Origin of the sequence: Streptacidiphilus cavernicola, from assembly GCF_042510955.1 — a bacterium.
Taxonomy (GTDB): Bacteria; Actinomycetota; Actinomycetes; order Streptomycetales; family Streptomycetaceae; genus Streptacidiphilus; species Streptacidiphilus cavernicola.
The window spans coordinates 279,916-336,791 of the sequence record NZ_JBHFAB010000003.1; the positions used below are offsets into that span (position 1 = coordinate 279,916).

Annotated in this window: 49 protein-coding genes, 1 tRNA gene and 1 riboswitch (1 of these 51 running past the window's edge); of the genes, 18 read left to right on the forward strand and 32 right to left on the reverse strand. The window is 73.0% G+C overall.

The genetic code is table 11. The features are described 5' to 3' along the window. Positions 1-109: 109 nt before the first annotated feature. Positions 110-1,924 (forward strand): flavin monoamine oxidase family protein, encoded by a 1,815-nt coding sequence (locus ACEZDE_RS05675; RefSeq protein WP_380533058.1) that lies wholly within the window; start codon positions 110-112, stop codon positions 1,922-1,924. Positions 1,925-1,989: 65 nt separating this feature from the next. Here ACEZDE_RS05675 and ACEZDE_RS05680 read toward each other — a convergent pair whose 3' ends face one another. Next, a complete protein-coding gene (locus ACEZDE_RS05680; protein WP_380533061.1) occupies positions 1,990-3,081 on the reverse strand; it encodes a glycoside hydrolase domain-containing protein in 1,092 nt (363 codons plus the stop codon). A gap of 506 nt (positions 3,082-3,587) precedes the next feature. Here ACEZDE_RS05680 and ACEZDE_RS05685 point away from each other — a divergent pair. Further along, the gene (locus ACEZDE_RS05685) at positions 3,588-5,177 is read left to right on the forward strand and encodes a purple acid phosphatase family protein (protein ID WP_380533064.1); all 1,590 of its coding nucleotides are present in this window, start codon (positions 3,588-3,590) and stop codon (positions 5,175-5,177) included. 65 nt (positions 5,178-5,242) lie between these two features. On the opposite strand, the gene ACEZDE_RS05690 is transcribed toward ACEZDE_RS05685, so the two are convergent. From ACEZDE_RS05690 to ACEZDE_RS05705, 4 genes are all read right to left on the reverse strand, one after another. Continuing rightward, positions 5,243-5,365 (reverse strand): hypothetical protein, encoded by a 123-nt coding sequence (locus tag ACEZDE_RS05690; protein ID WP_380533067.1) that lies wholly within the window; start codon positions 5,363-5,365, stop codon positions 5,243-5,245. A 47-nt stretch (positions 5,366-5,412) separates the two neighbouring features. Next, positions 5,413-6,219, reverse strand: a complete 807-nt coding sequence (locus tag ACEZDE_RS05695) for an exodeoxyribonuclease III (protein WP_380533070.1) — start codon at positions 6,217-6,219, stop codon at positions 5,413-5,415. 69 nt (positions 6,220-6,288) lie between these two features. Beyond that, positions 6,289-6,951, reverse strand: a complete 663-nt coding sequence (locus ACEZDE_RS05700; RefSeq protein WP_380533073.1) for a GNAT family N-acetyltransferase — start codon at positions 6,949-6,951, stop codon at positions 6,289-6,291. Beyond that, positions 6,938-7,801: a thioesterase family protein gene (locus ACEZDE_RS05705; protein WP_380533076.1), complete on the reverse strand. Its 864-nt coding sequence runs from the start codon at positions 7,799-7,801 to the stop codon at positions 6,938-6,940. The genes ACEZDE_RS05700 and ACEZDE_RS05705 overlap by 14 nt, the downstream gene beginning before the upstream one ends. Positions 7,802-8,013: 212 nt before the next feature. Here ACEZDE_RS05705 and ACEZDE_RS05710 point away from each other — a divergent pair, with 212 nt between their 5' ends. Then, positions 8,014-8,253, forward strand: coding sequence for an isoamylase early set domain-containing protein (locus tag ACEZDE_RS05710; RefSeq protein ID WP_380533078.1), 240 nt, complete (start codon positions 8,014-8,016; stop codon positions 8,251-8,253). Between the two features lie 54 nt (positions 8,254-8,307). Here ACEZDE_RS05710 and ACEZDE_RS05715 read toward each other — a convergent pair whose 3' ends face one another. Beyond that, positions 8,308-9,936 carry an MFS transporter gene (locus ACEZDE_RS05715; RefSeq protein WP_380533081.1) on the reverse strand — a complete coding sequence of 543 codons (1,629 nt, stop codon included), beginning with the start codon at positions 9,934-9,936 and terminating at the stop codon, positions 8,308-8,310. A gap of 421 nt (positions 9,937-10,357) precedes the next feature. Here ACEZDE_RS05715 and ACEZDE_RS05720 point away from each other — a divergent pair, with 421 nt between their 5' ends. Further along, a complete protein-coding gene (locus ACEZDE_RS05720; RefSeq protein WP_380533084.1) occupies positions 10,358-11,077 on the forward strand; it encodes a winged helix-turn-helix domain-containing protein in 720 nt (239 codons plus the stop codon). Positions 11,078-11,122: 45 nt separating this feature from the next. On the opposite strand, the gene ACEZDE_RS05725 is transcribed toward ACEZDE_RS05720, so the two are convergent. Beyond that, complete coding sequence (locus ACEZDE_RS05725) at positions 11,123-12,760, reverse strand: ABC-F family ATP-binding cassette domain-containing protein (protein WP_380533087.1); 1,638 nt, start codon at positions 12,758-12,760, stop codon at positions 11,123-11,125. A gap of 133 nt (positions 12,761-12,893) precedes the next feature. On the opposite strand from ACEZDE_RS05725, the gene ACEZDE_RS05730 reads away from it, so the two are divergent. Next, positions 12,894-14,246 carry a M20/M25/M40 family metallo-hydrolase gene (locus ACEZDE_RS05730; protein WP_380533090.1) on the forward strand — a complete coding sequence of 451 codons (1,353 nt, stop codon included), beginning with the start codon at positions 12,894-12,896 and terminating at the stop codon, positions 14,244-14,246. Between the two features lie 166 nt (positions 14,247-14,412). Continuing rightward, positions 14,413-15,720, forward strand: coding sequence for an MBL fold metallo-hydrolase (locus ACEZDE_RS05735; protein WP_380533093.1), 1,308 nt, complete (start codon positions 14,413-14,415; stop codon positions 15,718-15,720). Between the two features lie 108 nt (positions 15,721-15,828). Here the strand turns inward: ACEZDE_RS05735 and ACEZDE_RS05740 are convergent, their stop codons facing one another. Further along, positions 15,829-16,428, reverse strand: coding sequence for an ATP-binding protein (locus ACEZDE_RS05740; protein WP_380533096.1), 600 nt, complete (start codon positions 16,426-16,428; stop codon positions 15,829-15,831). Between the two features lie 286 nt (positions 16,429-16,714). Between ACEZDE_RS05740 and ACEZDE_RS05745 the strand changes: the two genes are divergently transcribed. Both ACEZDE_RS05745 and metE read left to right on the forward strand, forming a co-directional pair. Continuing rightward, positions 16,715-16,800 (forward strand) — tRNA-Leu (locus tag ACEZDE_RS05745). A gap of 433 nt (positions 16,801-17,233) precedes the next feature. Continuing rightward, positions 17,234-17,454, forward strand: a riboswitch (cobalamin riboswitch). A gap of 164 nt (positions 17,455-17,618) precedes the next feature. Then, a complete protein-coding gene (gene metE / locus ACEZDE_RS05750; protein ID WP_380533099.1) occupies positions 17,619-19,961 on the forward strand; it encodes a 5-methyltetrahydropteroyltriglutamate--homocysteine S-methyltransferase in 2,343 nt (780 codons plus the stop codon). Positions 19,962-20,015: 54 nt separating this feature from the next. Here metE and ACEZDE_RS05755 read toward each other — a convergent pair whose 3' ends face one another. From ACEZDE_RS05755 to ACEZDE_RS05780, 6 genes are all read right to left on the reverse strand, one after another. Then, positions 20,016-20,690, reverse strand: coding sequence for a peptidoglycan-binding domain-containing protein (locus ACEZDE_RS05755; protein ID WP_380533102.1), 675 nt, complete (start codon positions 20,688-20,690; stop codon positions 20,016-20,018). Positions 20,691-20,813: 123 nt separating this feature from the next. Next, complete coding sequence (locus ACEZDE_RS05760) at positions 20,814-21,275, reverse strand: SRPBCC family protein (protein WP_380533105.1); 462 nt, start codon at positions 21,273-21,275, stop codon at positions 20,814-20,816. After that, the gene (locus ACEZDE_RS05765) at positions 21,272-21,628 is read right to left on the reverse strand and encodes an ArsR/SmtB family transcription factor (RefSeq protein WP_380533108.1); all 357 of its coding nucleotides are present in this window, start codon (positions 21,626-21,628) and stop codon (positions 21,272-21,274) included. Before ACEZDE_RS05765 ends, ACEZDE_RS05760 begins: the two co-directional genes overlap by 4 nt. A 36-nt stretch (positions 21,629-21,664) precedes the next feature. Next, positions 21,665-23,845, reverse strand: a complete 2,181-nt coding sequence (locus ACEZDE_RS05770; RefSeq protein WP_380533110.1) for a DEAD/DEAH box helicase — start codon at positions 23,843-23,845, stop codon at positions 21,665-21,667. A gap of 112 nt (positions 23,846-23,957) precedes the next feature. Beyond that, entirely contained in the window at positions 23,958-24,533 is a 576-nt protein-coding gene (locus ACEZDE_RS05775; RefSeq protein WP_380533113.1) for an isochorismatase family protein, read from the reverse strand. Between the two features lie 85 nt (positions 24,534-24,618). After that, positions 24,619-26,277, reverse strand: a complete 1,659-nt coding sequence (locus ACEZDE_RS05780; protein WP_380533116.1) for an AMP-binding protein — start codon at positions 26,275-26,277, stop codon at positions 24,619-24,621. 217 nt (positions 26,278-26,494) lie between these two features. Here ACEZDE_RS05780 and ACEZDE_RS05785 point away from each other — a divergent pair, with 217 nt between their 5' ends. After that, positions 26,495-27,196, forward strand: coding sequence for an NAD(P)-dependent oxidoreductase (locus ACEZDE_RS05785; protein ID WP_380533119.1), 702 nt, complete (start codon positions 26,495-26,497; stop codon positions 27,194-27,196). Between the two features lie 133 nt (positions 27,197-27,329). After that, a complete protein-coding gene (locus ACEZDE_RS05790) occupies positions 27,330-28,562 on the forward strand; it encodes a cytochrome P450 (RefSeq protein ID WP_380533122.1) in 1,233 nt (410 codons plus the stop codon). A 94-nt stretch (positions 28,563-28,656) separates the two neighbouring features. On the opposite strand, the gene ACEZDE_RS05795 is transcribed toward ACEZDE_RS05790, so the two are convergent. Genes ACEZDE_RS05795 through ACEZDE_RS05810 form a run of 4 tightly spaced genes read right to left on the reverse strand, consistent with a single transcriptional unit; the run spans position 28,657 to position 32,838 of the window. Then, on the reverse strand, positions 28,657-29,169 hold the full coding sequence (locus tag ACEZDE_RS05795; RefSeq protein WP_380533124.1) for a VOC family protein: 513 nt from the start codon (positions 29,167-29,169) through the stop codon (positions 28,657-28,659). A 36-nt stretch (positions 29,170-29,205) separates the two neighbouring features. Continuing rightward, positions 29,206-29,979, reverse strand: a complete 774-nt coding sequence (locus ACEZDE_RS05800) for an SDR family NAD(P)-dependent oxidoreductase (protein WP_380533125.1) — start codon at positions 29,977-29,979, stop codon at positions 29,206-29,208. Continuing rightward, entirely contained in the window at positions 29,979-31,244 is a 1,266-nt protein-coding gene (locus tag ACEZDE_RS05805; protein WP_380533128.1) for a cytochrome P450, read from the reverse strand. The genes ACEZDE_RS05800 and ACEZDE_RS05805 overlap by 1 nt, the downstream gene beginning before the upstream one ends. Before the next feature lie 46 nt (positions 31,245-31,290). Next, complete coding sequence (locus ACEZDE_RS05810; RefSeq protein ID WP_380533130.1) at positions 31,291-32,838, reverse strand: amino acid adenylation domain-containing protein; 1,548 nt, start codon at positions 32,836-32,838, stop codon at positions 31,291-31,293. Positions 32,839-33,018: 180 nt separating this feature from the next. Between ACEZDE_RS05810 and ACEZDE_RS05815 the strand changes: the two genes are divergently transcribed. The 4 genes from ACEZDE_RS05815 (at position 33,019) to ACEZDE_RS05830 (ending at position 37,017) form a co-directional block, all read left to right on the forward strand. Continuing rightward, complete coding sequence (locus tag ACEZDE_RS05815; RefSeq protein ID WP_380533133.1) at positions 33,019-34,215, forward strand: NAD(P)/FAD-dependent oxidoreductase; 1,197 nt, start codon at positions 33,019-33,021, stop codon at positions 34,213-34,215. Positions 34,216-34,288: 73 nt separating this feature from the next. Next, positions 34,289-34,516, forward strand: a complete 228-nt coding sequence (locus ACEZDE_RS05820; RefSeq protein WP_380533136.1) for an acyl carrier protein — start codon at positions 34,289-34,291, stop codon at positions 34,514-34,516. A 31-nt stretch (positions 34,517-34,547) separates the two neighbouring features. Then, positions 34,548-35,591: a ketoacyl-ACP synthase III family protein gene (locus ACEZDE_RS05825; RefSeq protein ID WP_380533138.1), complete on the forward strand. Its 1,044-nt coding sequence runs from the start codon at positions 34,548-34,550 to the stop codon at positions 35,589-35,591. Between the two features lie 136 nt (positions 35,592-35,727). Then, positions 35,728-37,017 (forward strand): MFS transporter, encoded by a 1,290-nt coding sequence (locus ACEZDE_RS05830; RefSeq protein ID WP_380533141.1) that lies wholly within the window; start codon positions 35,728-35,730, stop codon positions 37,015-37,017. On the opposite strand, the gene ACEZDE_RS05835 is transcribed toward ACEZDE_RS05830, so the two are convergent. From ACEZDE_RS05835 to ACEZDE_RS05865, 7 genes are all read right to left on the reverse strand, one after another. After that, positions 36,957-37,694 (reverse strand): thioesterase II family protein, encoded by a 738-nt coding sequence (locus ACEZDE_RS05835; RefSeq protein WP_380533144.1) that lies wholly within the window; start codon positions 37,692-37,694, stop codon positions 36,957-36,959. The two genes, ACEZDE_RS05830 and ACEZDE_RS05835, sit on opposite strands and share 61 nt — an antisense overlap. Beyond that, positions 37,691-37,897, reverse strand: coding sequence for a DUF6059 family protein (locus ACEZDE_RS05840; RefSeq protein ID WP_380533147.1), 207 nt, complete (start codon positions 37,895-37,897; stop codon positions 37,691-37,693). Before ACEZDE_RS05840 ends, ACEZDE_RS05835 begins: the two co-directional genes overlap by 4 nt. Continuing rightward, entirely contained in the window at positions 37,894-39,663 is a 1,770-nt protein-coding gene (locus ACEZDE_RS05845) for an acyltransferase domain-containing protein (protein WP_380533150.1), read from the reverse strand. The genes ACEZDE_RS05840 and ACEZDE_RS05845 overlap by 4 nt, the downstream gene beginning before the upstream one ends. A 146-nt stretch (positions 39,664-39,809) precedes the next feature. Continuing rightward, complete coding sequence (locus ACEZDE_RS05850; RefSeq protein ID WP_380533153.1) at positions 39,810-40,064, reverse strand: acyl carrier protein; 255 nt, start codon at positions 40,062-40,064, stop codon at positions 39,810-39,812. A gap of 38 nt (positions 40,065-40,102) precedes the next feature. Further along, positions 40,103-41,320 carry a ketosynthase chain-length factor gene (locus ACEZDE_RS05855; RefSeq protein WP_380533156.1) on the reverse strand — a complete coding sequence of 406 codons (1,218 nt, stop codon included), beginning with the start codon at positions 41,318-41,320 and terminating at the stop codon, positions 40,103-40,105. After that, on the reverse strand, positions 41,320-42,582 hold the full coding sequence (locus ACEZDE_RS05860) for a beta-ketoacyl-[acyl-carrier-protein] synthase family protein (RefSeq protein WP_380533159.1): 1,263 nt from the start codon (positions 42,580-42,582) through the stop codon (positions 41,320-41,322). The genes ACEZDE_RS05855 and ACEZDE_RS05860 overlap by 1 nt, the downstream gene beginning before the upstream one ends. Positions 42,583-42,949: 367 nt before the next feature. Next, positions 42,950-43,744 (reverse strand): AfsR/SARP family transcriptional regulator, encoded by a 795-nt coding sequence (locus ACEZDE_RS05865; RefSeq protein ID WP_380533162.1) that lies wholly within the window; start codon positions 43,742-43,744, stop codon positions 42,950-42,952. Positions 43,745-44,008: 264 nt separating this feature from the next. Between ACEZDE_RS05865 and ACEZDE_RS05870 the strand changes: the two genes are divergently transcribed. The 4 genes from ACEZDE_RS05870 (at position 44,009) to ACEZDE_RS05885 (ending at position 48,640) form a co-directional block, all read left to right on the forward strand. Beyond that, a complete protein-coding gene (locus ACEZDE_RS05870) occupies positions 44,009-44,272 on the forward strand; it encodes a hypothetical protein (protein WP_380533165.1) in 264 nt (87 codons plus the stop codon). 7 nt (positions 44,273-44,279) lie between these two features. Continuing rightward, entirely contained in the window at positions 44,280-46,553 is a 2,274-nt protein-coding gene (locus ACEZDE_RS05875; protein WP_380533168.1) for a TOMM precursor leader peptide-binding protein, read from the forward strand. Between the two features lie 221 nt (positions 46,554-46,774). Continuing rightward, positions 46,775-47,929, forward strand: coding sequence for a sensor histidine kinase (locus ACEZDE_RS05880; RefSeq protein WP_380533171.1), 1,155 nt, complete (start codon positions 46,775-46,777; stop codon positions 47,927-47,929). A 105-nt stretch (positions 47,930-48,034) separates the two neighbouring features. After that, positions 48,035-48,640, forward strand: a complete 606-nt coding sequence (locus ACEZDE_RS05885; protein WP_380533174.1) for a response regulator transcription factor — start codon at positions 48,035-48,037, stop codon at positions 48,638-48,640. Positions 48,641-48,647: 7 nt separating this feature from the next. Here the strand turns inward: ACEZDE_RS05885 and ACEZDE_RS05890 are convergent, their stop codons facing one another. The 7 genes from ACEZDE_RS05890 to ACEZDE_RS05920 all read right to left on the reverse strand — a co-directional run. Next, positions 48,648-49,511, reverse strand: coding sequence for a 4'-phosphopantetheinyl transferase family protein (locus ACEZDE_RS05890; RefSeq protein ID WP_380533177.1), 864 nt, complete (start codon positions 49,509-49,511; stop codon positions 48,648-48,650). 1 nt (position 49,512) lies between these two features. Beyond that, a complete protein-coding gene (locus ACEZDE_RS05895; RefSeq protein WP_380533180.1) occupies positions 49,513-50,745 on the reverse strand; it encodes an acyltransferase domain-containing protein in 1,233 nt (410 codons plus the stop codon). A 49-nt stretch (positions 50,746-50,794) separates the two neighbouring features. Next, positions 50,795-52,669, reverse strand: a complete 1,875-nt coding sequence (locus ACEZDE_RS05900) for an acyl-CoA dehydrogenase family protein (RefSeq protein WP_380533183.1) — start codon at positions 52,667-52,669, stop codon at positions 50,795-50,797. Further along, complete coding sequence (locus ACEZDE_RS05905) at positions 52,666-54,396, reverse strand: fatty acyl-AMP ligase (RefSeq protein WP_380533186.1); 1,731 nt, start codon at positions 54,394-54,396, stop codon at positions 52,666-52,668. The genes ACEZDE_RS05900 and ACEZDE_RS05905 overlap by 4 nt, the downstream gene beginning before the upstream one ends. Positions 54,397-54,563: 167 nt before the next feature. Then, positions 54,564-55,196, reverse strand: a complete 633-nt coding sequence (locus ACEZDE_RS05910; RefSeq protein WP_380533189.1) for an antibiotic biosynthesis monooxygenase family protein — start codon at positions 55,194-55,196, stop codon at positions 54,564-54,566. After that, complete coding sequence (locus ACEZDE_RS05915; RefSeq protein WP_380533192.1) at positions 55,183-56,184, reverse strand: aromatase/cyclase; 1,002 nt, start codon at positions 56,182-56,184, stop codon at positions 55,183-55,185. Before ACEZDE_RS05915 ends, ACEZDE_RS05910 begins: the two co-directional genes overlap by 14 nt. Before the next feature lie 104 nt (positions 56,185-56,288). Continuing rightward, a protein-coding gene (locus ACEZDE_RS05920; protein ID WP_380533195.1) for a ketoacyl-ACP synthase III family protein crosses the window boundary here: on the reverse strand, positions 56,289-56,876 show its 3' portion. Its footprint extends 441 nt past the window's final position; the window shows 588 of its 1,029 coding nt (coding positions 442-1,029); the start codon falls outside the window, past its right edge — the gene reads right to left on this strand; its stop codon occupies positions 56,289-56,291.

Sequence of the window (56,876 nt, forward strand, 5' to 3'; positions counted from 1 at the left end):
GCGCCGCGTGGAGAGGGCTGCTGCCATGACGACCGACTCGAACCACCCCCCGCGATTCGCCCCGAATCCGAATCCGAACCAGACCGAGGCCGCTGACGATCCGTCACCCATGCGCCGACGGGCCTTCATCGGCTCCGCGGCGGCCGTCACCACCGTGGCCGCGACCACGGCCCTCGCCCCACCCCGACGCGCACCCGACGCCGCCCCCGGTGCGGCCCCGGGCGTCGCCCCCGCCCTGGCCCCGGCGTCCGCGCCGGGTGGTGCCACCCCGGGCGCCAGCGCGGACCTCGCCCGCAAACTGCTGCTCGTCGGCGACCACGGCGAGGACCTGAAGCTGGAGTACCTGCGCGTCCTGATCGACGGGAAGCTGCCGCCGCGCGGCCCGGCGAAGAAGGTCCTGGTGATCGGGGCCGGTGCGGCCGGCCTCACCGCGGCGACGCTGCTGAAGGCCGCCGGGCACCAGGTCGTCGTCATCGAGGCCAACGGCAACCGGATCGGCGGCCGGGTCAAGACCTTCCGCGGCGTCTTCGCCGACAAGGCGCTGCACGCCGAAGCGGGCGCGATGCGGCTGCCCGACTTCCACCCGCTGGTGCTGGCCCTGGCCGACAAGCTGAAGCTCAACCGGCGCCTGTTCTACAACACCGACGTCGCCCCCGGCGCGAACCCCACCGGCACGGTGCCGCCGGTGACCTACCAGGCGTTCACCGGCGAGCTGTGGAGCAACGGCACCGACGACGGCAGCTTCAAGGCCCCCGCCGCCACCAACCGCACCCGCATCCTGGTCAACGGTGCGACGACCAGCCGCGCCGCCTACGCCGCCGCCCCCACGAAGGTCAACAGGTCCTTCGGCGACACCGAGGACACCGTCACCACCACGGCGGCCGTGGACAAGGCCCTGGCGAAGGTCACCGTGGCGGCGTCCGGCAGCATCAACGACAAGCTCAGCGCATGGGAGGCGATCCTGGAGCAGTACGACGGCTACTCCACCCACCGCTTCCTGGTCGAGGAGGCCGGCTGGGACCTGGCCCGGATCCAGGCCGCGGGCACCATCGAGAACCTCACCTCCCGCCTGCACTACTCGCTGATCCCCACCCTGATGGACCGCGCTGCGATCACCCCCACCGGCCGCTACTGGGAACTGGAGGGCGGCACCGACACCCTGACCACCGCCCTCGCCGCCCCGCTGCGCAACGACATCCGGCTGGGCCGCAGGATGACCCGGCTGGTGCAGACCGCGCACGGGGTCACGGTCGAGACCACCGCCGAGACCGGCAGCGAGACCTCCTGCGACGGCGCGCCGGTCAACCCGGTGGAGACCTTCACCGGCGACTACGCCATCGTCGCCATCCCCTTCTCCGCCCTGCGCTTCTGCGACGTCGAACCGGCGATGTCCTACCCCAAGCGCCGCGCCGTGACCGAACTGCACTACGACTCGGCCACCAAGGTCCTGCTGGAGTTCAAGACCCGGTTCTGGGAGAAGGGCGCCACCGGCTTCACCGGCGGCGGCTGCGTGTCCGACAGTCCCAGCCGCTTCACCTACTTCCCCTCGCACGCGCCCGACGGCTCCAAGGGCGGCGTGGTGCTCGCCGCCTACACCTGGTCCGACGACGCGACCCGCTGGGACTCGCTGACCGACGGCGAGCGCTACGCCTTCGCACTCAACGACCTTGAGCGGATGTTCGGTCCGGTGGTCCGCCGGGAGTTCACCGGCACCGGCGCCACCCAGTCCTGGGCGCGGGCCCGCTACGCGCTCGGCGAGGCCGTCGTCTTCACGCCCGGCCAACTCCACGAGCTGCATGCCGCCGCCCGTACCGTCGAGGGGCGGGTCCACTTCGCCGGTGAGCACACCAGCCTCAAGCCCGCCTGGATCGAGGGCGCTCTGGAATCCGGCGTCCGCACCTTCCTGGAGGTGCACCCCCGTTAGGAGTCGGAGGCCCCCGCCCGTCAGGAGTCGGAGGGCCCCCGCCCGTCAGGAGTGGGGCCCGCCCGCTAGCCGACGATCGCGACCGGGCCGTCCCAGGCGTCGTGGTCAACGGTGAGGGCGGCCCCGCCGAAGGTCTCCTTCAGGTTCACCGCGTACTGGTGGCCGCGGCGGTGGCCGGTCCACAGGCTGCTGGAGTAGGGGAACCCGGTGGTGGTGTCGGCGTTGCCGTCGTAGCGCGCGTACCAGAAGGCGTCCGGCAGGTCCGGCCGCCCAGCGGACTTCGCGCTGGCCACGGCGGCGGCGCTGCTCTGGCTGAAGCCGTAGAACCCGGCCCAGTAGCCCTTCCCGTGGGCTGCCCGGTCCCACGCCTGGACGTAGCTCTGCACCGCGGCCACACAGGCCGTGTTGCTGGTGTCGTATGCCTCCATGTCCAGATAGAGGGTGCTGCCCGCGCGCATGCCCAGGGCGGCGGCCCGGCTCGCGGCGTCGGCACCGTCGGTGGCGCCGAGCGAGTCGGCGTCGGCGGCGGTGATCCGTTCCGGGTTGCCGCCGGTCTGGCACGGCGGCTGGGCCCCGACATACAGCGGTATCAGCTTCCAGCCAGCCGAACTGACCGAGTGCACCCAGGAGTTGGTGAGCTGGGGCTGTGCGCAGCCGCGGTTCCGGCCGCCGACGTAGACAGCCGCGGCCCCGTACGGGGAGCTCTTGCGCCAGGCGGTCATGGTGGCGAGGGTGGGCGCGGTGCAGGTGTCGAAGGCCCGGCCGGTGAACACCGCGGGTGCGTGCCCCGGCAGCGGGACGCTCTTGGCCGGGGTGCCGCCGGACGCGGCCTTGCCCGCTTTCGCCCCGGCGCTGCCCGAGGCGGAGGCCGTGGCCTTCGCGCCGGCCGTGGTCGTGGCGCCGGCCGTGCCGGTCGCAGTGCCGGTCGCGGTCGGGCTGCCGCCGGCGGAGGCCTTGGCGCTCCCGGTGGCGCTGGCGGCCGGTGTGCCGCTCGGGCCCAGCGGCGCTGTGTCGCTGACGGTCCGTTGGCCGTCGCCGGAGCTGCCCGAGGTCGCGGCCAGCGCCACGGCCACTCCGCCGCCGAGGGCGACGGTCACGGCGAGGGAGATCACACCGTAGCGGCGGCGCGCGGACTTGGGACGGCGGCGGTTCGACACAGGACCCTCGGGGGAGTTGGCGGAGCGAGATCCGGGAGCGACCTCGGAAGCAGATGATCGCAGGCCGAATCGAACGGTGGCGAATCGGGGCGGCGTCCCCCGCCACCGGACGGCTGCCGCGGACGGGGAGCCGACGTCCCCGATCGGCAACCGCGGGCGTACGTGGAGCTGCATAAGTTCGTGAACGGTTGATATTTGTGGACGGCGAGCTGACGTATCGCCAGGGCATGCCGGGGCGCACAGGGAAGTGCGGGTGCGTCACAGGTATCCCCTGCGGGACGGACGGGCAGTCGTCATTGCGACAGGCAGGCGAGCAGGCGAGCAGGCAGGCCGCAGGCCACAAGCGGCATAGGGCCGCAGGCGGCCGGGACAGAAACACCTGAGCGCGTCCAGTTCTGAACTTCCGCGCCAAGCCGCTGAGAGATGTTTTACCCGCTGCGAAGACGTCCTGTCAATGACTCCGAAGCCCTTGCCATATTCCTGGTAATTGTACTTAACTCCTGCTCATGTTCGAGACCCCAGAGAGCAATTCAGGCATCACCGCCGGCACCCGGCGCGACCTCCTGCGGCTCGGTGCGGCCGGTGGCGCGGCCCTCGTCGCCGGGGGCGCGCTGCTCCCGGCCCCGGCCTACGCGGCTGCCCTGACCGCCCCGACCCGCTCCGGCGCCGCCCCGCTCGGCCGCGGCGACAGCACGTCCGGGTCCGCACTGCGCCCGTTCGGACGGCACCTCGGCTACGGCGCCGACCCGTCCCGGCAGGTGGTGGTCTCCTGGCAGGTGCCGGCCGCGGTCCGCGACCCGTTCGTCCGGCTCGGCACCCGCCCGGGGGACTTCGGCGCCCGTATCCGCGCCGAGGTGCGCCCGCTGGTCAGCCAACTCTCCTGGCAGCAGCCGGTGGAGGACGAACCGCTGGTCAAGCCGAGGACGGTGACCCAGTACTACCTGCACGCGGTGCTCGACCACCTGCTGCCGGACACCACGTACTACTACGTGGTCGGCCACCAGGGCTACGACCCGGCCGGAGGCCGGACCCGGCTCGGCGAGGTGGCGAGCTTCCGCACCGCGCCGTCGCCGGGACACGGTTCCGGCTTCACCTTCACCGCCTTCGGCGACCAGGGCGTCGGCTACAACGCCGTCGCCACCAGCACCCTGATCGAGGGTCTGGTCCCGGCCTTCCATGTGCACATGGGCGACCTCTCGTACGCCAACAGCGACGGCGGCGGCGACCTCACCGACTCCTACGACGCCCGGCTCTGGGACTCCTTCTTCGTCCAGAACGAGCCGGTCGCCTCGCAGATCCCGTGGATGATGGCGATCGGCAACCACGAGATGGAGGCCTGGTACTCGGAGGACCGCTACGGCGGCGTGCGGGCCCGCTTCACCATGCCCGACAACGCCTGGGAATCGGCCGGCACGCCGTCCACCGGCATCTACTCCTGGCGCTACCAGAACGTCGGCCTGATCAGCCTCGACGGCAACGACATCTGCTACAACACCCCGGCCAACCTGGACCGCACCCAGGGGCGCCAGCAGCGCTGGCTGGAGCACCGGTTGGCCGCCTTCCGGGCGGACCCCGGCATCGACTTCGTGGTGGTCTACTTCCACCAGTGCGCCTACTCCACCTGCCACGACAACGGGGCCGAGCTCGGCGCGCAGCAGCACTGGACCCCGCTGTTCGACACGTACCACGTGGACCTGGTGCTCAACGGCCACAACCACATCTACGAGCGCACCGACCCGATCCGGGCCGGGAAGCCCACCCGCGAGGCCCCGGCCGGGGGCACCGTCAGCGCCGCGAAGGACGGCACCACCTACCTGGTCGCGGGCGGCGGCGGGGGCGGGATCTACTCCTTCCCGGCCTCCGACAGCTACCTGGGCCACGAGACCCCGAACGACGCGCCGGTGCCGATGGTCGTCTGCGACCCGGACGGCGACAACGCCACCGTCCAGGTGCACTGGTCCCGGGTCCGCTACACCGGCTACTGCCTGGTCGCCGTCGACGCCACCCCAGCGGGACCGGGCCGCCCGCCCCGGCTGACGGTCCGCGCACTCACCGAGGACGGGACGGTGGTGGACCGCTTCACCCTGGTCCGCTAGGCGCCGAAGCCGAAGGGGTTGTCCCGCGCCGCGTCACCGGGGTTCTCCGCGCCCGGGGGGTGGGGTCACGCTTCGGGGATGTCGCGGCCGAAGGCTTCCAGGGTGATGGCGTCGGGCTCGGGGCCGCCGCGGGTACCGGTGTCGAGGTTGTCGAGGGCTTCGAGTTCGGCGGGGGTGAGGCCGACCATGAGGGGTGGCTGTCGACCGTGCCCGGCTGCTCGCTCCCGCGGTCACGTCACCCGAGCTCGAAGACCGCGGTGACCGGGGCGTGGTCGGACCAGCGCTCGGCGTGTGTGGAGGCCCGCTCGACGTGGGCTTCGACGCACCTCTCCGCGAGTCCCGGGCTCGACATCAGGTAGTCGATCCGCCAGCCCGCGTCGTTGTCGAAGGCGCGGCCGCGGTAGGACCACCAGGAGTACGGTCCGGCGACCTCCGGGTGCAGGCGGCGGACCACGTCGACGTAGCCGGCCTCGTCCAGGACGCGGGTGAGCCAGGCGCGCTCCTCCGGGAGGAAGCCGGAGCTCTTCTGGTTGGTCTTCCAGTTCTTGAGGTCCGCCTCGTGGTGCGCGATGTTCCAGTCGCCGCAGACCACGACCTCGCGGCCGTCGTCGGCGGCGCGCTTGCGGAGGACCTTGAGGTGGTCCAGGAACTCCGCCTGGAACCGCTCCTTCTCCTCCTGCCGCGGGGTGCCCGCCTCACCGGAGGGGAGGTAGAGGCTGGCGACGGTGACGCCGGGCAGGTCGATCTCTGCGTAGCGCCCGGTGGCGTCGAACTCGGTGGAGCCGAAGCCGATCCGCCGGGCCTCCGGCTCGGTGCGGGAGAGCACCGCGACGCCCGCGCGTCCCTTGGCGCTGCTCGGCGCCCACAGCGTGTGCCAGCCCTCGGGGGCGCGGACGTGGTCGGCGAGCTGGTCCGGTTCGGCCCGGACCTCCTGCAGGCAGACCACGTCGGCCTCGGTAGCGGCCAGCCACTCGACGTAGCCCTTGCCGGTGGCGGCGCGCAGGCCGTTGACGTTGGCCGTGGTGACGGTGAGCGTAGTCATGGTTCCCTGCTGGATCGGAGACGGACGTCCGCCCATTCTGGCGGATCGCGCTCCGGTCCCGGTGGGGGGTCACCAGAGCCGGTCGACCGGGCCCGGGTGCAGTGCGATCCGGGTGTGCCGGAAGTCGGCGGCGTGGACGCGGGCGTGCGGGGTGAGGAAGGCGGCCATGGTGACCTTGTCGAAGCCCGGACGGTCGCTGGGGAAGGGCTCCTCCGCGGTGCCGCCGACCAGGACCGCGCCGGGGAGGAACTGCCAGCCGGCGCCCTCGTAGAAGCCGCGGAGCGGGCGGTCGCAGGTGAACAGGCCGAGGTCGGCGCCGCCGCGGCGGACGGTGTCGAGGGCGGCGGCGACCAGTCGGCGGCCGTGGCCCCGGCCCCGGTGGGCCGGGGAGGAGACCACACGGCTGAGCCCGGACGCGGCGTAGCGCCGTCCGGCGTGGTCGAGCTGTTTGGACAGGACGTCCAGCGAGGCGAGGACGGTGCGTCCGTCCTCGGCCAGGAGGAAGAGGGAGAGCGGGCGGAGTGCCGGGTCGTGGCGGGGGTCGTAGGCGGGTGCGGGTGCGGGTGCGGCGGGAGGCGCGGGTGAGGTGGGAGGTGTGGCGGCGGGTGCGGGTGCCGGCGCGCTGGGCCAGGCTTGTTCCTGCAGGTCCAGGGCCTGGAGCCGCAGGTGTTCCGGGGCCTCGGACTCGGGGAAGGCGACGATCCGGGGCGGCGTCAGGTCATCGGCGGTCATCGGCTGCGGGGGTGACGAAGAGGGTCTGTGCGGCGCGGCCGATCATGGACTTCTCGTCCATGACCAGGCTGTCGGCGAGGCCGATCCCGGCCTGGTCCAGGGTGGTCCTGGACTGCAGGCCGACCCAGTCGCCGACCGGCGCGCGGCGCAGATGGAGCGTCAGATCGGCGTTGGTGTAACGGTACTGGGACATCTCGAGCTCGCCGGAGATGCCGTTGCCGGAGTCGGCGGCGATCAGGGTGCGGCACAGGCCGGAGGTCTCCTCTCCGTCGACCAGCGGGTACCGGATCCGGAACCAGCAGGCGGCCGGGCCGCGTTCGGTGAAGGAGCCGGAGGCGAACCGCACCTCGACGGCGGTGTGGTAGCCCTCGTCCCAGCGCACCGGGAAGCTGCCCTCCGGGCACTCCTCCGGTCCGGGGACCGCCCGGGGCAGGTCGACCTCGGGCGCGGCGGCGTCCTCGGCGCGCATCAGCAGCGCGGTCGCGCGCATGGCCACCCGCTGGTCCGGGCCCCGGAGTTCGGCCTCGACCCGGCCGACGTTGCGGCCGGACTCGGCGTCTCGGACGCTGACGGTGACCTCGGCGATCGGGACCGGGCGCAGCACCTCGAAGGTGGTCCGGACCACCCGGGCGCCGGGACGGGTCCGTGCCGCGTGCTGCTCCACGGCGCGTCCGAGCAGGGCGGCCGGGGGACCGGCGTGCTGGGCGTCGGGGCTCCACGGACCGCGGGTCAGCGCGGTTGCCGCGAAGCGGGTGGTGGCGAAGCGGTCGGACGGGGAGCCGGGGCCGGGGTCGGGACCGGAGGCGGTGTCCAGGGGCAGGTAGAAGGCAGCAGCAGCGGGAGTGGCCATGACCGGAGCGTAGCCGGAGCCCCCGCTCGGCCCCGCGCCGCCGTGGCCGGAGTCCGCCAATGGGCGTGAAGCGCCGGGGGTCCCTTCCGTCCGGGGTGGATCTTCGGCCATGCTGGGAGCGGGCGCCACGCCGTCGAGCGGCGTGGGGACGCAGCGGAGGGGAGTGAACGCAATTGCTGACTCGTACCCGTCTGTTCGGTGGACGGACCAGGGTGACGTTCCGGCTGGCCGACGAGCGGCCGGAGGGCACGGTGAGTGTGGTGGGTGACTTCAACGGCTGGCAGCCGGGCGTGGCCGAGCTGGTGCGGCGGCGCAACGGCACCAGGACGGTCACGCTGACCTTCCCGCCGGGGGAGCACCGTTTCCGGTACCTCGCCACCGGCGGGCTGTGGTTCGACGACGAGGGTGCGGACCGGATAGACCCGCAGGGGAGCCTGATCCGGCTGGGATGAGCGGGACGCACCGGAGTTGACGACAGGTCAGCACGTGGTCGGCCGGTCGGCCGGTCAGCCGCTGGCCTCGCCGCCGGTCGCGGGACGGCGGCCGTGGCGCATCAGGACGGCCACCACCAGGCCGACCAGTCCGGCGCCCGCCGCGAACAGCAGCCCGTTCCGGTAGCCGTTGTCGGTGTAGAGGCCCGGAATCGGGTGGTATCCGCCGGTCAGGGAGGCGGATACACCGGGGATGGTGACCTTGAACTGCGCCGGGTTCGCGGCCAGGAACGCGGTCAGCGCGGCGGTGCCGATGGAGGTGGCGAGGCTGTTGACCACGCCCAGCATCCCGGCGCTGATGCCCTGCTGCCGCGCGGGAACGGCCTCGACGATCAGGTTCGGCGCGGCGGCGTAGAAGGAGCCGAAGCCCAGCCCGAAGACCACCGCGATCACCGCGTACTGCCACGCCGAGTGCGCGTAGAAGGCGTAGAGGAGGGTGGAGACGGTGAAGGTGGCCATCGCCACGATCAGCGGGTAGCGCGGACCCACCTTGCGGGCCCACTCGCCCGCGGCCCCGCCGGCCAGCATCCCGGTGCCGCCGGAGAACACCGCCGAGTGCAGGCCGTACCCGAGCAGGGTCGCCCCGAGCCCGTACGCCATCAGGCCGGTGAAGCCGATGTGCACCATCGGCACCATCGACGCCGGGAGTTGGCCGTGGGACTCGGCCACCACCTGACTGGTGATCAGATGGGTGAGCTGGGCGTGGCTCGGCGTCTGCAGCATGTAGGGGATGGAGTAGCCCTGGACCCCGATCACGATGCTGCCGAGCATCGCCGCCAGCAGCACCATGGTCACCTTGGGCGAGAACAGCAGCTGCAGGTCCATGATCGGCTGGCTGGTGCGGTGCTCGACCGCGATGAACACCAGCAGCAGCGCCACGCCCCCGGCCGCCCAGCCCCAGGCGGTCGGACGGCCCCAGCCCCAGGTCGCGCCGTTGGAGAGGTAGATCAGCACGAAGCCGACACCGGTGGCCAGGGTCAGCGCCCCGGCCAGGTCCAGCCGCTGGTGGGTCCGCAGCGGCGTCTCCGGGACCAGCAGCACCAGCAGCGGGACGACCACGGCGACGAAGATCAGCAGGAACCAGAACAGCGAGCGCCAGGAGTAGTGGTCCAGCAGCCACCCGCCCAGCAGCGGCGCGACCAGCGCCGACATGCCGAGTCCGGTGGCGATCACGCCGATCGAGGCGGGGATGTAGCGGCGCGGCAGGATGTCGCGGAACAGCCCGTACGCCACGGTGGGCGCGCTGATCGCGACCGCTTCCAGGGCCCGGCCGACCAGGAACAGGGTCCAGGAGGAGGTGAGCGCGCAGATCAGGGTGCCGACCGCGAAGGACGCCCCGGAGATCAGCATCATCCGCCGCTTGCCCCAGAGGTCGGACATCTTGCCGAAGATCGGTGTGGTCGCCGCGCCGACCAGGCCGAAGATGATGACCATCCAGCTGATGTTGGCGCCCACGCCGGGGAAGGACGGGGCGATGTCGCGCGCGGCCGAGGCGACCATCGTGTACTGCAGCGCGGCGATCTCGGCGAAGAGGACGACGATGCCGATGACGGTGAAGATCCGGAGGCGGGAGGCGCCCTCCAGTCGGGCCGTCGGCGGCTCGGGATCTGGGGACGCGACGTCGGGAACCTGGGCTTGGGTCACGGGGCGGCTCCTCGCGGGGTGGGGCGGAGGGCACCTGGTGGGTCGTCCGCACCAAGTATCTAACAGACCGTCAGAAAGAAGGGAAGGCAAAGGACAGACCACAGGTCGGGGGCGGTGGTGTCCAGGCGGGAGCGGGTCTGCTTGAATGGGGCCATGGAGATGACTGCTGCCGCTGACGCGGTCCGGAGCGCGGGGACGAGGCGTCGAGACCTCGACCTCGAACCGTTCTGGCCGTCCCGGCAGCCGTTCCACTTCGACGAGACCTGTTGCCGCTGTCCTGGCGCGCAGGTCCGCGGGGTTCGCACGGGCGGCTGACCACAGCCTTCAGCCCGGCTCCCGCCATCACGTCGACCTTTCTCGCGCGCAGACGACCGCACCTGTCGCCCGTTTCCTTCCTGCCTGCGCGAAAGCGAGTCCTGTCATGTCGAATGTCTCCCAGTTGGCCACCCCGCACCTCCGAACCGTGACCTCGGTCCTGCCCGGCCCGGTCCGCCCGACGCCTCCGCTGTCCCTGCTGCCCACTACCGGCGCCGAGAGGGTGCTGCGGCTGCCGGAGGGGGCTGTCGTCACCCGCTGGCCGCAGGCCGCCGGGGGCGGCGGGGTGCCCGCTGGGCTGCCTGCCGAGTGGGTTGCTGAACTGGGCGCCGGGTTGGGCGTCGAGCTGGGTGCTGAGTTGGGCTCCGAGGTGGGCCGGAGTGGCGTGCCCATGGTCGGTTACCTGGTGCTGGTTCCGGCCGGGCCGACTGCTGCGGTCGCGTCGCCGCAGCCGCCGTCACTGCGATCGGTGACCGGGACGGCGTCTGCGCCCGCGTCCCTGCCCGCGTCCCTGCCCGCGCCCGCGTCCGCCGCTGGCGGGATTCAGCTCGACCGGGAGCGGCGCACCGCGCGAGTGGACGGTGAGCTGCTGGAACTCACCTACCTGGAGTTCGAGTTGCTGGCCCATCTCACCGCCAACCCGCACCGGGTGCACACCCGCGACCACCTGGTCACCGCCGTGTGGGGATACGGCCACATCGGCGACGGCCGCACCGTGGACGTCCATGTAGCGCGGCTGCGCCGCAAGTTGGGCTTGCGCTACCGTGCCGGGATCGTCACGGTCCGCCGGGTCGGCTACAAGTACGTTCCGCCGAAGCAGGGGTGACGGAGCGTCAACTATCGGGCACGGAGCGGCGGACGGGCGGACGGGTCAGCTCACGCTGACCTGTCCGCTGTCGACGGCGATCCGGCGGTTGGTCTCCACCGCGTCCAGCATCCGCCGGTCGTGGGTGACCAGCAGCAGCGTCCCGGTGTAGGAGGCCAGCGCGGATTCCAATTGCTCGATGGCGGCCAGGTCCAGATGGTTCGTCGGCTCGTCCAGCACCAGCAGGTTCACCCCGCGGCCCTGGAGCAGTGCCAGTGCCGCGCGGGTGCGCTCGCCGGGGGAGAGGGTTGCCGCCGGGCGCAGCACATGCGCGGCGCGCAGGCCGAACTTGGCCAGCAGCGTCCGCGCGTCGGCCGGCGGCAGGTCGGGCACGGCCTCGCCGAAGGCCTCCAGCAGCGGCTGCTCGCCGAGGAACAGCCCGCGTGCCTGGTCCACCTCGCCGACCACGACGCCGGGGCCGAGCGAGGACTGCCCCGCGTCCAGTGGCAGCCGTCCCAGCAGGGCGGCCAGCAGCGTCGACTTGCCGGAGCCGTTGGCGCCGGTGATCGCGACCCGGTCGGCCCAGTCGATCTGCAGGTCCACCGGGCCGAAGGAGAAGTCGCCGAGCTGGACCTTCGCGCCGTTGAGGGTCGCCACCACCGCGCCGGAGCGCGGCGCGGCGGCGATCTCCATCCGCAGCTCCCACTCCTTGCGCGGCTCGTCCACCACGTCGAGGCGCTCGATCAACCGCTGCGTCTGCCGGGCCTTGGCCGCCTGCTTCTCGGTCGACTCGGTCCGGAACGCCTTGCCGTGCTTGTCGTTGTCCGGGGCCTTGCGGCGGGCGTTCTTGACGCCCTTCTCCATCCAGGAGCGCTGGGTCCGGGCGCGGGCCTCCAGCGAGGAGACGGTGTCCGCGTACTCCTCGTACTCGTCGCGGGCGTGCCGGCGGGCCCGCTCGCGCTCCTCCAGGTAGGAGGCGTAGCCGCCGCCGAAGTGGTTCACCTGCTGCTGGGCCAGGTCCAGTTCCAGCACCCGGGTCACCGTGCGGGTCAGGAACTCGCGGTCATGGCTGATCAGCACGGTTCCGGCGCGCAGGCCGCCGACGAAGGACTCCAGCCGGTCCAGGCCGTCCAGGTCCAGGTCGTTGGTGGGCTCGTCCAGCAGGAACACGTCGTAGCGGCTGAGCAGGAGCGAGGCCAGGCCGGCGCGGGCGGCCTGACCGCCGGACAGGGCGGTCATCGGCAGGTCGAGACCGACCGTCAGACCGAGGTCGGCGGCGACCTCCTCGGCGCGTTCGTCCAGGTCCGCGCCGCCGAGGTCGAGCCAGCGCTCCAGGGCGGTGGAGTAGGCGTCGTCGGCGCCGGGGGTCTCGTCGACCAGACCCTGGGTGGCCGCGTCCAGCTCGGCCTGAGCGGCGCTGACGCCGGTGCGGCGGCCCAGGAAGGCACGGACCGACTCGCCGGGACGGCGCTCCGGCTCCTGCGGGAGGTGGCCGACGGTCGCGGTGGGCGGGCTGAGCCGCAGGGAGCCCGACTCGGGCGTGTCCAGGCCGGCCAGCAGGCGCAGCAGGGTGGACTTGCCCGCACCGTTGACGCCCACCAACCCGATCACGTCGCCGGGGGCGACGACCAGGTCCAGGGCGGAGAACAGGATGCGTTCGCCGTGGCCGGCGGCGAGGTCTTTGGCGACGAGGGTGGCAGTCATGAGGTGACTGATCCTATCGCCGGCCGGGACGGCCCGACCGTCCGGTGGGTTGCGGGCGGGTGGGCCGGGTGGGGCATGATCGGGTGCTGGACCGCGCCGGGACGGCGGACGTGCGGATGTGAGGGGTACTGCGGTGGATAAGGAAGTCGACGGCGGGGCGCTGCGGGGCGACGAGGCGATCCGGTTCACCTCCGAGCTGATCCGGATCGACACCACCAACCGCGGCGGCGGCGACTGCAAGGAGCGCCCCGCCGCCGAGTACGCCGCCGAGCGGCTGGCCGAGGCGGGGCTCTCGCCGCTGGTGCTGGAGTCCGCGCCGGGCCGGGCCAACGTGGTCACCCGGATCCGCGGCAGTGAGCCCGGTCTGCCCGCGCTGCTGGTGCACGGACACCTGGACGTGGTCCCGGCCGAGGCGTCCGACTGGACCGTGCACCCCTTCAGCGGGGAGATCCGCGACGGCGTGGTGTGGGGGCGCGGCGCCGTCGACATGAAGGGCATGGACGCGATGATGCTCGCGGTCGCCCGCGCCTGGGGGCGCGAGGGCCGCGGTCCGCGCCGGGACGTGGTGCTCTGCTTCACCGCCGACGAGGAGGACAGCGCCGAAGCGGGCGCCGACTGGCTGGTCCGCAACCACGCCGATCTGTTCGAGGGCTGCACCGAGGCCATCGGCGAGTCCGGTGCGTACACCGTCCACACCGCCACCGGGCAGCGGCTCTACCCGGTCGGCGCGGGCGAGCGCGGCACCGGCTGGCTGCGGCTGACCGCGCACGGCACGGCCGGGCACGGCTCCAAGCCCAACCCGGCCAACGCGGTGACCAGGCTCTCCGCCGCGATGGCCCGGATCGGTGAGCACCGCTGGCCGGTGCGGATCACCCCGACCGTGCGGGCGTCGCTGCTCGCGCTCGGCGCGGCCACCGGCGTGCCGCTGAGCGGCGAGGAGGTCGACGACCCCGGGTTCGACGTGGACGCCTATGTGGCGCGGCTCGACCCGGCGGCGGCGAAGCTGGTTGCCGGGACCCTCCGCAACAGCGCCAACCCGACGATGCTGCAAGCGGGTTACAAGACCAATGTGATTCCCGGACTGGCCGTCGGAGCGGTCGACGGCCGCACCCTGCCGGGGGAGGGCCTGGCCGCCGAGTTCGAGGCTGTCCTGGACGAGCTGACCGGCCCGGACGTCGACTGGGAGTACCAGCACCGCTCCAGCGCGCTCACCGCGCCGGTCGACGCGCCGGTCTTCGCCGCGATGCGGGAGGCGGTCCTGGCGCACGACCCGGGCGCGGCGGTGGTGCCGTTCTCGATGACCGGGGGGACCGACGCCAAGCAGTTCTCCGAGCTCGGCATTCTCGGCTACGGCTTCTCCCCGTTGCGGCTGCCGCCCGGCTACGACTTCCAGGGGCTGTTCCACGGCGTGGACGAGCGGGTCCCGGCGGACGCGCTGCGCTTCGGCGCGGCGGTGCTGGACGACTTCCTCAGCGCGGTCGGCTAGCGGTCGGCCAGGCGGGACCACCGGCAGGGGTGCCGCTCGCGGCGGCTTCCCTGCACGGCTCGCGGCGGCTCTCCGCCAGGCGGAACCATCGCCACCGCAGGACCGTTTGCCGAACAGACGGGGGCCGTCACGACGAACGGGCGGCCCGTACGAGAGGTGGCACGGCATGCGGCGGACGGGTACGACCGGGGCGATCGGGGTCGCGCTGGGCGCGGTCACCGTCGGGGCAGCCGGAGCGCTGGCCTGGGCGGCCCGCGAACTGCCGGCCGCGTTCGGCGGGGACCCCAAGCAGGGCGCGCGCGGGGACCGGCTGCGGCTCTCGCCGCAGTACCGGGACGGGGTGTTCCACAACACCGCCGAGGCTCAGCCGCGGGGGGCGGACGGGGACGGGCCCGGGGCTGAAACCGGGGCCGGGTTCGAGGCCGAGACCGAGTCCGAGTCCGAATTCGCGGGCGGGCGTGAGGCTGGCAGCGAGGGCGCGGGCGGGCGTGAGGGCGAGGGTGGCGGCGGGATGCAGGCCGCGCCCGGTGCCGCCGAGGGGCGGCAGATCCTCAAGGAGATGCTGTTCGGCAAGCAGCTCCGCCGCCCGACCCGTCCGGTGCCGCTGGTCAGGGACGGGCTGGTCGGCGCGGTCGGCGGGACCGGACTCGCCGTCACCTGGTTCGGTCACTCCACCGCGCTGGTCGAGGTCGAGGGCACCCGGATCCTGCTCGACCCGGTGTGGAGCGAGCGCTGCTCGCCGTCCCAGTCGGTCGGCCCGCGCCGGATCCACCAGCCGCCGGTGCCGCTGGACGCGCTGCCGCGGATCGACGCCGTGGTCATCTCGCACGACCACTACGACCACCTCGACATGCGCAGCATCCGCACCCTCGCCCGTACCCGTCCCGAACTGCGCTTCGTGGTGCCGCTCGGGGTCGGCGCGCACCTGGAGCGCTGGGGCGTCGGCCCGGAGCGGTTCGACGAGCTGGACTGGGAGGAGGAGACCGAGGTCGGCGGGCTGCGGCTGGTGTCCACCTCGGCCCAGCACTTCTCCGGCCGCGGTTTCGCCAACGACGGCACGCTGTGGAGCTCCTGGGCGATCATCGGCGCCGAGCAGCGGGTCTTCTACAGCGGCGACACCGGGTACTTCGACGGCTTCGCGGAGACCGGGGAGCGGCACGGCCCGTTCGACCTGTCGCTGGTCCAGGTCGGCGCGTACAGCAACCACTGGCGTTCGGTGCACATGACCCCGGAGGAGGGAGTGAGTACTCACTTGGACGTCAACCGGGGCCACGACGACCCGGCGAAAGGGTTGTTCGTGCCGGTGCACTGGGGGACCTTCGTGCTGGGGCTGCACGACTGGTCCGAGCCGGTGGAGCGGCTCTGCGTGGACGCCGACGAGCGCGGGGTCCGGATCGCGGTGCCCCGGCCGGGGGAGCGGATCGAGGTCGCGAACCCGCCGAAGGTCGACCACTGGTGGCGCGAGATCATCTGACGGCGTGTCGGCGGGGGCGGTGGCGTCGGCGGCGTGACGGGATTGCAGGCGTCGGCGGGTTCGCCGGGATCACCGATGTCGGTAGGTTCGGCGGACGGTGACGGCCGCTCAGTTCCCCTGCTCGGAGCGCGGCGCGGGCACCGGGAGCGGTAGCGAGGCCCAGACCACCTTGCCGCCGCCCGCGGTGCGCTCGACGTCGTACACCCCGCCCGCCTCCGTGGTGACCGCCTTGACCAGCAGCAGTCCGCGCCCGCCGGTGCGGCCTGACTCCACCTCGTCGCTGTGCAGCGCCCGGGGCCGGTAGGGGTGGCTGTCCTCCACCGACAACCGCACCCAGCCGGAGCCGATCACCACCTCGACCACGATCTGCGGCGACAGCAGCGCGGCGTGCCGCACCGCGTTGGTGACCAGCTCGGAGACGATCAGCAGCATCCCCTGCAGCAGGTCGTCGTACTGCGGCCCGGCCATGCCCTGTGCCGTCAGCAGATCCCGCACCGCGTGCCGCGCCTGCGGCACGGAGCTGTCCACGGCTGGTGCCGCGAACCGCCAGACGCCTTCGACACCGAGGATGCCGGGGGCTCCAGGGGCTCCGGGTGTCCCAGGGGCTCCGGGGGCCCGCGGGGCTGGAGGGCTGGCGCCCGGAGGGTTCGCTGCGGGAGACGGCGTTCCGGAGGCGGGGTCGGGAGGGACTTCTCCGCGGACATGCATGTCGGTGCCGCCATCCTCTGCGCGTACGGGCCCCCGGCGGGTCTTCTGCTGCCGCGCCGGTCGGTCGGCTCATCCGATATGAGACCGCGTGGCTACGCAGTGCACCCGGGCAGATACGTAAACTGCACGCTTCTTGCTCATCTGTGATCGCTAAGGGTGCAAAAGTGATCGGTCGGCACCGTGTCCCGACGCTGTCCCGACGCTGCGGACCCCGGTCAGAAGCACTCCGTTTTCTTGGTATTGTTTCCTTGGTCAGCACGGCGGAGACGCCGCTGGCGATCACCCGGTCCGGGTGGCGGAATGGCAGACGCGCTAGCTTGAGGTGCTAGTGCCCTTCGGGGCGTGGGGGTTCAAGTCCCCCCTCGGACACCAACCAACCAACCAACAACACGAACAGCCCCCCACCAGGGGGCTTTCGTCGTTTCTGGACATTGGCGTGGCCAATCGGAGGCCGTCCGGGGGGCGGAGCAGCAGTTCATGCGAGGTTCCTTTCCAGGGTGTTCGCCGGGGTGTCCAACCACGGCTGCTGCGAGGCCCGAGAACATTGCGTACTTCATCCGCGTCTTCGCTGCTCTGCGGGATCAAGCGGTGTTCGGCGGTGCCGCCTTGAGCGAGATCGAGGTGGCCCGTAGCCGTCTCCAGGCGACCTGAGCCCTGCGGCGGGGAGTGCCAGCCGAGTTGGCAGGCTGGTCGACGCCGAGGGGGTGGCCCCGGCCGGAGGCCGCCTGGCCGTCGGTCGCACCCGACCCCCCGGCTTTATGTCCATGATGTGGGACGGCGGTCACGGTCGTGTTGATTCGGCGTCTAGTCTGGCGGTTGCAGTCGGTTCGCCCTGTCAGCCAGGCAGGCGCGTCGTAAGAGGGAACCCGGTGTGATTCCGGGACTGCCCCGCAGCGGTGAGTGGGAACGACCGCCGTCATCAAGCACTGGGCCCGGGTACGGGTCTGGGAAGCGACGGCCAGTAGGTGTCTGCCCTCGGCAGACGTGCCCGCGAGTCCGAAGACCTGCCACTGCCCGTGCACGCCACAGGTGTGCGCGGAGATCCCGGTGACCTCGTGGGCGGGTCGGCGTACATATCAGGTGGGCACGCGCGGCAGAGCCGCGTCCTGAGCCGCCCGGTGCTGTCGTCCCTTCGCGCCTGCGACCCGTCTCCGGGGTCGTCCAGTGACGTACTCGCGAAGGAGAGTCCCTTGACCAGCAAGCCTGCAGCCGCGGCAGCACGGGCCACCGTGTACGGCTACCCCCGCCAGGGCCCCGAGCGGGAGTTGAAGAAGGCCATCGAGGGCTACTGGAAGGGCCGCGTCACCGCCGACGCCCTCCAGCGCACCGCGGCCGAACTGCGCCGCCAGGCCTGGCAGCAGCTCACCGAGGCCGGTGTGGACGAGGTCCCGACCGGTGACTTCTCCTTCTACGACCACGTGCTGGACACCAGCGTGATGGTCGGCGCGATCCCCGACCGGCACCGTTCGGTCGTCGGGCACGGTAAGGCCGTCGACGCGGACGCGTTGGACGGCTACTTCGCGATGGCCCGGGGCACCCAGGAGGTGGCGCCGCTGGAGATGACCAAGTGGTTCGACACCAACTACCACTACCTGGTCCCCGAACTCGGCCCGAACACGGTCTTCACCGCTGACTCGACCAAGCAGGTCGCCGAGCTGCGCGAGGCGCTGGCCCTCGGCCACAGCGCCCGCCCGGTGCTGGTCGGCCCGGTCACCTACCTGCTGCTGGCCAAGCCCGCCCCCGGCGTGGCCGCCGACTTCCAGCCGATCACCCTGCTCGACCGGTTGCTGCCGGTCTACGCCGAGGTGCTGGCCGACCTGCGCGCCGCGGGGGCCGACTGGGTCCAACTGGACGAGCCTGCCCTGGTGCAGGACCGCACCCCGGCCGACCTCAACACCGTCGCCCGTGCCTACCGCGATCTGGGCGGCCTGGCCGACCGGCCCAAGCTGCTGGTCGCCTCCTACTTCGACCGGCTCGGCGAGGCCCTGCCGGTGCTGGCCAAGGCCCCGATCGAGGGACTGGCGCTGGACTTCACCGGACCCGCCGCCGCCAACCTGGACGCTCTCGCCACGGTCGGCGGCCTGCGCGGCAAGCGCCTGGTTGCGGGCGTGGTCGACGGCCGCAACATCTGGATCAACAACCTCGCCGCCTCGCTGACCACCCTGGGCACCCTGCTCGGCCTGGCCGACCAGGTCGACGTCGCGGCCTCCTGCTCGCTGCTGCACGTCCCGCTGGACGCCGCCCGGGAGCGCGACGTCGACCCCCAGGTCGCCCGCTGGCTGGCCTTCGCCCGGCAGAAGACCACGGAGATCGTCACCCTGGCGCGCGGACTGACCCAGGGCACCGACCTCATCGCCGCCGAACTCGCCGCCAACCGGGCCGGTCTGGAGTCCCGGGCCGGTTCCGCGCTGACCCGCGACCCGGCGGTCCGGGCCCGCAGCGCAGCCGTCACCGACGCCGACACCCGACGCCCGCAGGCCTACCCCGAGCGCGCCGCCGCGCAGCGCGCCGCGCTCGGCCTACCGCTGCTGCCGACCACCACCATCGGCTCCTTCCCGCAGACCGCCGAGCTGCGCAACGCCCGCGCCGACCTGCGTGCCGGACGGATCGACACGGCCGGCTACGAGCAGCGGATCGAGGCCGAGATCCGCGAGGTCCTGTCCTTCCAGGAGAAGGCCGGGATCGACGTCCTGGTCCACGGCGAGCCCGAACGCAACGACATGGTGCAGTACTTCGCCGAGCAGCTCACCGGCTACTTCGCCACCCGGCACGGCTGGGTCCAGTCCTACGGCACCCGCTACGTCCGCCCGCCGGTCCTGGCCGGGGACATCTCCCGCCCCGAGCCGATGACCGTCCGCTGGACCGGCTACGCCCAGGCGCAGACCGACCGCCCGGTCAAGGGGATGCTGACCGGGCCGGTCACCATGCTCGCCTGGTCCTTCGTCCGCGACGACCAGCCGCTGGCCGAGACGGCGCGGCAGGTCGCCCTGGCCCTGCGCGACGAGGTCGCCGACCTGGAGGCCGCGGGCACCGCGGTGATCCAGGTGGACGAACCGGCCCTGCGCGAGACGCTGCCGCTGCGCACGGCCGACCGCGCCGCGTACCTGGTCTGGGCCACCGAGGCGTTCCGGCTCACCACCAGCGGGGTGCGTGCCGAGACCCAGATCCACACCCACATGTGCTACGTCGAGTTCGGCGACATCCTCAACGCCCTGGACGACATGGACGCCGACGTCTCCAGCCTGGAGGCGGCCCGCTCGCACATGGAGGTCGCCCACCAGCTCGCGCGGGCTGGCTACCCCCGCGAGGTCGGCCCTGGCGTCTACGACATCCACTCGCCCCGGATCCCCGGCAGCGACGAGGTCGCCGCCCTGCTGCGCAAGGGACTCGGCGGCATCCCCGCCGAGCGGCTGTGGGTCAACCCGGACTGCGGGCTGAAGACCCGCGGCTGGCCGGAGGTCCAGGCCTCGCTGGAGAACCTGGTCACAGCGGCGCGCGAGGTGCGGAACACCCTGCCGGGCACGGCCTCCTGACGAGCGGCGGCCGGGGCGGGCGGACGGCACTAGTCCGTCCGCCCCGGCCGCCGGTCAGCCCGTGGTGGCGGTCGGGTCCGGGTCCAGGGAGGCGCGGCTCTGCGGGCCGTAGACGCCGGTGGGGTCGGCGGCCAGTCCGCGGTCGTGCTGGAGCTGGGTGACGCCGCGGGTGGTGGCGTCGTCGTAGACGCCGGTCGCCGACACATAGGTGAAGCCCTGGTCGAACAGCAGGTGCTGCAACCGCGTGACGGCCGGGCCGCGGTCGCCGGGGCGGAGGGTGGCGTCAGCAGAACCGGGCACGGGAGCAAAGGAGATGGAGGCGGAGGTGGAGTAGGGACCGCCGCTCGGCCGGGGCAGCGGCATGCCGGGGGACGGCGACCCGGTCGGCCCGGCCCGGCCGTTCGCGGACGGCTGCGGCGACGCTGGGACGGGCGCGGCTGCGGCGGAGCCGGCCGCCGCGGCGCGGCTGCTTCCCGGACGGTGGCCGGGGGCGGGCGCGCCCTGCCGTCCGAGCAGGGCCGGGACGCTCAGCGCCGCTGCCGCCGCGAGCAGGAGCGCCAGGGCGAAGCCGAGCTGTCTCCGGGACGTGCCGCGGTTGCGCTGCTCGCCCGCGGACGCGGGGAGATCGGCGGTGTCCTCCTCCCAGACGGAGGGCGTGGCGGCCGGATCCGGCGCCGTCCTGCCCAGGTGCGCCACATAGGGCCTGACGAGATCGGGCTGTGACTCCACGCCCATGATGGTGCCGTCTGTGCCCGGTGGGGCCGGTCGGCTTTCCCGGAAACGGAACAGGGAGCGGCCGGTGCCTGCTAAAGGGGTGCCTACCGAGGGCTCCGCGTGCCTGCTGCCGTCCTGCTAGCGGGACTGCTCGGTGGACTGCAGCTCGGCCAGGTAGGCGTCGAAGCGGTCCAGGCTGGTGCGGAATCCGGCCTGCGCCTCGTCGCTCAGGTAGGGGGCCGGGACCTTGGTCTGATGGGTGATCACCTCGGTGCGGCCGTCGTTCAGGTCGACGAAGGTGATCGTGGTCCGCATGCCGCCCTCCACATCGGCCTCGGTCCACACCAGCCGCTCCGGCCGCTGGACCTCCACATAGACGGCGCGCATGGTGTACGTACTGCCGTCGGCGTCGCTGACCATGGTGGTCTCGAAGGCGCCGCCGGGGCGCAGGTCCACGACGATGTTGCCGACCGGCGTGGACGTCCCGGTCGGGCCCCAGAAGCGGGCCAGGTGGTCCGGCGTGGTCATGCAGTCGAACAGCAGCTCCCGCGATGCGCGGTGCACCCGCCGGTAGGTGAGTTCTCCGGTGGCGGTCATCATGACGTCCCTTCGTCGGGCCGCTGCTCGGTGCGCAGTGCGGCCAGGTGCTCGGCGAGGCGGTCATGTCGGTCGGCCCATATCTGCCGGTGCCGGGCTATCCAGTCGGAGGCCTCGTCGAGGCGCACCGTCTCCAGGACGCACGGTCGGGACTGCGCGGTCCGGGTCCGCGAGATGAGACGGGCGCGCTCCAGCACCTTCAGGTGCTTCGACACCGCCTGCTGCGTCATCGCGAAGGGCTCGGCGAGCTGGTTCACCGTCGCGTCGCCACGGGCCAGGCGCTCCAGGATCGCGCGCCTGGTGGGGTCGGCAAGCGCCGTGAAAACCAGGCTCAACTCGTCCTCTATGACTGCCATGCCCCGAGCCTATCCACAACCGACCATTTGCACAACCTAAGGGTTGTGGAGCTTCTCGGCTGCGAGGCGTTGCTGCTCCTCCTCGACGATCAGCCGGGCGAGGGAGGTGTCGGAGACGTCCAGGGCCTCCGGGGCGGTCTCGGCGGCCTCGCTGCGGCGGGCGTAGGCGTCGAAGAGGCGCTGCTTGCGGTCGAGCAGGCGCAGCATCCGCTGGTCGGTCGCACCCGGGGTGAGCAGCCGGTGCACCCGGACCCGGCGGGTCTGGCCCATCCGGTGGGCGCGGGCGACGGCCTGCTGTTCCAGCGCCGGTTTCACCTGCGGCTCGCAGAGCACCACCACGCTGGCCGCCTGCAGGTTGAGCCCGACGCCCCCGGCCTGGATCTGCGCCAGCAGCACCGCGGGGCCGGGGTGCTCGGTGAAGGCGTCCACCGTCTCCTGGCGCCGGGCCGGGTCGGTGGAGCCGGCGATCGGGCCGAACACCGGCGCGGTGCCGCCCAGCGCGGACAGCACCCTTTCGTGCACGGTGCCGAGGACGTCCCGGTAGTAGGAGAAGACCAGGACCTTCTCGTTCGCGGCGAGCGCCGCCCCGGTGATCTCGACCAGCCGTCGCAGCTTCGCGGAGTGCTCGGGACGAGCGTACGCGGCGCGGCGCATGGCCTGGAAGTTCCCGGCCAGGACGGCGTCCCGGTAGGCCTCGGCGTCGGCGGGGCTGAACTCCTGCCAGTCGTCGGTGTGGACCAGGTCCGGCAGTTCGCTCAGCACGTCGTCCTGGTTGCGGCGCAGGTAGGCCGGGGCGACGGCGCGTCGGAAGGCGACGGCGGAGGGCAGCGCCTCCAGCCGGCCGGGGTCGGGGAGCAGGTCGGGTTGCAGGTAGGAGAGCAGCGAGCGGAACTCCGCGAGCCGGTTCTCCATCGGAGTGCCGGTCAGGAACAGCACGTGCCCGCAGCGTTGGGCGTGCGCGGCGACCTGGCGGGACCGCTGGGCGGCGGCGTTCTTCACATAGTGCGCCTCGTCGACCACCAGCACCGTGGCGGGCCCGGCGGCGGCGTCGAGGTGGCGCAGGGTCTCGAAGGTGGTGACGGCCACCCCGCCGTGCCGCCGCCAGGCGTCCGCGGCCAGGTCGCGGTCGGGGCCGTGCAGGCGGTGCGCGCCCAGGGCCGAGCGGCTCTGGATCTCGCGCTCCCAGTTGACCAGCACGCTCGCCGGGCACACCACCAGGAAGTGCCGCTGCTCGCCGGTGGCGGCCAGGTGCGTCATCACCGCGATGGCCTGCACGGTCTTGCCGAGGCCCATCTCGTCGCCGAGCACCACCCGGCGCCGCGCCAGCGCGTACCGGGCGCCGAACGCCTGGTAGCCGCGGAGGGAGACCCGCAGCAGCGAGGTGTCCAGGGGCTGGGCCCGGACCTGGGCGGCCAGGTCGTCCGGCAGGTGGCCCTGGGCGGAGGCGGCGTCGTCCAGGCCGAGGTGGTCCAACTGCCCCAGCGCGGTGTAGAACTCGGCGGCGCGGGTGGTGAACTCCCACCAGGCCTGCTCGGACGTGCCGGGCAGCCGCAGCAGGTCGGTGGTCGCCTGGGCGAACACCTCCCTGGTCCCGTCGGCGTCGGCCCCGGCCAGCAGCGCCGCAGCCTCGGCCAGCGCGGCCAGCGCCTGCTCGCGCTGCCTCCGGCCGGACAGTGCCAGCCGCAGCGCGGAACGGGTCGGCGCGGCGGCGGTGAGCAGCGGTTCCAGCGCGTCGGCCAGGGCCTCGGCCTGCTGCCGCGCGGTCGGCAGCGAGGGCCCGGCCGCGACGAACGGGTACAGCGCCTCCAACAGTGCGGTGGCGGCGGGTTCGCGCCGGTCCGGGTCGATCCGGACCGCGGTCGCCTCGGCCGTGGCGCGGGCCAGTTGGGCGGCGGCGGACTTGGCCTGCTCCGCGCTGACCCGGCCGATGCCGGGCACCCGCAGCAGCTCGTACACCTCGGCCCGGTGGACCCGGCCCACCGTCCGGTAGTCGGCGCCCTCCAGCGCCGCCACCCGGGCCCGGCCCTCGGTCACGTCCCTGATCCGCGCCACCGGCATCGCGTCCAGCGCGGTCAGCACCGCCTCCTCGCGGAGCAGGCCGGCCTGCGCCCGCACCCGCTCGGCCGCCGCCCGGTAGTCGGCGGTCACCTGCCGTGCCGCCGCGGCGGCCTGCCGGCCCCGGTCGTAGGCCTCCCGTCGTGCCCTGCCCTGCCCCACCCCGGTGCTCCTGCCTGTTCGGCGCGGACGATCACGCAGCCCCGGCCGCCCATCCTGCCAGCCGGGGCCGACGGCCGGCGCGGAGGGCGGCCGGGCGGGGTCGGAGGCAGGGTCAGGCGCGGGTCTTGGCCAGCAGCTCGATGATCTCGGCGGTGCTGCCGCTCTCGCCGAGCCGCGGGAAGATCCGCTCGATGCTGTTGCGGTGGGCCTCCGGGCTCAGGTCGGTCATGGCGTCGGTGGCCAGGGTGACGTGGTAGCCGTGCTCGTGGGCGGCGCGGGCGCTGGACTCCACGCCGATGCTGGTGGCGATGCCGCCCAGGACGATCTGGGTGACGCCGCGGCGGCGCAGCTGGAGGTCCAGGTCGGTGCCGTGGAAGGCGCCCCAGTTGCGCTTGGTCACGGTGATGTCGCCGGGGTGGCCGGACAGGTCGGCCACGATCTGGTCCCAGCCCTCGGGCCGGGCGCGGCCGGGGCTGGGGGTGTCGGTGCGGCCGGGGACGGCGTCGGCGGCGCCGGTGACCCGGACCAGCACGACCGGGAGGCCGTGACCGCGGAAGGCGTCGGCCAGCTCGACCGAGCGCTCTACCACCCCGGGCACGGTGTACGGGGTGGAGGACGCGCCGAACAGGCCGTTCTGCAGGTCGATCAGGACGAGCGCGGTACGGGCGTCCAGCGTGGTGAGAGCCATGGCGGTGCGGTGCCCTTTCGGGGGTGACGGACGGGGACGACTGCCACGCTAGAACCTTCAGTCCAAACTGTCCAGTTTGGACTGTTCAACCAGCCTGCTCATCCGTCGGCCCCAGCAGCTCGATCGAGCGCTCGCGCATCTCCACCTTGCGGATCTTGCCGGTGACGGTCATCGGGAAGCCGTCCACCAGGTGCAGATAGCGGGGGACCTTGTAGTGCGCGAGCCGCCCGGTGCAGAACTCCCGCAGTTGATCGATCGTCAACTCGCTGGCCCCCGGCCGGAGTTTGACCCAGGCCATCAGCTCCTCGCCGTAGTGGGCGTCGGGCACGCCGACCACCTGGACGTCCTCGATGTCCGGGTGCGCGTAGAGGAACTCCTCGACCTCGCGCGGGTAGACGTTCTCGCCGCCGCGGATCACCATGTCCTTGATCCGGCCCACGATCGAGACGTAGCCGTCGTCCGCCATCTCGGCCAGGTCGCCGGTGTGCATCCAGCCGTCCGGGTCCACCGCCTCCGCGGTGCGCTCGGGGTCGTCCCAGTAGCCGAGCATCACCGAGTAGCCGCGGGTGCACAGTTCGCCGGGGGTGCCGGTGGGCGCGGTCGCGCCGGTCCGCGGGTCCACCACCTTGATCTCCACGTGCGGGTGGACCCGGCCCACGGTGGCGACCCGGTGCTCCAGCGAGTCGGTGCGCCGGGTCTGGGTCGACACCGGCGAGGTCTCGGTCATGCCGTAGGCGATGGTCACCTCGGTCATGCCCATCTCGCCCATCACCCGCTTCATCACCTCGACCGGGCACGGCGAGCCGGCCATCGCGCCGGTCCGCAGCGAGGAGAGGTCCCAGCGGCCGGGCGCGGCCTCCAGCTGCGCCAGTTCGGCGATGAACATGGTGGGCACCCCGTAGAGCACGGTGCAGCGCTCGGCCTGCACCGCGTCCAGGGTCTCCGCCGGGTCGAACAGCGGGCCGGGGACCACGATGCAGGAGCCGTGCGCGACGGCGCCGAGGTTGCCCATCACCATGCCGAAGCAGTGGTAGAACGGCACCGGCAGGCAGACCCGGTCGGCCTCGGTCCAGCCCTGCACCTCGGCCACCTGGAAGCCGTTGCCCAGGATGTTGCGGTGCGAGAGCGTGGCGCCCTTGGGGAAGCCGGTGGTCCCCGAGGTGTACTGGATGTTCGCCGGGTCCTCGGGGGTCAGCCCGGCCTCCCGCTCGCGCAGCCGCTCCAGCGGGACCGCCCGGCCCTCCTCGACCAGCGCGTCCCAGTCCGAGGTGCCGATGTGCACCACCCGCTCCAGTGCGGGGCAGTCCGCGCGCACCGCCCGCACCAGCGCGACGTAGTCGCTGTGCCGGGTCCGGGTCGCGGCGACCAGCAGTCTCGTCCCGGACTGGCGCAGCGCGTAGCCGATCTCGTGCTCGCGGTAGGCGGGGTTGAGGTTGACCAGGATCGCGCCGGCCCGCGCGGCGGCGTACTGCAGCAGCACCCACTCCGCGCAGTTGGGGGCCCAGATGCCGACCCGGTCGCCGACCCCGGTCCCGGCCGCGAGCAGGCCGCGGGCCAGGTCGTCCACCGCGGCGTCGAAGGCGGCGTAGGTCCAGCGCCGGCCGCCGGCGCAGTCGACCAGGGCCTCGTTGCCGGGGAACATCCGCGCGGTGCGGGCCAGGTCGGCGCCGACGGTGCGGTCGGGGAGCGGCGGCTCGCTCTCGCCGATGCGGTGCGACAGCTGCGGGTCGAGGTCCTCGGACATCGTCGTCCTCCTGCTCGGGTGCTGCGGTACTGATCACCCTAGCCTTCCACTCTTGAGTTCAACTGCGGTTGTTTCGGAGCCGTTCGTTGACCCGGTCGGCGTGCGGCGCGCCCGTCCCCCCGGGCCCGGATGTCACACTTCGGGCCGCTGAACGCCCTTGGGTGGTGACCGGGCCCCGTCGGGGGGCGTCGGACCACCGCACCCGAGGGGTCGCAGCATGAGGATCGTCGTTTTCGGAGCCAATGGACCCACCGGACGGCAGACCGTCGCCCAGGCGGTCGCGCAGGGGCACCAGGTCACCGCGGTGACCCGCCGTCCCGAGGCGTTCCCGCTGACCGGCCCGCTGCTGCGGGTGGTCGGCGCGGACGTCGCGGACCCGGCCGCGGTGCGGCGGGCGGTGGCCGGTCAGGACGCCGTCGTCTCCACCCTCGGGGTGCCGTTCGGCCGCGCGCCGGTCACCGTCTACTCGGACGGGGCCGCCCACATCACCGGGGCCATGGCCGAGCATGGCGTGCGCAGGCTGGTCTGCGTCACCTCGACCACGGTCTCCGGGGAGGAGTCGCCGGGCGAGGGCCTGTTCTTCCGCAAGGTACTCGAACCGTTCGTCGCGCGCTTCGTGGGCCGCACCGTCTACGCGGACATGCGGCGCTCGGAGGAGATCGTCCGGGACAGCGGCTGCGACTGGACCGTGGTCCGTCCGGCCGGGCTGTTCGACACCGCTGCCGTCAGCGACTACCGGATGGCGGCGGGGCCGCGCCTGCCCGGACGGTTCACCGCCCGCGCCGACCTGGCCGACGCGCTGCTGCGCCAGGCGGTCGAGGACCGCGACGTCCGCGCGGTGGTCGAGGTGCGGACCACTGAGGGGGTCCCGAAGCTGCTCGACCTGCTCCGCAGGGAGGCCTTCGGCAAAGGGAAGTGACATGCCGTCATAAGGCTGGTCGGGGGCGGCTTGAGGGGAGGGCGACCCGCTTTCCAGAGCGCCTCGTTACATTTCCGGTCGGCCGTCGCCCCTGCTGCGGCCCGGTAGTGGTGGCCAACGCGGAGGTGGTGTCATGACTGGTGTCCCCGAGGCCCAGGCGGGTCCTGACGAGCTGGTGTTTCCCTTCTCGGGCTCGTCGTACCGGGGGCCCGCTCCTGAGTACGCCGACCTGCGGGCCCAGTGCCCGGTGGCGCGGGTGAAGACGGACGGCGGCGTGGACGCCTGGCTGCTGAGCCGCTACGACGACGTACGCGAGGGCCTCGCCGACCCGCGGCTCGGCCGCGCCGCCACGGTGGCGCCGAACGCGCCGCGGATCGGCGGGGCGATGACCTCGACCCCGGAAATGATCATCTCGATGGACGCCCCCGAGCACTCCCGGCTGCGCAAGCTGGCCGCGGGTCCCTTCACCGCCCGGCGGATCGAGCAGCTGCGCCCGAACATCAACCGGATCGCCGACGAGCTGCTGGACGAACTGGCCACCAGGACCGGACCGGTGGACCTGGTACGGGAGTTCACCCTGCCGATGCCGCTGCGGGTGATCGGCGAGCTGCTCGGCGCGCCGATGGAGGTGCTGGAGCTGTTCGCGGTCAACGCCCGCGAGTTCGTCACCGTGGACGACCAGGTCGAGGGCGGCGAGTCCCGCACCGGCCTGAACAAGCTCTACGAGGCGATGGTGGCGGTGGTCGCCGACAAGCGCGCCAACCCCGCCGACGACGTGCTGTCCGGGCTGATCGCGGCCCGGGACGAGGGCGACCGGCTGAACGAGGAGGAGCTGGTCACCTTCGCCTTCACCCTGATCGGGGCCGGCTTCGACACCACCGCCAGCCAACTGGCCAACTCGGTGCTGGCCTTGATCAGCCATCACCCGGACCAGTGGCGCTGGCTGGCCGAGGACCGGTCCCGGATCCCGGCCGCGGTCGAGGAACTGCTGCGGCACGTCAACCTGTTCTCCACCGACACCGCGGGCAACCCGCGGATCGCGCTGGAGGACGTGGAGATCGGCGGGGTGAAGATCGCCGCCGGGGACGCGGTGGTGCTCTCCATCACCTCGGCCAACCGCGACGCCTCGGTCTTCCCCGACCCGGACCGGCTGGACCTGGCCCGCGAGCACAACCCGCACCTGTCCTTCGGCCACGGCATGCACCTGTGCATCGGCAAGCAGCTGACCCGGCTGGAGCTGGCCATCGCCATCGACGGCCTGGTGCGGCGCTTCCCGAACCTGCGGCTCGCCGTCCCCGAGGACGAACTGCAGTGGCACCTGGGCGAGATCAACCACTCGCTGGCCGGGCTACCGGTGGTCTGGTAACCGGCCGGAACGCCGAACCGGGACGCCGGGCGGGAAAGCAGACGAGGAAGCCGCGGACCGAACGGTCCGCGGATTCCTCATTGCTGACGCGACGTCAGTCGGCGTTCGGGGCGGAGCCGGCGATCCAGGCCTCCATCGGGCCGCGCATCGCCGTGGAGAGCAGCTCGAACCTGGTCCCGCCGGGGCCGCGGTGGTAGACCCAGAGCAACTGCCCGTCGGCCGCGTGGTCGTTGCTGGCCTCCACCGGCAGGCCCAGTTCGACCAGGGCCGCCGAGCTGGCGGCGATGGCCTCGGCCTCGGCCCAGTAGCCCACGTGGTGGGCCCCGTTGGTTCCGTCGGAGACCCAGACCGTGCCGGGGATAGCCTCCACCAGCTCCAGCCGGGGCTCCTCCACCGAGAGCACGAAGCGCTGCGCGACCGGGGCCTGGACGCCGGCCGCGGTGCGGGCGGTGACCTCCAGCTCCATCACGCTGGTCCAGTGGTAGCCGGCCGCGGCGCTCAGTACCGCCATGGCCTGCTCCAGGTCGTCCACCACCAGGCCGGTGTGGAACAGGGCCTCGGGGGTGAGCACCGCCGCGGCGGTCGGCGTCTCCACGGTTGTCGTCATCTGCTGCTGCCTTCCTGCTGGTCGGTCGGAGAGGGGTCAGACCTGGCGGGCCCGGATCAGGTCCGCGCCGCCGTCCATGGTGATGATCTGGCCGGTCACCCAGGAGCTGTCCGGTTCGACCAGGCGGCCGATCCACAGGCTGACGTCCTCGGGCAGCCCGGTGCGGCCCAGCGGGACGCCCTGGGCGGCCTGCCCGAACAGCTCGTCGACCTGCTCGGAGGTCATCCCGTTGGACTCGTAGACCTCGGTGCGGACCCAGCCGGGGGCGACCGCGTTGACCCGGATGCCGCGCTCGGCCAGCTCCAGCGCCCAGGTCCTGGTGAGGCTGTTGACCGCGGCCTTGGTGGCCGCGTAGAGGGACACCGTGGGGGTCGGGTTGTGGCCGGCCGGGCTGGTCACGAAGACGATGTTGCCGCCGGGGGAGCGCAGTTGCGGCAGCAGCCGGTTGGTCAGCACCACCGTGCCCAGCACATTGGTGTCGAAGATGGCGCGGGCCGCGTCCACGTCGATCGAGCCGAGCGGGGCGATGTGGTGGATGCCCGCGTTGTGCACCAGCACGTCCACGCTGCCGCCGTGCTCGGCCACCGCGTCGGAGACGGTGTCCGCGCCCTTCTCGGTGCTGACGTCGGCGCAGACCGGGACGATCGCCGGGTGCAGCGCGGCGGCGTTGTCCAGCCGGTCCGGGCGGCGCCCGGTGACGATCACCGAGGCGGCGCCGCGCCGGGCGAACATCAGCGCCGTGGTCCGGCCGATGCCGGTGCCGCCGCCGGTCACCAGCACCCGCTGTCCTGCGAAGAGTTGATCGGTCATCAGTTGCTCCCGTCGGTGCCGGAGACGCCGCCGCCGAGTTCGACCGGCAGGGCGAGCAGGTTGTGGTTGACGTCGCCCACCCGCCAGCGCAGCTCGCGCTCGGCCACCGGCAGCCGGGCGTCCGGGAAGCGGCGGGTCAACTCCTCGATCGCGATCGCGAGTTCGACCCGGGCCAGCGGTGCGCCGAGGCACTGGTGGATGCCGTAGCCGAAGGCCAGGTGCGCGTTCTCCGGGCGGCCGAAGTCGACCCGCTCCGGGTCGGCGAACTCGGCCGCGTCCCGGTTGGCCGAGGCGAAGGCGAGGAACACGGCCTCGCCCGCGGCGATGGTGGCGCCGCCGAGGACGACCTCCTCGGTGGCGATCCTGGGCAGCCCCGAGGTGTCGTTGCCGGTCAGGTTGACCGTGCGGAGCAGCTCCTCGACCGCGGCCGGGACCTCCTCCGGGTGCTCGCCGAGCCGGCGCCAGGCGTCCGGGTGGTGTGCCAGCAGGGTCAGCACGAAGTTGGCGATCTGTCCGGCCGCCGAGTCGTAGCCGCCGCCGAGCAGGGTGTAGCCGAGGCCGACCAGCTCCTCGAAGCTGAGCCGGTCCTCGCCGTCCCTGGCCGCGATCAGGTCGGACAGCACGTCGTCGCCGGGGGCCTGGTGCTTGCTGCCGACCAGCCCGGCGATGTAGCCGCCGAGCGCCTCGCGGCCCTCGATCGCAGCCTCCTCCGGGCCGTTGACGTCGGCGAACAGCCGGACCCAGGTGTGGAACTGCTCGCGGTCCTGCTCGGGGACGCCCAGCAGTTCGCAGATCACCGCCATGGCCAGCGGCGAGGCGAACCCGGCCACCAGGTCGACCGCGGAGCCGTCCGCGGCCTGCTTCTCCAGGCCGTCCAGCAGCCGCCCGGCCAGTTCGCGGACCCGCGGGCCCATGCCCAGGATGCGCTCGGGCGAGAAGGCCTGGACGGCCAGGGTGCGCAGCCGGGTGTGGTCCGGCGGGTCCAGCGAGATGATCATGCCGGGGGGCGCCTGGAACAGGCCGCTGAACTTCGGCGCACTGGGCGCGTAGGACGCCGCCCGGCTGAACCGGGGGTCGTCCAGGACGGCCCGGACGTCGGCTGCCCTGGTCACGATCCAGGCGGTGCCCCCGCCGATCCAGTTGACCCGCACGACCGGGCGCTCGGCCCGGAGTTGGGTGAAGATCGGGTCGGGCCCCCGGTAGCTCGAACCCGGGAAGGGGAAGTCGGGCAGTTGGTCGATCGACGCGATCGGCTGGACGCTCATCGCGGTGCCTCCTGGTGAGAGCTGGGACAGCTGAGACAGTGGTTCGTCAGACGTAGATGGCGCGGGAGGACCAGTCCGGGGCGGGCAGCGCGCGCCGGTCGGTCTTGCCGTTGCCGGTGATCGGCAGCTCGTCCAGCTGCACGAAGGCCGCCGGGACCATGTAGTCCGGCACCCGGGCGGTCAGGTGCGCCCGCAGCGCCCGCCGGTCCAGGCCCTCGGGCTGCGCCGGGACGACCCAGGCCACCAGCCGGGGGTCGCCGAGGTGGCTCTCCCTGATCCCGACCGAGGCGGTGCGGACCTGCGGGTGCTCGGTCAGCAGGTTCTCGATCTCGCCGGGCTCGATCCGGAAGCCGCGCAGCTTGAACTGGTCGTCGATCCGGCCCTGGTACTCGACCACCCCGTCCGGGCGCTGCCGGACCAGGTCGCCGCTGCGGTAGTAGCGGCGCGGGCCCGCGGCCCCGGTCACCGCGGGGTCGGTCACCGTGACGAACTTCTGCTCCGTCAGTTCCGGCCGCTGCCAGTAGCCGCGGGAGACCCCGGCCCCGCCGATCCACAGCTCGCCAGGCGTCCCGGCCGGGACCGGGGCGCCGTCGTCGCCCATCACCAGCAGCTCGACGTTCTGCAGCGGGCTGCCGATCGGGACGGACGCGCCGAGGTCGGGGTCGCGGTCGATCCGGTGGCAGACCGCGAAGGTGGTGGTCTCGGTCGGCCCGTAGCCGTTGACGATCCCGAGGCCGGGGAAGGCGTCCCTGAGTGTGCGCAGATGCGGCACGGACAGCACGTCGCCGCCGGCCAGAACCGTCCCGAGACCGGCGAACGCCTGGATGTCCACGTCGATCTGACGGTGGAACAGGGCCGCCGTCAGCCAGAGCACGCTGACCCCGTTGTCCCGCAGCAGCGGGCCCAGGTCCTCCGGGTGCACCTGTCCCGGCGGGGCCAGCACCAGCCGGGCCCCGTTCAGCAGCGCGCCCCAGATCTCGAAGGTGGCCGCGTCGAAGGCGACCGGCGCCAGCTGCAGGATCCGGTCGTCCGGGCCGAGGCCGACGTAGTTGGGGTCGGTCACCAGGTTGGTGATGTTGCGGTGCTCGACCGCGACCGCCTTGGGCAGTCCGGTGGAGCCCGAGGTGTACATCAGGTAGGCGAGGTGGTGCGGCTCGACCGGGACCGGGGGCGTCGGCGCGGCCAGACCGTCCCGGGGCTGCTCCGGGACGGCGAAGGCGAGCCGGCCGAGGGCGGTGAAGCCCTGCGCGCCGAAGCGGTCGCAGACCACCACCCGCGCGTCCGCGTCCACCAGCATCCGGGCGATCCGCGGCTCCGGGTCGGTCACCGACAGCGGGAGGTAGGCCGCGCCCGCCTTGAGCACCCCGAGCAGCGCCACCACCAGCTGCGGCGAGCGCTCCATCGAGACGGCGACCCGGTCGCCCGGCGCCACCTCGCCCTCGGTGGCCAGCTGCTGGGCCAGCAGGTCCGACCAGGCGTCCAGTTGGGCGTAGCTGAGGCTGTGGCCGTCCGCGGAGACGGCCACCGCGTCGGGCGTCCTGGCCGCCTGTTCCCGGAATGCCTCGGGTACCGCCTTCGCCTGCACTGCGAACATCGCTTTCCCCTTGTCGCCGCCGCTCTGCGGACAGGCCGTAGCTGTCGACCGGGAAGGCAGTGTCGGCGACCGGGCTCGACTGCCGCTGGACCCCTGCGGGGCCGCCTCGGGGTCGAGCCGCTCTCAAGACCCGCGTGTCACCGTTCGGTCAGCTTGTTGGCTTCAGCCTGGAGGTCCGGAATGTACGACGTGATCGTGGTGGGCGCCCGTGTGGCGGGCGCCTCCACAGCGCTGCTGTTCGCGCAGGCCGGCTACCGCGTCCTCCTCGTCGACAGGGCCCGGTTCCCCAGCGACACCCTGTCCACGCACTACATCCACCAGCCGGGGATCGACCGGATGGCGCGCTGGGGCGTGCTCGACGCGGTCCGGGCCACCGGCCTGCCGCTGCTGGAACGGACCGTCTACCAGGTGGCGGACGTCCGCCTGGACAGCACCGTCCCGGACACGCCGGAGCAGCCCGCCCCCTGCGCGCCGCGGCGGCACCTGCTCGACAGCATCCTGATCGACGCGGCGGTGGCGGCCGGGGCGGAGTTCCGGGAGGGCTTCTCGATCTCCGGGCCGCTGTTCGAGGACGGCCGGGTGGTCGGTGTGGAGCACCGCTCCACGGCCGGGGTCACCGTGCAGGAGCGGGCCCGGCTGGTGGTCGGCGCGGACGGCATGCGCTCCACCTTCGCCCGCGGCGTCGGTGCCGGGTTCACCGTCGAGGACGAACTGAACAGCTGCATCTACTACACCTACTGGGAGGGGATCCAGGCCGACTTCGAGCTGTACGAGCAGCCCGGACGCTGGGTCGGCGCGGTCCCCACCAACGACGGCGCGACCCTGATCGCCGCCTACCGGCCGCAGGACCGCTTCGACGAGGTCAGGGCCGACGCCCTGGCCAACTACCTGGACAACATCCGGATCACCGCGCCCGACCTGTTCGAGCGCGCCCAGTCCGGCAGCACGGTCGAGCGGCTGCGCGGGACCGGCGACCAGCAGAACTTCTTCCGCCAGGCGAGCGGCCCCGGCTGGGCCCTGGTCGGCGACGCCGCGCACCACAAGGACTCGATCACCGCGCGCGGCATCAGCGACGCGTTCCTGCAGGCCGACCTGCTCGCGGAGAGCGTGGGCAGCGGGCTGCAGGACCCGGCGCGGCTCGACCGGAGCCTCGCCGTCTACGCCGAACGGCACCAGGACGAGCTGTTCGAGGGGTACCGCAACACCCTGTTCACCAGCCGCCTGGAGGTCCAGCCGGAGCGGCTGGCGATGCTGCGCGCGATCCAGCAGTCGCCGTTCCTGACGGAGCGCTACTTCGCCGCGGCGGCCGGCAGCGTGTCCGTCGACGAGCTCTACGTCGACGAGCTGTACCAGCTGATGGACGCCGCCTCCGCGTGAGCGGCGCCACGCCGGCCGACCCGCCCGTCCCGCTATCAGCCCAACCCAGCCCAGCCCAACCATGGAGGCAACCGTGACCGCACAGGAATGGGAACGAGAGCTCTGCGCGATCTACGCAGACCTCCTCGGGATTCCGGACATCACCCCGCAGGACAGCTTCTTCGACCTGGGCGGACACTCGCTGCTGGCGTCCAAGCTGGTGCGCCGGATCAACGCCGAGTTCGGCGCCAGCGTGCCGATCCGCCGGATCTACGACGTGCCCACGCCCGAGGCCCTCGCCAAGCACCTGTCCGCGGCCTGAGCCGCAGCCTGAGCACCGAAGGAGCCCGACAATGCGTTGGAACAACCTGTACGTCGCCGGGGTGGGGACCTACCTGCCCGAGCGGATCGAGACCGCCGCCGAGGCCATTGCCGACGGCCGCTACACCGCCGAGCGGCAGGCCGTGAACGGCTACCGCTCGGTCCGGCTGGCCGCCCCCGACGAGACCGGCCCGATCATGGCGGCGCAGGCCGGCCGGCAGGCGGTGGCCCGCTCCGGGCACGCCTCGGAGGAGTTCGGCCTGGTGCTGCACTCCTACATCGGCCACCAGGGGCTCGACCTGTGGACGCCCGCCAGCTACGTGCAGCGGGAGACGGTCGGCGGGAGCGCGGTGGCGTTCGAGATCAAGCAGGGCTGCAACGGGATGATGGCGGCGGTCGAGGTCGCCGCCTCCTATCTGACCAGCCGTCCGGACATCACCGCGGCGCTGATCACCGGCGGCGACGCGTTCCGGATGCCGTTCATCGACCGCTGGGGCTCGGACGAGCAGACCGTCGAGGGCGACGGCGCGGGTGCCCTGGTGCTGTCCACCCGGGCCGGGTTCGCCCGGGTGCGGGCCACCTTCTCGATCGGCGACTCCTCGCTGGAGCCGATGGGCCGGGCCGGCAACAACTGGACCGACACCCCGTTCCAGGACGGCGAGCCGGTCGGGGTCGCAGCCCGCAAGAAGAGCTACCTGCTGGCCGAGGACATGGACCTGGAGGGGGCGATCGACAAGATCTCCGCCAACGTCCAGCTGTCGCTGAAGCAGGTGCTGCTGGAGGCGGAGGCCGAGCTGTCGGACATCCGCTTCTTCCTGCACCAGAACATCGCCGACTCGATCGCCTCGCACGCCATCTACGGCCTGCTCGGCGTCGACCGCTCCACCTCCACCTACGACTGGGGCCAGGGCCTGGGCATGGTCGGCACCGCCGACCCGGTCATCGGCCTGGACCACGTCATCGCCACCCGCAACCCGAAGCCCGGAGACCTCGCCGTCCTGCACGGCGCGGGCGCGGGCTACGTCTGGACCGTCGCCGTCCTGGAGTTCCTGGAAACCCCCGAGTGGAACGACTGACGGTGTACCCGGAGGGGCGGACCGGCCACAAGCCGGTCCGCCCCTCGTCGGTTCCTCCAGACTTGCCCACGATCCGAGACCACTGGGTGACCCGGCGACCGCTGCCCCGCGCCGTCCGCTGCGGAACGATGACCGGATGAGCACCGCGACGGGGATGCGAGCAGTCGTCCAGATCTCAGGCCCCGCCCTTCCGGCGATCTCGTTCGCGGCGCGGCTGCCCGCCGCGATCTGCCCGATCGGCACCCTGCTGATGCTGACCGAGCTCAACGGCATCGGCGCGGCCGGAATCACCGCCGGGATGCTGTGGACCGGCCAGGCCGTGGGCGGACCGTTCCTCGGCCGCTACGCCGACCGCCGCGGCCACCGCCCGGTGATCCTGGCCGCCTCGCTGGCCAACGCCGCGGCCATCGCGGTCCTCGTCGTCTCGGCGCTCACCGCGATGCCGCTGCCGGTGCAGGTCGCGCTGGCCGGTGCGGTCGGGGTCACCGTGCCGCAGATCGGTCCGCTGTCCCGCACCCGCTGGATCGTCCTGACCACGCCCGCGAACGGTGCGGGCCCGGACGCCGCGAGGGAGTTGACCCGTCGTGCGCTCTCCTTCGACACGGCCGTCGACGAGGTGGGCTTCATGGTGGGACCGGCGCTCGCCGGGGTGATGGTGGTCCTGGTCCACCCGGCGGCCGGGCTCGCCCTCGCCGGGGCCCTCATCGCCGTGTTCGGCACCCTCTTCGCGCTCCACCCCACCGCGCCGCCCGGGACGGTGGCCCCGGCCTCCTCCACGGTGAGGCTGCTGCGCCCGGCGCTGGTCGCGCTGTTCGCCATGGCGCTGCTGCAGGGGATGGTCTGGGGCAGCGCCAACGCCGGCACCAGCGCGCTCTGCGCGCACCTCGGCGCCACCGGGACGGCCGGATTCGTCTGGGGCGCCATGGCGGTGACCAGCTCGGCCGCCGGTCTGCTGGTCACCCTGCGGCCGAGCGCCCTGGAACTGACGCTGCAACTCCGGATCGCCATCGCCGCGCAGGCGCTGCTGCTGCTCCCGCTGCTGGTCGTCGGCGGCTTCCTCGGCGCCGCCGCCGCCGTCGCCGGGATCGGACTCGCGGTGGCCCCGCACCTGATCGCGGTGTTCACCCTCGCCGAGCGGGTCGCCCCGCTGGAGCGGATGGGGGAGGCCATGGCCGTCCTCGGCAGCGGCCTGATCATCGGTCAGGGCGTCGCCGCACTGGCCGCCGGGCAGCTGGCCCAGCACTTCGGCTACCACAGCGCCTTCGTGCTGACCTGCGGCTGCGGCGTCGGAGCGGTTGTGGTCGCGCTGGTGTTCGTCCGCCCCGGAGTGATGGGGCTGCCCCGCGCCGCGCGCTCGCCGGGGCGCTATTCCCCCAGCCGTCGGCAGATGTCGGTGACCAACTCGCGTTCCAGCGGCTCCAGGTAGAAGTGGTCGCCGGGGAAGACCCGGAGCGCGAAACCGGCCCGGGTCCAGCCGGACCAGGCCCGAGCGGCCTCGACCTCGCAGTCGGGATCGCGGGTGGCGCTGTAGGCGGTGATCGGGCAGTCCAACGGCTCGGCGTCATAGGGGATGTAACGGGCCATCAACTGGAAGTCGGCGCGGATGGCGGGCAGCGCCAGCTCCAGCAGGTCCGGGTCGTCCAGGACGTCCAGCGAGGAGCTGCCCAGCTCGCGGATCTTGGCCAGGATGGACGTGTCGTCCAGCTGCCGCGGACGGCGCAGCAGCTGCGGGGCGCGCGCGCCGGAGACGAACACGTGTGCCGGGACGATGCCGTGACGGTGCGTCAGCCGGAGTGCGGTCTCCCGGGCCAGCGCCGCGCCCATGCTGTGGCCGAACAGCGCCAACGGGACGTCGCCCAGCGGCGCGAGCGCCTCGGCGAGGTCGTCGGCCAGCTGCTCCAGCGACGCGGCGAAGGGGTCGGCGATCCGGTCCTGGCGGCCCGGGTAGCAGGCCGCCAGGATCTCGACCCGGTCCGGCGCGTGCCTGGCCCAGGTGCGGAAGGCGGACGGGCCGCCGCCGCCGTGCGGGAGGCAGAGCAGCCGGACGGCCGGGCGGCCGGGGGCCGGCCGATCCGTCCGGTAGCTGCGGAACCACTTGTTCATGACGTCAGCTGGTGTTCCATGAAGCGCTCGAACTCGCTCAGCGGCTCGTCCGGGACCAGCCGTTCCGGGTGCAGCGGCGGCGGGCCGACCGGCTCCGGTTCCGGCTCGGGGCCGTACTCGTCGGGCAGCGGGGAGTGGACCCAGAGCAGGCCGAAGTCGATCACGGCCTGTCCGAGCAGTCGCAGCAGGGTACGGAGGGTCACGGCTGTCCGATCGTCGCCAGGCGGCGCGGTGACTCGACGCCGCCGTCCGCGCTCCAGTTCCACAGGTGGGCCAGCGCCTGCTGGTTGAGGTCGTGGCCCTCGGTCCAGATCCGCGCGGCGGCGGTGAGCACCGAGGTCCGGTCGCCCTCCGCGGTGCCGGGCCTGGCCGGGAGCAGCGGGATCGCCGCGCTGGCGCCCAGCCGCACCGCGCGGTGCCGCCGGGCGAACGCGGTGAGCGTCTGCCGCGGTCCGGCCTCGACCAGCAGCACGTCGTCCGCGGCGAGCAGCTGTTCCAGCGCCGGGGCGAACTGCACCGTGTCGGTGATCTGACGGGCCCAGTAACGGGGGCTCAGCGCCTCGTCGGCGGTCATCAGTTCGCCGGTGTAGCCGGAGTAGAGCGGGATCTCCGGCGGATTGAGCCGGATCCGCCGGTAGGCGACCTCCACCGCGTCCGAGGCAGGCGCCATCGCCGGGCAGTGGAACGGGCTGGTGGCGGGGACGGCGACCACGGTGTAGTCGTCGGCGCGCAGCGCGGTCGCCACCGCGGCCAGCGGCTCGGACGGCCCGGCCAGCATGGTCTGCTGGTTGGCGTTGACCGCGGCGATCGCCACGTCGCCGAAGAGGTAGGGGCGCAGCGCGTCGGCCGAGGCGGCGACCGCGAGCATCCCGCCGGCCGGGATCTTCACCGCGTGCCGGACCCGCTCCCGCATCATCGCCACGCCGTCGGCCAGCGACACCACCCCGGCCAGGGTGGCGGCGACCAGCTCCCCGGCGCTGTGGCCGAGCAGCGCGGCGGGCCGCACCCCCCAGCTGAGCACCAGGCGGCCGAGCGCGTAGTCCACCGCGAACAGCAGCGGCTGGGCCCGCCGGACGTCGTCGACGGCGATGGTCTGCTCGGCGGCGGGCCGGAGCCAGTCGGCCCTGACCGCCGCGCCCTCCTCGCCGAAGAGGTCGAACACCGCGTCGACGGCGGCGGTGAAGACCGGCTCGTTGCGGTAGAGCCCGGCGGCCATCGCGGTGTGCTGGGAGCCCTGGCCCGGGAACAGCAGCGCGATCGGCCGGGGCCGCCGGGTGCTGACCGCGGCGGCCTTGCCGACGGCGGCCGAGGCCTGGGCGGCGGTGGTCACCGCGGCGGCCCGCTGCGGGCCGAGCGCCTGGCCGCAGGGGACCGAGGTGGGCAGTTCGGGGAAGGCGTCGGGGTGGATCTCGTCGAGCATGGAGCGCAGCTCGTGCCGGACCCGGGCCTCGTCCGCCTCGTCGTTGCCGGACCAGAGCAGCAGCCGGTGCCGCTCCGGGTCCTGGTCGGTGCGGCGGCGGCCGTAGCGCAGCGGGCGCAGCACCGGGGCGCTGTCGGAGTCGCCGTCCAGGCCGGTCAGCACGCCGATGACGGTGTCCGACTCGGCCAGCGCCTCGGCGGCGCGGCGCAGCAGTTGGACCGTCAGCGCGCCGGTGGCGGGATCGTCCAGGGTGGCGACCAGGGCCAGGTCGACCCGCTTGCTGTGCAGTTCGGCGTGGGCCTGGCGGAGCGCCGCCCCCGGTGAGGCGAGGGTGTGCACCGGCAGGCCCTGGTGGCTGGTGGCCAGCAGGCTGCGGATCACGAAGCCGCCGAGGAAGACGGCGCTCCGGGCGGGCAGGCTCTCCGGTCCGCCGCGTCCCAGTGACTGGAGCAGGGGACCGGGGACGTCGGTCGCGGTCCTGCGCAGGGGGCCCGTCCCGGCCTCGACCGTCAACCGGCGGATCACTGCCGTGTGTGCTGTGAGCGGCATCGATGCTCTCCTAACCGAGAACAAGGGGGTGAAGAGGTGGGGACAAGCGGACCGCCCCGCCAGGGGGAGGGCGGGGCGGTGGCTTGGGTGCCGCGCTGGTCGGCGGCGTCGGTGGGACGGTGGGACGGTGGGACGGTGGGACGGGCTCAGGCCGCGGTGTTGATGAGCGCCAGCAGCGCCCGCGGGGTCTCCGCGTCCACGACCGCGTCGTCCGGGACGACCACGCCGTAGTCGCGCTGGATCTGGCCGATGACCTGGAGCAGCGCCAGCGAGTCGTAGCCGAGATCGATGAAGGGGGTGTCGATGACGTCGCCGTCCAGGTCGACGCCCTCCTCCTCGCCCGCGCTCTCCCGCAGCATCCGGGTCAGGTCGGTCAGGGTCACCTCGGTGGTGATGCGCATGGCTGTTCCTCTCTGGAGTGGTGTGGCTGGTGCGGTGGTCAGGAGGTGCGGCGGACGACGAGGGCGGCGTTGAAGCCGCCGTGCCCGCGGGTGAGGACCAGCGCGGACCGCAGCCGCGCCTCCCTGGCCTCGGTGACCAGGTCGATGGTGAGCTCCGGTGCGGCGGCGCCCACGTTCACGGTCGGCGGGATCACCCCGTCCCGCAGCGCCAGCAGCGCGGTGGCCACGTCCAGGGCCGACCCGCCGGCCAGCAGCCGTCCGGTCATGGTCTTGGGCGCGGTGACCGGGACGGCGCGGTCGCCGAACAGCTCGCTGATCGCCTGGGCCTCGGCCCGGTCCAGCTCCGGTACGCCGGAGGCGTCGGCGAACACCACGTCGATGTCGGCCGGGGTGAGCCCGGCGTCCTCGATCGCGTTGCGCGCCGCCCGCAGGAAGCCGGACGGACGGCCGGTCTCCGGGGCCGGGTCCAGGGTGGCCGCGTAGCCGGCGATCTCGCCGTAGACCTGGCTCGCCCCGCGCTCGCGGGCCGAGTCGGCGTCCTCGGTGACCAGGATCGCGCCGCCCTCGCCGGGGACGTACCCGGAGGCGTCCGCGGAGAAGGGCAGGTAGGCGCGGGCCGGGTCGGCGACCGTGCTCATCAGCCCGGAGGCGATCTGCGGCACCCAGCCCCACGGGCACAGTGCCGCGTCCACGCCGCCGGCCACGATCAGCGGGAAGCCCTTGCGGACGTGCCGTCGGGCCTGGCCGAGCGAGTCGATCCCGCCGGCCTGCTCGGTGAGCAGCACCCCGCTGGGGCCGCGCATCTCGTGCCGGATCGAGATCTGACCGGTGTTCACCGCGTAGAACCAGGCGAAGGACTGGTACGCGCTGACGTACTCCTTGCCCTTGCTCCACAGGTTCTGCAGCTCGCGCTGGCCGAACTCGACCGCGCCGCCGGAGGCCGAGGTGACCACGCCCATGCCGAACTCGGGCAGCTGGCCCGGCTCGACCCCGGCGTCCTTGATCGCCCAGTCGGCCGCGGTCAGCGCCAGCCGGGTCATGTGGTCGGTCTGCGGCATCAGCCGGCTGGGGATGTGCTCCTCGGCGGTGAAGCCGGGGACCTCGCCGCCGACGGTGGACGGGTACTGGCCGGGGTCGAACCGGGTGACCCGGGCCAGGCCCGAGTCGCCGGCCAGGGTTGACTTCCAGTAGTCCTCGGTGCCGAGGCCGTTGGGCGCGACGATGCCCAGGCCGGTCACCACAGTGGTCGGGCTCATCACAGGCTCCTGTCCGGCCGCGCCAGGACCATCGCGCTCTGGAAGCCGCCGAAGCCGCTGCCGACGCTGAGGACCGCGTCGGTCTGCTTCTCACGGGCGACCAGCGGGATGTAGTCGAGGTCGAGCTCCGGGTCGGGTTCGTGCAGGTTGGCGGTGGGCGGCAGCAGCCCGTGCTCCATCGCCAGCGCGCAGGCGGCGATCTCCAGCGAGCCGATCGCGCCCAGCGAGTGGCCGATCATCGACTTGATGGAGCTGATCGGGGTGCGGTAGGCGTGCTCGCCGAGGCTGAGCTTGAACGCGCCGGTCTCGTGCCGGTCGTTCATCTTGGTGCCGCTGCCGTGGGCGTTGATGTAGTCGAGCGCCTCCGGTGCGAGCCGGGCCTCTTCCATGGCCGCGTCGATGGCCTGGGACATCTCCCGGCCGTCGGCCTTGAGCCCGGTCATGTGGTACGCGTTGCAACGGGCGGCGAAGCCCGCGATCTCCGCGTAGATGTGCGCGCCGCGCCGGACCGCGCTGTCCAGCTCCTCCAGGATCAGCACCGCCGCGCCCTCGCCGAGGACCAGGCCGCTGCGGGTCCGGTCGAACGGCCGGCAGGCGTGCTCCGGGTCGTCGTTGCGCGGGGTGGTGGCGTGGATGGCGTCGAAGCAGGCCGAGGTGATCGGGGAGATCGGGGCCTCGGTCGCGCCGGCCACCATCACGTCGGCGCTGCCCTCGCGGATCAGGTCGACGGCGTGGCCGAGCGAGTCCAGACCCGAGGTGCAGCCGGTGGAGACCACCGCGGCCGGGCCCTCGGCGCCGGCCGCGCGGCCGACCGCGGAGGCCATCGAGCTGGGCACGAAGTGCCGGTAGAGCTCCGGCCCCGCGGACTCGTGGTCCACGTTCCACTTGCGGCCGCCGTTGCTGACCACCGCGTACTCGCGCTCCAGGCTGGTGGTGCAGCCGACCGCGCTGCCCAGCGAGGTGCCGACCCGGTACGGGTCGAGCGCGGCGAAGTCCAGGCCGCTGTCGGCGATCGCCTCACGGGTGGACACCACCGCGAACTGGGCCGCGCGGTCGAGCCGGCGGATCTCCTGCGGGCTGAGGCCCGCGGCGGCCGGGTCGAAGTCGCACTCCGCGGCGACCTGCGAGCGGAAGGGGGAGGCGTCGTAGAAGGAGATGGAGCGGGTGGCCGTGCGGCCCGCGGTGAGCAGCTCCCAGTAGTTCTTGACCCCTACCCCGCCGGGCGCCACGACGCCCAGGCCGGTGATGACGACTCTGCGCATCGCTGCTACCTCCCCTTCTCGGAAGCGGGGCGCGGGTGCGCGCGCCTGCCGGATGGAACTGTGCGGGCCACTGTGATCCCCTTCGGTCGGGCCGCTCCTGGATCGGTGCCGGGTGGCCGGGGCGGTTCCGGATCGTGTCCTGCTCCGCCCCGGCTGACCATGCCCGGACAGCGACGGGCTTGTGACGCGCTGCCGGTCCGGTGAGGTCATGGTTCGGGTGGGTGCTCGACACCGGCTCGTATCCGCGTGGACCGTCCCGAAAGAAGTAACTCGTATACGAACTGTAGGGGCGAACCGTTTCGGCGCCCACGCCCGGAGGGGGCGCGGAGCCGAGGAACGGTCCTGCGGGGGGAGGCAGGGAGGGGTGTCAGACGATCGTGGCCACGCTGAGGTCCAGCGCGGGATCGGCGGACAGGACGGCCTGCTGCAGTCGGCGCAGCCGGGGCGAGGGCTCCAGGCCCAGCTCCTCGACCAGGGTCTCGCGCAGCCGCTGGTAGGCCTCCAGGGCCCGCCAGGCGCCGCCGGAGCGGTGGGTGGCCAGCATGAGCTGCGCGCAGAAGCTCTCGTGCATCGGATGACGCGCCGTCAGTACCCGGAGTTCGGGCACGATCTCGGCGTGCCGGCCCAGGCGCAGGTCGGCGTCGATCCGGCGCTCGAGGGCCGCTATCCGGTTCTCGTCCATCCGCAGCACCTCCAGCTCCAGTACGCTGCCGACCCGGACGTCGACCAGCGCCGGACCGGTCCACAGCGCCAGGGCGGCGCCGAGCAGGTCGGACGCCGCCCGGTAGTCCTGGGCGTCGTAGGCGGCCCGCCCGGAGGCGGTGAGCTGTTCGTACTCCTGTGCGTCGACCTGGCCCGGCTGCACCTGCAGCAGGTAGCCGCCGTGCTGGGTCACCAGCACGTCCTTGGCCGAGCGCTCGGTGTCGCCGGCCAGCGCGGCGGCGATCCTGCGGCGCAACTGCAGGATGTAGGTCTGCAGGGTGGTCGCCGCGCTGCGCGGGACGTCCGGCCCCCAGATCTCCTCCATCAGCGTCGGCACCGTGACGACGTGATCTGCCTGAAGTGCGAGAAGTGCGAGTATCTGCCGCGGCTTGGCCGCGCTGGGCACCAGCGAGATCCCGCGTTCATGGGCGGTCAGCGGGCCCAGAACCTTGATTTCCATCGTGCACTCTCCTTTCGGCCTCACCTGCGGATCGACCGGTCGGCGGCTGCTGTCGCACGCCCAACCTGGAGCCTCGCAGCGCCCCCAGCCGGAAGCCAGTGATCCGTTCACGAGTGCCCTCGTGAAAATGTCATAGGGGGATGGTGACTCCAGCACTGTCCCGGTGAAGCCGGCGGTCAGCAGACTCCTCAACAGGAAAACGAACGGACCAGGCACCATTCGATGACGTGTCCGACATAAATTGGAGGCGCTCCCGTGCTGACCGTGACCGCGAACAGCCGCACCGCGACCCTGACCGATCCCGACGACCGGCGCAACGCCGAACTCGCGGCCCGCACCGGCCTCGAACCCGAGCTGGCCCAGCGCTACGCGGCCGACCCGGCCGCCGTCCTGGCGGAGTTCGGACTGTCCGCGACCGAGCCGCTGTACATCGGCGGCTCCTTCGACTCCGACGACTTCGTGATCGAGGACCTCGATCCCAAGTCCCTGTCGAACACCGTCGCCCTGCTCACCTACTGCGCCTCCTGACCGACCGATGACATCGATCGGTACCCGGGGCGACCTGCTCGGCTTCAAACCGCACCTGCGGGCCGAGGTCGTCCCGGGGGAGGCGGCCTACCTGTTCTCCTCCCGCGGTGTCACCGCGGTCAGGGGCACGCACATCGAGGCCCTGGTCCCCCTGCTGGACGGGACCAGGACCCTGGCCCGGCTGCTCGAGGACGCCGCACCGGCCGTCCCGCCCTCCGAGGCGGGCCGACTGGTCGGCCGGCTGGCCAGGGCCAACCTGGTCGGCTACCTGCACCCGGCGGCGGACCCGCGGGCGCACGCCTACTGGGAACTGGCCGGGGTCGACGGCGCCAGCGCCGAGTCGGCCGTGGCCGGACGCCCGGTCAGGCTGCTGACCGCGGGCGGCGTCTCGCCGGTCGAGGCGGTCGCCGCCTGCGCCTCGTCCGGGCTGCGGGTGACCGGGCCCGACGAGGCGCACCTGGCCGAGCTGACCGTGGTGCTGTGCGACGACTACCTGCACCCCGAGCTGGGCCGGATCGACGCCCGGCACCGGGCCGAGGGGCGGCCCTGGCTGCTGGCCAAGCCGGGCGGGGTCGAGCCGTGGATCGGCCCGGTCTTCCGCCCCGGCGCCGGGCCGTGCTGGTACTGCCTGGCGCACCGGCTGCGCGAGAAGCGCCGGGCCGACCTGCCGGTGCAGCGCGCGCTCGGCCTGGACGGCCCGGTGCTGCGGCCCGAGGCGTCGCTCACCGCGGGACGGGCGATAGGCCTGCAGGCCGCGGTGCTGATGGCGGCCCGCTGGATCGCCGGCGCCGAGGGGCAGGAGGACGCGGTGTGCACCATCGACACCCTCAGCCTGACCACCCGTCACCACCGGCTGCTCCGCCGCCCGCAGTGCTCCGCCTGCGGCGACCCGGGGCTGACCGCGGCACGGGCGCTGGCGCCGGTGCGCCCGCAGCCCCGGCCCAAGGCCTACGGCGCCGACGGCGGCGAACGGGCGCTCAGCCCGGACCAGGTGCTGGAGCGCTACGGCCACCTGGTCGGGCCGCTCACCGGGATCGTCGACGAGGTCCGCCGCGACCCCGGCCTGCCGCCCGGCATCAACGGCTATGTCTCCGGCCGGAACCTCGCGATCAGGGCGCACTCGCTGGCCGGGCTCCGCAGCGGCCTGCGCAACAGCAGCGGCGGCAAGGGGCTCACCGCGCGCGAGGCCGAGGTCGGCGCGCTCTGCGAGGCGGTGGAGCGCTACTCGGCCACCCGGCAGGGCGACGAGCCCGTGGTCAGGGACACCCTGCGCGGCCTCGGCGGCTCGGCGCTGCACCCGGACCGGTGCCAGCTGTTCGCCCCCTGGCAGTACCGCGAACGGGAGCGCTGGAACGCCGCCAACTCCTCGTTCCACCGGGTCCCCGCGCCGTTCGATCCGGCCCGCCCGGTGGAGTGGACCCCGGTCTGGTCGCTCACCGCGCAGACCCACCGCTACCTGCCCACCTCCATGCTGTACTTCGACTCCGCCCAGGGCGCCTGCACGGACGGCCCCTGGGCAGACTCCAACGGCAACGCGGCCGGGAGCAGCACCGAGGACGCGATCGTCCAGGGCTTCCTGGAACTGGTCGAGCGGGACGCGGTCGCCATCTGGTGGTACAACCGCACCCGGCACGCCGCGGTCGACCTGGACGCCTTCGACGCACCCTGGCTGGCGGAGCTGCGCGAGGCCTACGCCCGGATGCGGCGCCAGGTCTGGGTGCTGGACGTCAGCACCGACCTGGGCGTCCCGGTGATGGTCGCGGTCTCCCGGCGCACCGACAAGCCGGCCGAGGACCTGGCCTTCGGCTTCGGCGCGCACTTCGACCCGCGGATCGCGCTCAGCCGGGCCCTCACCGAGATGGGCCAACTGCTCCCCGCGGTGGTCGACGCCCGCGCCGACGGCACCGGCTACCGGCTGTCCGACCCGGGGCTGCTCTCCTGGTGGACCGGGGCCACCACCGCCAACCAGCCCTACCTGCTGCCCGATCCGGCGCTCAAGCCGCGCTCGCCCGGCAGCTACGACTACCGGCGCCGTCCCGACCTGCGGGACGACATCGTCGCGGCCGAGTCACTGGTCGCCGCCCGGGGGATGGAACTGCTGGTGCTCGACCAGACCCGGCCGGACGTGGGGCTGCCGGTGGTGAAGGTACTGGTGCCGGGGCTGCGCCACTTCTGGGCCCGGTTCGCGCTGGGACGGCTGTTCGACGTCCCGGTGGCGCTGGGGCGGCTGGACCGGCCGACCGGCCGGGACCGGCTCAACCCCGTTCCGCTGTTTGTTTGAACGTCGCCTTTCTCATGACTGCGTCAAGCTGGGCACGGTATCATCCCGGTTCAGTTGGGCAGGGCGACTTGGGGGCACGAGTGGATGGCAACCAGCTCAGGACAGCCGCCGTTACCACGCAAGCACCGTGCGAACCGGAGGAACACAAACCGGAACCGAGGCTGCGGAACGCACTGGGGACGACGGAATTACCAGCACCGAGATTCGCCCGCACGCTTACCGTGTTCGCCATATTGTGCTACTCCGCCATCGCGGTGACCAATGTGGCGACCTCGGGGGCGCGGAACGGCACCCTGATCGTCTTCACCGGGTGCATCGCCGCGGTCTTCGTCATACAGGTGGTCAACTCCTCGCCCAGGATCAGGTCCTGGTCGACCCGGAAGCGGCTGCTCGCCCTGGGCGGGCAGGCCGTGCTCACCTACGGGCCGGCCGTGGTCTTCGGCGTCGCCTGGGGCGGGATGCTGGGCTTCCTGGCCGGCTCGGTGCTGCTGCTGCTCAGCGGGCGCACCGCCTGGGTGATGTTCGGCGCGGTGGTCGCCAGCTCGCTGGTCTTCGCGGTGGCCTACCTGCACTCGCCGGTGGACATCGCCTACGTGGTCCAGTCGACCTCGCTGACCGGCCTGGTGATCTACGGTCTGACCCGGCTGTCCGACCTGGTGGAGGAGGTCAACGCGTCCCGGATCACCCTGGCCAGGGCAGCGGTGGGGCAGGAGCGGCTGCGGTTCGCCCGGGACCTGCACGACCTGCTCGGCTACAGCCTCTCCGCGATCACCCTGAAGACCGAGCTGATCCACCGTCTGGTCGGAGTCCGTCCGGACCGGGCCTGCGAGGAGATCGTCGGCGTGCTCGACATCTCCCGGCAGGCGCTCGCCGATGTCCGGCTGGTCGCCAGCGGCTACCGGGACATGTCCCTGGTCGCCGAGGCCGAGTCGGCTGCCCGGACGCTCCAGGCCGCGGACGTCCAGGCCGAGGTCGACATCTCCTGCGGCCGGCTGCACCCGGTGGTGGACACCGTGCTGGCCACCGCGCTGCGCGAGGGGATCACCAATGTGCTGCGGCACAGCAGGGTGCAGCACTGCTCCATCTCGGCCTCGCTGAACGGGGGCCTGGTGCGTATGAGTCTGGTGAACGACGGGGTGGAGGACCAGCGCGGGCAGTCACCCCCGCACAGCGGCAGCGGACTGGGCAATCTGCAGACCCGGCTCACCGCGATCGGCGGCATGGTGTCCGCCGGAGTGCGCGGCGACGGCCGGTTCCACCTGGACGTCGAGGCGCCGGTCCGCCAGGCCGGTCCGGCCGCGGCCGGCTCGGTGGCCGGGTCCGCGCCGGGCCCGTCCACCGGGGCCGTGTCGGAGCCTCGCGCCGCCGTCGGCTGACCGCCGTCGTACTGTTAACCCCACCCGTCCCTACCCGCGAGGACCGATCGTGCCCGCTCAGCCCAGACGCCCCGATGCCGGACCGCTCCGCTGGAGCCGGTCGCGGTGAGGATTCTGCTGGCCGAAGACGTGCACATGATCCGGGGGGCGCTGGTGGCGCTGCTGGAACTGGAGCCGGACTTCGAGGTGGTCGCCTCGGTCGACCGCGGCGACCTGATCGTGGCCGCCGCGGTGGAGACCAGACCCGAGGTGGCCGTGATCGACATCGACCTCCCCGGGATCGACGGCCTGACCGCCGCCACCAACCTCAGGGAGACCCTGCCGTCCTGCCGCACCCTCATCCTGACCAGCCTGGGGCGGCCGGGGACGCTGCGCCGGGCGATGGCGGCGCAGGTCTCCGGATTCCTGCTGAAGGACGCCCCGCCGGACCGGCTGGCGGCCGCGGTCCGGGTGGTCGCCTCCGGCGGGCGGGTGATCGACCCGCAGCTGGCCATGTCGGCCTGGGTCTCGCCCGGCAACCCGCTGTCCCCGCGCGAGCTGGAGGTGCTGCGGCTGGCCGCGGGCGGGGCCGACGCGGTGGAGATCGCCGGCCTGCTGTTCCTCTCCAAGGGGACCGTGCAGAACTACCTCACCTCGATCGTCACCAAGCTCTACGCCCGCAACCGGGTGGACGCCATCCGGATCGCCGAGGAAGCCGGCTGGATACCCTGACCGTCCGTCACCAGCCGCTCCGGGCGCTGTCGTCGGTCAGTCCCGCGGTGGTCCGCAGCAGCGCGTCCAGCAGCCCGGCGTCCAGCGCGGTGCCCACCGAGAGGTCGGCGCCGCCGCCGAAGCCCGAGTCGTGCACCGCGACGCTCACCACATAGCGCGAGTCGACCAGGGTGAAGGTGCCGAAGCTCCAGGCCGTGCCGGTGGCCACCGGGGCGCCGTTGGGCTGGACCAGGTGCGCCCGCGGCCCGTCCAGGGCGAAGCCGAACTCGGTGAAGCGGAACCGCAGGCCCTGCCCGAGCGCCTTGCTGTAGGCCTCCTTGAGGGTCCACAGCCGGATCAGCGTGTCATTGCGCCGGTCCAGGTCGTCCGGGTCGAGCCGGTCCCGCTCGTACGGGGTGAAGCCCTGCGCCTCGGAGCCGGTGCCCGCCATCCGCCGGTCCGCGCGCTCGACGTCCACCCCGATCCGGCCCCGGCTGGTCACTCCGACCACGATGATCTCGTCGGTGTGGCTGAGGCTGATGTCGATCTGATCGCACCCGCGCACATACGGCCGGCCGCCGTGCTGGTACGCGAGGTCGACCAGCTCCGGGTCGGTCTCGATCGCGGTCGCCGCCGCCTGACGCAGCATCAGCCGCGAGGCCAGGAACCGGGCCCGGCTCAGCGGGTTGGCGATGCCCTGGTAGCGGGCGTTCTCCCGGCCGAGCAGCGAGCCGATCCTGACCGGGTCGCCGGGGTCGGCCGACCAGTCGTCGAGCCGGCCGTAGACCACGGCCGAACCGGACTCGGCCAGGTCCCTGCGGAACGCGTTCCAGGGCCCGCGCTGACCCTGGACGACCCGGGGGCGCCGGATTCCCCCCAGCGGTTCGGCCACCTCAGGCCCTCGCAAACGGGTGGGCCAGCGGCCCGGCGTCGAGCGCGGAGAGGACCCCGGCCAGGTCCACCGCGTTGCTCTCCGGGCCCTTGCACATGGCCAGGCAGCGCGGTCCCGAGCTGCCGCCGAGGCGGCGCATGAACGGGGTGAGCACCACCCGCGGGCCGATCTCCACCACATGGGTCAGCGCCTGCTGGTCCAGCAACTGCCGGGCGGCGTCCGCGAAGCGGACCGGGGAGGTGATCTGCGCGGTCCAGTAGGGCGCGTACAGCGGCTCGTTGGTCAGCCGCCCGTGCACGGTGGAGTAGTACGGCAGCCGCGGCGAGCCGCCGGGCAGCCGCCGGCTGACCGCCTCGAACTTGGCCAGCATCGGCTCCATCAGCGGCGAGTGGAAGGCATGCGTCACCTGCAGCATCTTGCAGGCGATGCCGCGCGCCTCCAACTGCTTCTGGACCCGCTCCAGCCCGGCCTGGTCGCCGGACAGCACGGTGGCGCGGGCGGCGTTGATCGCGCCGATGCCGACCCCGGGCTCGTCCGCGATCAGCTCGGCCGCCTCGTACGGCGCCGCGCAGGTCGCCATCATGCCGCCGCCGTTCGGCAGGTACTGCATGAACGCGCCGCGCACCGAGACCAGCTTGGCCGCGTCGGCCAGGCTGAGCGACCCGGCGATCACCGCGGCGGCGAACTCGCCGATGCCGTGCCCGAGCACGGCCACCGCCTGCGCGCCCGCCTCCTCCAGGGTGCGGGCCAGTGCGTACTCCACCGCGAACAGGGCCGGCTGGGTGAACGCGGTCTGGTGCACCCGGTCGTCCCGGGTCAGCAGCAGGTCCACCAGCGAGCGGCCGAGGTAGGGGAACAGCGCCTCCGAGGCCTCGTCCAGGAACCGGCGGTAGCCGGTGGAGTTGAGGTAGAGGCCGGCCGTCATCCCCGGGTGCTGCGAGCCCTGGCCGGTGAACAGGAACGCGGCGCGGACCTGCTGGCCGCCGCCCAGCCGGAAGTCCCGCAGCTGCAGGTAGGCGGCCAACTCCCGCACGGTGGGGTGGATCCAGATGTCGGTGGAGTCGATGACCGGGCCGAACTCCTCCTCGATGTCGCCGTACAGGCTGAGCGCGGCGACCGAGTCGAGCCCGCACTCGGTGAAGGGCACGTCGTCCGGAACGATCCGCCCCAGGTAGTGGACCAGCCGGCGGAGCAGCCAGTCGGCGTAGTCCGGGTCCTCGCTGGGTGTGCTCATGATGGTCTCTCCTCGGGGTCGGAGTGGTCGAAGGGGTGGGGCGGCTCTTTCACGCCAGCGGAGAGCCGTACAGGTCGTAGCTGCGGCCGCCGTGCAGTCGGGCGAGCACCTCGCCGAGGACGGCCTCCTCCTCCGCCGTCGGCCGGTCCGGGAGCGGCAGCCCGAGCCGCTTGGCCAGCCGGTACAGCGCGGCGGTGATCCAGAACGCCCGGCCGAGGAAGGAGCCCGCAGTGCTGCGCTGGTCCCGCCAGACGCCGAGGCAGGCGGCGGCGGCCAGTACCACCGCGTAGCGGTCCGCCATGGCGAAGGCGTACGGGCTGACCAGCGCCTCGCGGTCGCCGGGGGAGACGCCGAGGAAGGCGTCCCGCAGCTCGCCCAGCTCGACCGTGAAGGACCGGGCCAGGAACCGCAGCGTCTGCAGCTCGCGTTCCAACGGCAGCTCCGACTCCAGCAGGTCGGTGCAGGCCAGCAGGGTCGCCGCGAGCGGGTCGCCGTCGCCGAGCAGGGTCGCCCGGGTCAGGTCCAGCGGGGGGAGCCCCTGCACCGTGCTGAACAGCGCCTCCGGCGCCTCGGCGCCGGTGAACCAGGCGTTCCTGGCGAACATCGGCAACTGCGGCAGGATGCTGACCTGGCGGCCCGCGCTGCCGGCGTGGCCCAGCGAGGTGACCGGCAGGTCCCGCAGCTGCTTCTGGAACATCCCGTACTCGCCGTGCGCGGTGAACGTCGCCTTGCCGAGCACCGCCGACATCTCGTCCATGCACTCGGCGACCAGCTTGGGCGCCAGGTAGGCGGCAGCCGCGGCGTAGGCGCTCATCTGCTCCGGGAGCAGGTGCAGCGCCCGGGTCGCCACCAGCGCCAGGCAGTCGCTGACCAGCAGGTCCAGGAACGACCCGGTGAGCACGTCGCGGACGTGCTGCACGTCCAGCGAGGAGCGGCCCCCGGTGCGCGGACGGACCGCGAAGCGGGCGACGGTGCGCAGCGCGGTGTCCGCGCCGGCCACCACGATGGACGGGATCAGCCCGCGGATCACCAGCGAGGAGCGCAGCGACAGTTCGTAGCCGCTGCCGGTCTCGCCGACCACGGTGCCCGCCGGGACCGGGCAGTCGGTCACCCGCAGCCCGCCGAACTCGGCGCTGCGCATCCCGTCGGTGCTGTGCCGGTCCAGGTCCTCGAAGCACTCGGCCGACAGCTCGGCCCGGTCCAGCAGCAGCACCGAGTAGTCGCGCCCGCCGCCCTGGTCGCCGGTGCGGGCGAAGACCACCAGGCCCGCGGCCCGGGAGGCGTTGGCGATCACCGCCTTGCTGCCGTTGAGCAGGAAGCCGGGCCCGGCGTCGCCGGGCAGCTTCACCGGGCGGGCCTCGAACTCGTCCCTGACGAACGCGTTCCCGTGCGCCACCTCGTGCCGGATCACCGCGATCCGGCGTCCGTCCAGCAGCATCGCGGCGGCGGCGGCGTGCTGCTCCTCGCTGCCGCCGGTCCAGACCGGGACGGCGGCGAAGAAGCAGTTGAGGCCGTAGCCGAAGCCCAGCGAGGCGTCCCGGCGGAACACCGGGCGCAGCACCCGGCCGAGCACGTCGAGCCGGTCCAGCCGGCCGCCCAGCTGCCGCGGCACGAACTCGGCGTTGAGGCCGAAGCCGTCCAGCACCTCCTCCCCGCCCGGCGGCACCTCGCCGCGGGCGTCGGCGGCGAGCAGGGCCTGGTGGCCCAGCGGGTTCCCGACCGAGAACAGCGGCCCGAAGGCGGCCTCCAGGGCGTCGATCCGCTCCTCGGCGGTGGGCTCGGCGAGCGTTTCGACGGCGACGGCCTCGGCGACCATGACTTCGGCGGCCATGGCTTCGACGACCGTGGCTTCCGCGACCATGGCTTCGGCGGCGACGGCCTCGGCGTCCTCCGGCCCCGGTCCCGTACTCAGATCGGCGATCACCTGCGACTCCCCGCCAACAGTGCGTCCAGCTCCGGCTTGATGGTCTGGTGCAGCGCGGGCAGCTCGCCGCGCAGGAAGAGTCTGCGCATCGCCGCCCGCTCCACCTTGCCGCTGGTGGTGCGGCGCACGGTGCCGGGCCGGACCAGCAGCACCGCGCCGACCTTCACCTCGAACTCCCGATGCAGGCACCGCTCCACGGCCGCGGTCAGCTCGGCCAGGTCCACGTTGTACTGGCTGCGCGCACGCAGCTCCTGGACGAACACCACCCGCTCGTCCTCGCCGCGTACCGAGAAGGCGCTGGCCGACCCGAACAGCGTGCTGACCTGCTGCACCATCTGCTCCATGTCCTGCGGGTAGAGGTTGCGGCCGGTGACCACGATCATGTCCTTGACCCGGCCGGTCACATAGAGCACGCCGTCCTCCACCGCGCCCAGGTCGCCGGTGCGCAGGAAGCCGCGCCGCCCGTCCGCGGTGCAGCCGCCGAAGGTCTGCGCGCTCTCGCCGGGACGCCGCCAGTAGCCGGGCGCGACGCTGTCGCCGCGGACCCAGATCTCGCCGACCTCGCCGTCCGGCAGCACCTGGCCGCGGTCGTGCCCGACGATCAGGATGCCGGTGCCCGCCACCGTGCCGCTGGGGATCAGCGACCGGGTCGGCAGGTCGGCCTGCGGCGGGCACAGGCCGCGCTGCTCCAGCGCGGTGGCGTCCACCTCGCGGCCGGGGCCGCAGGGGCCGCTGGCCACCAGCAGGGTGGCCTCGGCCAGGCCGTAGCCGGAGGTCAGCGCCTCGGACCTGAACCCGGACGGGGCGAAGGCCGCGCTGAAGTCGCGCAGCGTCTCCGGCCGGATCGGCTCGCCGCCGCTGACCGCGGTGGTCCAGCCGGAGAGGTCCAGCTCGGGCAGCGGCGCGCGCTCGGCCGCGCGCACGCACAGCTCGTAGCCGAAGTCCGGCGCGCCGCTGACGCTGATCCGGTGCCGGCTGATCGCCTCCAGCCAGCGGGTCGGCCTGCGTACGAACGACTCGGGCGAGAGCAGTACCGAGGTCGCGCCGAGCCACAGTGGATGCAGTAGCTGGCCTACCAGACCCATGTCGTGATGGAACGGCAGCCAGCCGCCGAGCACCGACTCCGAGGTGGTGCCCAGGTTCTGACTGATGGTCAACTGATTGGCCAGCAGGTTGCCGTGGGTGACCATGACGCCGCGCGGGTCACGGGTGGAGCCCGAGGTGTACTGCAGGAAGGCGATCGAGTCGCGGTCCAGGTCGGGTTCGTGCCAGGGCGCGGACTGCGGCACCACGTCGGCTGCCAGGCAGGGGATGTGCCCGTAGCCGTACTGGGCCAGCAGCCGGGAGACGTCGGGCGCGGCGGCGGCGTCGGTCAGCGCCACGCACGGGGTCGCGTCCTTGACGATCCCGGCGATCCTGGCCTCGTGGTGCCGCCGGCCGCCGGGCGGCGCGCTGGGCACCGCGATCGCGCCCGCGTACAGGCAGGCCAGGAAGCTGACCGCGAACTGGCGCCGGCTGGCGTGCAGGATCAGCACCCGCTCGCCCGCGGCGCCGCGGTCCTGGAGCCAGCCGGCCAGTCGTTTCGCCGCCGCGTCCAGAGCCCGGTAGGAAAAGGGCGTCGGCTGGGCCGGCCCCTCGCGGTCGGGTAGCACGACAAGAGCCTCCCGGTCGGGCGTCTCCGCCGCTCTGGCCAGGATGTGCTCCGTGAAGTTCCGGGTGCCGGTCATGCTTCCCCCTCACATGTCGTGGTGCCGTCGCATCGGTGATGGGCTGATAGCCGCATGGTCCCGCTGAGGGCTTGAGGAGGTCTCGCGGCCGACACGCGAGAGAGCCGGGAACCCGACGGTTCCCGGCTCGACTCCGGCTGGACTGCTGCGGACCGCTCCCGGCGGCCTCAGTCGGTGAGGACCCGCTGGTAGGCGACGTGCCGGGTGCGCTCGGTGGCGATGTCGGCGAGGTCGGCCATGCCGATCCGCAACTCCTGGTACTCCTCGCCGCGCAGCGCCTGCTCGCAGGACTCGGCGTCCTGCCACCAGGACACGCCCAGGTAGTTCAGCGGGCGGACGGTGGAGCGGAGCAGGTCGCTGCCGCCGAAGCCGGGGAGCGAGCCGAAGTGGTCGCTCATGGTGCCGAAGCACTGCTCGAACTTCCGCCAGTCGTCCGGGTTCTCGGCGTGGGTGAGCATGACGTTCACCGCGCCCACGGACGCGTCCGCATACAGCGACCTGGCCACGCTGACCGCCTGGTCGGCCTGGGTCTCCACCAGCGCGCCGAGCCGCTGCACCTGCCGGGTGAAGGCGTCCTCGTGCACCACCTGGAGGAAGCCGCGCAGGGTCTGCCAGTGCGCCAGCTGGACGAACACCGGCGCGGCGCCGACCACCTCCATGCTCACCAGGAAGTCGAACTCCTGCTGCTCGCGCAGGAACTGGGAGTGCGCCTGGAACTCCCGGCCGAAGGTCTCGACGTCCTCCTTCACCGTGAAGCGGTTGATGATGGTGATGGGACCGTCCAGGTCACGCGTGCGCACGTGCCTCCTCCGCGAACTGCCCCGCATGGCGCAGGGTGGTGGAGCTGTTGGTGCCCAGCGCGTTGCGGACCATGTCCCGGGCCTCGGCCAGGGTGCGGTCCGGGCCGAGCACCGAGCTGATGCCCTCGGGCGCGAGGACCACGGTGTGCCAGGAGGTGGCCACGACGACCCCGGCCTCGCCGTCCGGGTCCGGCTCGATCACCCAGCGGCCGGTGTGGACCGCCATCACCGGCGGCACCCGGAGCTGCTTGTAGACGATGGTGGCGGCAGCGGCGTCGGTGACCCGGATCGAGGTGGTGTTGTGGGTCGAGCCGTCCGGGCTGCGGGTGTCCATGTCCATGTGCTGGATGCCGGGGTCGTCCTCGGCCAGCGCCAGCCGGGCCACGTGCGGCAGCCGGACCGGCCACAGGTCGGCCCGGTCCAGGAAGGCGAAGACGTCCTCGGCCGAGCCGTGGATCCGCTGCGAGTCACTGAAGGTGAACAGCAGTTCGTCGCGCAGGTCGCCCAGTTCCGCGCCGTGCTTGAGCGCCGCCAGCTCGGCCGTGCTGTTGCGCTCCACCGCGGCCTCGATCAGCTCGACCGCCTCCGGGTCGTCGTCGACCGCCTGGTAGTCGTGCAGCAGGGTCACCCGGCTGCCCTCGCCGTCCGCCTCGACGATCCAGGTCCCGCCCATGCTCTGCACCGGGGGCGCGGAGACCACCTGGCGGAACTCCACGGTCCCGGCCGCCGGGTCGAGCACCCGGTGCGAGGTCCAGGCCCTGGCCCGCTCGCCGGCCGTGGCCCAGATCCGCAGCAGCTGCTCGCTCCGCGACCCGTCCAGCGGGGTCTCCTCCAGCACCTCCACGTGGATGGTGGGGCCGAACAGCTGGGGCCAGCCGGAGACGTCGGCGATCAGCCCGAACACCGCCTCGGGGCGTGCGGAGACGGTGACGGCGTGCTCGGTCACATGGGTGGTCGCGGTGTTCTGCTCGGTCGGTGTGGTGGTCACGGGGTACCTTCCCGGTCTGAGAAGCGCCGCACGGGGCGGCTGGGATGAGTGTCGCAGGGTTCGCTCGACGGTGACTTGAGCGGTGCTGTGGGTCTGATCCGGGGTCAGTTCCAGTGCGGCGGCTCGGTGATCTCCACCACCGCGCAACCCCAGCTGTAGCCCGCGCCGACGCCGACCAGGACGATCCGGTCGCCGGCCCGCGCCTTGCCGGTGGCGACCAGGTGGTCCAGGCCGGCGAACTGGTCGCCCGCGCCCAGGTGGCCGACGGTGCGGCTCCACTCCCAGGTGGTCCTGGCCGGGTCGATGCCGAACGGCTTGTGGAAGATCACTTCCAGTCGGCGCTTGCCGAAGTGCGGGAGCAGCACCCAGTCCGCGTCGGCGAGTTCCATTCCGGCGTCGGCCAGTGCCTCCTTGAGCACCGCCTGCTGGCCCGCGTGCGCCCGGGTGACCGCGAAGGACATCCCGACCCGGCCGACGAAGGCCCGCTTGGCCTCCTCGAAGTCGACCGGGATCCGGTGGGTGAACGGGGCCGGGCTGAACGGCTCGTCGCCGCGGTGCAGCGGCTCCAGCTCGGCGTCGCCGAGCATGGCGATGGAGACCAGCCGGGCGTAGCCGCCGCGGCGGGACAGCACCAGCGCGGTCGCGCCGTCCGCGTAGGGGGTGCCGGGGTCGGTGCGCCAGCGGTCGATGCC

Bases quoted from the DNA above. Each gene is read 5' to 3' on its own strand.
- ACEZDE_RS05800 (WP_380533125.1), bottom strand. From the start codon at position 29,979: ATGACCGATCAACTCTTCGCAGGACAGCGGGTGCTGGTGACCGGCGGC.
- ACEZDE_RS05850 (WP_380533153.1), bottom strand. From the start codon at position 40,064: ATGCGCATCACCACCGAGGTGACCCTGACCGACCTGACCCGGATGCTG.
- ACEZDE_RS05705 (WP_380533076.1), bottom strand. From the start codon at position 7,801: ATGGCCACTCCCGCTGCTGCTGCCTTCTACCTGCCCCTGGACACCGCC.
- ACEZDE_RS05735 (WP_380533093.1), top strand. From the start codon at position 14,413: ATGCGGCGGACGGGTACGACCGGGGCGATCGGGGTCGCGCTGGGCGCG.
- ACEZDE_RS05780 (WP_380533116.1), bottom strand. From the start codon at position 26,277: ATGTCCGAGGACCTCGACCCGCAGCTGTCGCACCGCATCGGCGAGAGC.
- ACEZDE_RS05740 (WP_380533096.1), bottom strand. From the start codon at position 16,428: ATGCATGTCCGCGGAGAAGTCCCTCCCGACCCCGCCTCCGGAACGCCG.
- ACEZDE_RS05905 (WP_380533186.1), bottom strand. From the start codon at position 54,396: ATGACCGGCACCCGGAACTTCACGGAGCACATCCTGGCCAGAGCGGCG.
- ACEZDE_RS05685 (WP_380533064.1), top strand. From the start codon at position 3,588: ATGTTCGAGACCCCAGAGAGCAATTCAGGCATCACCGCCGGCACCCGG.
- ACEZDE_RS05720 (WP_380533084.1), top strand. From the start codon at position 10,358: ATGTCGAATGTCTCCCAGTTGGCCACCCCGCACCTCCGAACCGTGACC.
- ACEZDE_RS05695 (WP_380533070.1), bottom strand. From the start codon at position 6,219: ATGACTACGCTCACCGTCACCACGGCCAACGTCAACGGCCTGCGCGCC.
- ACEZDE_RS05700 (WP_380533073.1), bottom strand. From the start codon at position 6,951: ATGACCGCCGATGACCTGACGCCGCCCCGGATCGTCGCCTTCCCCGAG.
- ACEZDE_RS05825 (WP_380533138.1), top strand. From the start codon at position 34,548: ATGCGTTGGAACAACCTGTACGTCGCCGGGGTGGGGACCTACCTGCCC.
- ACEZDE_RS05835 (WP_380533144.1), bottom strand. From the start codon at position 37,694: ATGAACAAGTGGTTCCGCAGCTACCGGACGGATCGGCCGGCCCCCGGC.
- ACEZDE_RS05875 (WP_380533168.1), top strand. From the start codon at position 44,280: ATGACATCGATCGGTACCCGGGGCGACCTGCTCGGCTTCAAACCGCAC.
- ACEZDE_RS05790 (WP_380533122.1), top strand. From the start codon at position 27,330: ATGACTGGTGTCCCCGAGGCCCAGGCGGGTCCTGACGAGCTGGTGTTT.
- ACEZDE_RS05675 (WP_380533058.1), top strand. From the start codon at position 110: ATGCGCCGACGGGCCTTCATCGGCTCCGCGGCGGCCGTCACCACCGTG.
- ACEZDE_RS05725 (WP_380533087.1), bottom strand. From the start codon at position 12,760: ATGACTGCCACCCTCGTCGCCAAAGACCTCGCCGCCGGCCACGGCGAA.
- ACEZDE_RS05845 (WP_380533150.1), bottom strand. From the start codon at position 39,663: ATGCCGCTCACAGCACACACGGCAGTGATCCGCCGGTTGACGGTCGAG.
- ACEZDE_RS05865 (WP_380533162.1), bottom strand. From the start codon at position 43,744: ATGGAAATCAAGGTTCTGGGCCCGCTGACCGCCCATGAACGCGGGATC.
- ACEZDE_RS05810 (WP_380533130.1), bottom strand. From the start codon at position 32,838: ATGTTCGCAGTGCAGGCGAAGGCGGTACCCGAGGCATTCCGGGAACAG.
- ACEZDE_RS05895 (WP_380533180.1), bottom strand. From the start codon at position 50,745: ATGAGCACACCCAGCGAGGACCCGGACTACGCCGACTGGCTGCTCCGC.
- ACEZDE_RS05760 (WP_380533105.1), bottom strand. From the start codon at position 21,275: ATGATGACCGCCACCGGAGAACTCACCTACCGGCGGGTGCACCGCGCA.
- ACEZDE_RS05795 (WP_380533124.1), bottom strand. From the start codon at position 29,169: ATGACGACAACCGTGGAGACGCCGACCGCCGCGGCGGTGCTCACCCCC.
- ACEZDE_RS05775 (WP_380533113.1), bottom strand. From the start codon at position 24,533: ATGGCTCTCACCACGCTGGACGCCCGTACCGCGCTCGTCCTGATCGAC.
- ACEZDE_RS05860 (WP_380533159.1), bottom strand. From the start codon at position 42,582: ATGCGCAGAGTCGTCATCACCGGCCTGGGCGTCGTGGCGCCCGGCGGG.
- ACEZDE_RS05855 (WP_380533156.1), bottom strand. From the start codon at position 41,320: ATGAGCCCGACCACTGTGGTGACCGGCCTGGGCATCGTCGCGCCCAAC.
- ACEZDE_RS05690 (WP_380533067.1), bottom strand. From the start codon at position 5,365: ATGGTCGGCCTCACCCCCGCCGAACTCGAAGCCCTCGACAACCTCGAC.
- ACEZDE_RS05805 (WP_380533128.1), bottom strand. From the start codon at position 31,244: ATGAGCGTCCAGCCGATCGCGTCGATCGACCAACTGCCCGACTTCCCC.
- ACEZDE_RS05765 (WP_380533108.1), bottom strand. From the start codon at position 21,628: ATGGCAGTCATAGAGGACGAGTTGAGCCTGGTTTTCACGGCGCTTGCC.
- ACEZDE_RS05815 (WP_380533133.1), top strand. From the start codon at position 33,019: ATGTACGACGTGATCGTGGTGGGCGCCCGTGTGGCGGGCGCCTCCACA.
- ACEZDE_RS05785 (WP_380533119.1), top strand. From the start codon at position 26,495: ATGAGGATCGTCGTTTTCGGAGCCAATGGACCCACCGGACGGCAGACC.
- ACEZDE_RS05830 (WP_380533141.1), top strand. From the start codon at position 35,728: ATGAGCACCGCGACGGGGATGCGAGCAGTCGTCCAGATCTCAGGCCCC.